Annotated in this window: 58 protein-coding genes and 2 pseudogenes (1 of these 60 running past the window's edge); 43 read left to right on the forward strand and 17 right to left on the reverse strand. The window is 41.0% G+C overall.

Translation table 11 applies throughout. From position 1 onward, the window contains the following. Positions 1 to 1,352: pseudogene (locus ICL16_RS14130) on the reverse strand (hypothetical protein); the annotation flags it as partial. A 15-nt stretch (positions 1,353 to 1,367) separates the two neighbouring features. Beyond that, positions 1,368 to 1,673, reverse strand: coding sequence for a glucose-6-phosphate dehydrogenase (locus ICL16_RS14135; protein WP_190828644.1), 306 nt, complete (start codon positions 1,671 to 1,673; stop codon positions 1,368 to 1,370). 84 nt (positions 1,674 to 1,757) lie between these two features. Here ICL16_RS14135 and ICL16_RS14140 point away from each other — a divergent pair, with 84 nt between their 5' ends. The 5 genes from ICL16_RS14140 to ICL16_RS14160 all read left to right on the forward strand — a co-directional run bounded on the left by ICL16_RS14140 (position 1,758) and on the right by ICL16_RS14160 (position 4,119). Continuing rightward, complete coding sequence (locus ICL16_RS14140) at positions 1,758 to 2,339, forward strand: 2OG-Fe(II) oxygenase (protein ID WP_190828646.1); 582 nt, start codon at positions 1,758 to 1,760, stop codon at positions 2,337 to 2,339. A gap of 168 nt (positions 2,340 to 2,507) precedes the next feature. Then, the gene (locus tag ICL16_RS14145; RefSeq protein ID WP_190828648.1) at positions 2,508 to 3,089 is read left to right on the forward strand and encodes a tyrosine-type recombinase/integrase; all 582 of its coding nucleotides are present in this window, start codon (positions 2,508 to 2,510) and stop codon (positions 3,087 to 3,089) included. After that, a complete protein-coding gene (locus ICL16_RS44850; RefSeq protein ID WP_202895551.1) occupies positions 3,086 to 3,556 on the forward strand; it encodes a hypothetical protein in 471 nt (156 codons plus the stop codon). Before ICL16_RS14145 ends, ICL16_RS44850 begins: the two co-directional genes overlap by 4 nt. Beyond that, positions 3,553 to 3,726 carry a hypothetical protein gene (locus ICL16_RS14155; protein ID WP_190828650.1) on the forward strand — a complete coding sequence of 58 codons (174 nt, stop codon included), beginning with the start codon at positions 3,553 to 3,555 and terminating at the stop codon, positions 3,724 to 3,726. Before ICL16_RS44850 ends, ICL16_RS14155 begins: the two co-directional genes overlap by 4 nt. Positions 3,727 to 3,783: 57 nt before the next feature. Next, complete coding sequence (locus ICL16_RS14160) at positions 3,784 to 4,119, forward strand: hypothetical protein (RefSeq protein ID WP_190828652.1); 336 nt, start codon at positions 3,784 to 3,786, stop codon at positions 4,117 to 4,119. Here the strand turns inward: ICL16_RS14160 and ICL16_RS14165 are convergent. From ICL16_RS14165 to ICL16_RS48020, 3 genes are all read right to left on the reverse strand, one after another. Next, positions 4,100 to 4,669, reverse strand: a complete 570-nt coding sequence (locus ICL16_RS14165) for a DUF4102 domain-containing protein (RefSeq protein ID WP_190828654.1) — start codon at positions 4,667 to 4,669, stop codon at positions 4,100 to 4,102. The genes ICL16_RS14160 and ICL16_RS14165 overlap by 20 nt on opposite strands. A 60-nt stretch (positions 4,670 to 4,729) precedes the next feature. After that, the gene (locus ICL16_RS14170; RefSeq protein ID WP_190828656.1) at positions 4,730 to 5,419 is read right to left on the reverse strand and encodes a hypothetical protein; all 690 of its coding nucleotides are present in this window, start codon (positions 5,417 to 5,419) and stop codon (positions 4,730 to 4,732) included. A gap of 125 nt (positions 5,420 to 5,544) precedes the next feature. Further along, complete coding sequence (locus tag ICL16_RS48020; RefSeq protein ID WP_238360774.1) at positions 5,545 to 5,937, reverse strand: hypothetical protein; 393 nt, start codon at positions 5,935 to 5,937, stop codon at positions 5,545 to 5,547. Positions 5,938 to 6,208: 271 nt separating this feature from the next. Here ICL16_RS48020 and ICL16_RS14185 point away from each other — a divergent pair, with 271 nt between their 5' ends. The 14 genes from ICL16_RS14185 to ICL16_RS14245 all read left to right on the forward strand — a co-directional run bounded on the left by ICL16_RS14185 (position 6,209) and on the right by ICL16_RS14245 (position 14,415). Continuing rightward, positions 6,209 to 6,469, forward strand: a complete 261-nt coding sequence (locus ICL16_RS14185; protein WP_190828662.1) for a hypothetical protein — start codon at positions 6,209 to 6,211, stop codon at positions 6,467 to 6,469. 86 nt (positions 6,470 to 6,555) lie between these two features. Next, entirely contained in the window at positions 6,556 to 7,059 is a 504-nt protein-coding gene (locus ICL16_RS14190; protein WP_190828664.1) for a MerR family transcriptional regulator, read from the forward strand. Then, a complete protein-coding gene (locus tag ICL16_RS46810) occupies positions 7,056 to 7,190 on the forward strand; it encodes a hypothetical protein (protein ID WP_273038712.1) in 135 nt (44 codons plus the stop codon). The genes ICL16_RS14190 and ICL16_RS46810 overlap by 4 nt, the downstream gene beginning before the upstream one ends. A gap of 178 nt (positions 7,191 to 7,368) precedes the next feature. Further along, complete coding sequence (locus ICL16_RS14195) at positions 7,369 to 7,749, forward strand: hypothetical protein (RefSeq protein WP_190828666.1); 381 nt, start codon at positions 7,369 to 7,371, stop codon at positions 7,747 to 7,749. Beyond that, on the forward strand, positions 7,746 to 7,907 hold the full coding sequence (locus tag ICL16_RS14200) for a hypothetical protein (protein WP_190828668.1): 162 nt from the start codon (positions 7,746 to 7,748) through the stop codon (positions 7,905 to 7,907). The genes ICL16_RS14195 and ICL16_RS14200 overlap by 4 nt, the downstream gene beginning before the upstream one ends. Positions 7,908 to 8,061: 154 nt before the next feature. Continuing rightward, positions 8,062 to 8,736, forward strand: coding sequence for a hypothetical protein (locus ICL16_RS14205; RefSeq protein ID WP_190828670.1), 675 nt, complete (start codon positions 8,062 to 8,064; stop codon positions 8,734 to 8,736). Between the two features lie 35 nt (positions 8,737 to 8,771). After that, on the forward strand, positions 8,772 to 9,146 hold the full coding sequence (locus ICL16_RS14210; protein WP_190828672.1) for a hypothetical protein: 375 nt from the start codon (positions 8,772 to 8,774) through the stop codon (positions 9,144 to 9,146). Next, complete coding sequence (locus ICL16_RS14215; RefSeq protein WP_190828674.1) at positions 9,119 to 9,895, forward strand: hypothetical protein; 777 nt, start codon at positions 9,119 to 9,121, stop codon at positions 9,893 to 9,895. Before ICL16_RS14210 ends, ICL16_RS14215 begins: the two co-directional genes overlap by 28 nt. Positions 9,896 to 9,903: 8 nt before the next feature. Next, on the forward strand, positions 9,904 to 10,542 hold the full coding sequence (locus tag ICL16_RS14220; protein WP_190828676.1) for a hypothetical protein: 639 nt from the start codon (positions 9,904 to 9,906) through the stop codon (positions 10,540 to 10,542). Further along, positions 10,532 to 10,771: a hypothetical protein gene (locus ICL16_RS14225; RefSeq protein ID WP_190828678.1), complete on the forward strand. Its 240-nt coding sequence runs from the start codon at positions 10,532 to 10,534 to the stop codon at positions 10,769 to 10,771. Before ICL16_RS14220 ends, ICL16_RS14225 begins: the two co-directional genes overlap by 11 nt. 320 nt (positions 10,772 to 11,091) lie before the next feature. Next, positions 11,092 to 12,309 carry an IS110 family transposase gene (locus ICL16_RS14230; RefSeq protein ID WP_190828680.1) on the forward strand — a complete coding sequence of 406 codons (1,218 nt, stop codon included), beginning with the start codon at positions 11,092 to 11,094 and terminating at the stop codon, positions 12,307 to 12,309. Positions 12,310 to 12,324: 15 nt separating this feature from the next. After that, on the forward strand, positions 12,325 to 13,149 hold the full coding sequence (gene lepB, locus ICL16_RS14235; protein ID WP_238360775.1) for a signal peptidase I: 825 nt from the start codon (positions 12,325 to 12,327) through the stop codon (positions 13,147 to 13,149). A 75-nt stretch (positions 13,150 to 13,224) separates the two neighbouring features. Beyond that, positions 13,225 to 13,761, forward strand: a complete 537-nt coding sequence (locus ICL16_RS14240) for a hypothetical protein (protein ID WP_190828684.1) — start codon at positions 13,225 to 13,227, stop codon at positions 13,759 to 13,761. 96 nt (positions 13,762 to 13,857) lie between these two features. Further along, positions 13,858 to 14,415 carry an HlyD family secretion protein gene (locus ICL16_RS14245; protein ID WP_190828685.1) on the forward strand — a complete coding sequence of 186 codons (558 nt, stop codon included), beginning with the start codon at positions 13,858 to 13,860 and terminating at the stop codon, positions 14,413 to 14,415. Positions 14,416 to 14,469: 54 nt separating this feature from the next. Here ICL16_RS14245 and ICL16_RS14250 read toward each other — a convergent pair whose 3' ends face one another. Then, positions 14,470 to 15,012: a hypothetical protein gene (locus ICL16_RS14250; protein WP_238360776.1), complete on the reverse strand. Its 543-nt coding sequence runs from the start codon at positions 15,010 to 15,012 to the stop codon at positions 14,470 to 14,472. A 299-nt stretch (positions 15,013 to 15,311) separates the two neighbouring features. On the opposite strand from ICL16_RS14250, the gene ICL16_RS14255 reads away from it, so the two are divergent. Then, positions 15,312 to 16,433, forward strand: a complete 1,122-nt coding sequence (locus ICL16_RS14255; protein WP_190828687.1) for a hypothetical protein — start codon at positions 15,312 to 15,314, stop codon at positions 16,431 to 16,433. A gap of 81 nt (positions 16,434 to 16,514) precedes the next feature. Here ICL16_RS14255 and ICL16_RS14260 read toward each other — a convergent pair whose 3' ends face one another. Further along, the gene (locus ICL16_RS14260) at positions 16,515 to 17,951 is read right to left on the reverse strand and encodes a hypothetical protein (protein ID WP_190828689.1); all 1,437 of its coding nucleotides are present in this window, start codon (positions 17,949 to 17,951) and stop codon (positions 16,515 to 16,517) included. An 81-nt stretch (positions 17,952 to 18,032) separates the two neighbouring features. Next, on the reverse strand, positions 18,033 to 18,668 hold the full coding sequence (locus ICL16_RS14265) for a hypothetical protein (RefSeq protein WP_202895552.1): 636 nt from the start codon (positions 18,666 to 18,668) through the stop codon (positions 18,033 to 18,035). 757 nt (positions 18,669 to 19,425) lie between these two features. Here ICL16_RS14265 and ICL16_RS14270 point away from each other — a divergent pair. From ICL16_RS14270 to ICL16_RS14305, 8 genes are all read left to right on the forward strand, one after another. Then, complete coding sequence (locus ICL16_RS14270; protein WP_190828691.1) at positions 19,426 to 20,028, forward strand: GUN4 domain-containing protein; 603 nt, start codon at positions 19,426 to 19,428, stop codon at positions 20,026 to 20,028. A 45-nt stretch (positions 20,029 to 20,073) separates the two neighbouring features. After that, positions 20,074 to 21,306: an efflux RND transporter periplasmic adaptor subunit gene (locus tag ICL16_RS14275; RefSeq protein WP_190828693.1), complete on the forward strand. Its 1,233-nt coding sequence runs from the start codon at positions 20,074 to 20,076 to the stop codon at positions 21,304 to 21,306. Between the two features lie 35 nt (positions 21,307 to 21,341). Continuing rightward, positions 21,342 to 24,602, forward strand: a complete 3,261-nt coding sequence (locus tag ICL16_RS14280; protein WP_190828695.1) for an efflux RND transporter permease subunit — start codon at positions 21,342 to 21,344, stop codon at positions 24,600 to 24,602. A gap of 423 nt (positions 24,603 to 25,025) precedes the next feature. Continuing rightward, positions 25,026 to 25,226: a hypothetical protein gene (locus ICL16_RS14285; protein ID WP_238360777.1), complete on the forward strand. Its 201-nt coding sequence runs from the start codon at positions 25,026 to 25,028 to the stop codon at positions 25,224 to 25,226. After that, the gene (locus ICL16_RS14290) at positions 25,226 to 25,375 is read left to right on the forward strand and encodes a hypothetical protein (RefSeq protein ID WP_190828699.1); all 150 of its coding nucleotides are present in this window, start codon (positions 25,226 to 25,228) and stop codon (positions 25,373 to 25,375) included. Before ICL16_RS14285 ends, ICL16_RS14290 begins: the two co-directional genes overlap by 1 nt. Then, positions 25,354 to 26,505 (forward strand): MFS transporter, encoded by a 1,152-nt coding sequence (locus tag ICL16_RS14295; RefSeq protein ID WP_190828701.1) that lies wholly within the window; start codon positions 25,354 to 25,356, stop codon positions 26,503 to 26,505. The genes ICL16_RS14290 and ICL16_RS14295 overlap by 22 nt, the downstream gene beginning before the upstream one ends. A 379-nt stretch (positions 26,506 to 26,884) precedes the next feature. Further along, on the forward strand, positions 26,885 to 29,935 hold the full coding sequence (locus tag ICL16_RS14300; protein ID WP_190828703.1) for a response regulator: 3,051 nt from the start codon (positions 26,885 to 26,887) through the stop codon (positions 29,933 to 29,935). A 17-nt stretch (positions 29,936 to 29,952) separates the two neighbouring features. Then, complete coding sequence (locus tag ICL16_RS14305; protein ID WP_190828705.1) at positions 29,953 to 31,779, forward strand: response regulator; 1,827 nt, start codon at positions 29,953 to 29,955, stop codon at positions 31,777 to 31,779. Positions 31,780 to 31,818: 39 nt separating this feature from the next. Here the strand turns inward: ICL16_RS14305 and ICL16_RS14310 are convergent, their stop codons facing one another. Continuing rightward, positions 31,819 to 32,454, reverse strand: a complete 636-nt coding sequence (locus ICL16_RS14310) for an SH3 domain-containing protein (protein ID WP_190828707.1) — start codon at positions 32,452 to 32,454, stop codon at positions 31,819 to 31,821. A gap of 258 nt (positions 32,455 to 32,712) precedes the next feature. Between ICL16_RS14310 and ICL16_RS14315 the strand changes: the two genes are divergently transcribed. The 5 genes from ICL16_RS14315 (at position 32,713) to ICL16_RS14335 (ending at position 35,913) form a co-directional block, all read left to right on the forward strand. Then, positions 32,713 to 33,141, forward strand: coding sequence for a DUF2358 domain-containing protein (locus tag ICL16_RS14315; RefSeq protein ID WP_190828908.1), 429 nt, complete (start codon positions 32,713 to 32,715; stop codon positions 33,139 to 33,141). Between the two features lie 204 nt (positions 33,142 to 33,345). After that, the gene (locus ICL16_RS14320; RefSeq protein WP_190828710.1) at positions 33,346 to 34,041 is read left to right on the forward strand and encodes a glutathione S-transferase family protein; all 696 of its coding nucleotides are present in this window, start codon (positions 33,346 to 33,348) and stop codon (positions 34,039 to 34,041) included. A 167-nt stretch (positions 34,042 to 34,208) separates the two neighbouring features. Beyond that, complete coding sequence (locus ICL16_RS14325; protein WP_190828712.1) at positions 34,209 to 35,045, forward strand: sulfite exporter TauE/SafE family protein; 837 nt, start codon at positions 34,209 to 34,211, stop codon at positions 35,043 to 35,045. Position 35,046: 1 nt separating this feature from the next. Next, positions 35,047 to 35,436: a DUF1634 domain-containing protein gene (locus ICL16_RS14330; protein WP_190828714.1), complete on the forward strand. Its 390-nt coding sequence runs from the start codon at positions 35,047 to 35,049 to the stop codon at positions 35,434 to 35,436. Positions 35,437 to 35,610: 174 nt separating this feature from the next. After that, positions 35,611 to 35,913: a hypothetical protein gene (locus ICL16_RS14335; RefSeq protein ID WP_190828716.1), complete on the forward strand. Its 303-nt coding sequence runs from the start codon at positions 35,611 to 35,613 to the stop codon at positions 35,911 to 35,913. Positions 35,914 to 36,109: 196 nt separating this feature from the next. Here the strand turns inward: ICL16_RS14335 and ICL16_RS14340 are convergent, their stop codons facing one another. Beyond that, on the reverse strand, positions 36,110 to 37,771 hold the full coding sequence (locus tag ICL16_RS14340; RefSeq protein WP_190828718.1) for a helix-turn-helix domain-containing protein: 1,662 nt from the start codon (positions 37,769 to 37,771) through the stop codon (positions 36,110 to 36,112). Positions 37,772 to 38,634: 863 nt separating this feature from the next. On the opposite strand from ICL16_RS14340, the gene ICL16_RS14345 reads away from it, so the two are divergent. The 3 genes from ICL16_RS14345 (at position 38,635) to ICL16_RS14355 (ending at position 39,726) form a co-directional block, all read left to right on the forward strand. Further along, complete coding sequence (locus tag ICL16_RS14345; RefSeq protein ID WP_190828720.1) at positions 38,635 to 39,006, forward strand: DUF6788 family protein; 372 nt, start codon at positions 38,635 to 38,637, stop codon at positions 39,004 to 39,006. Between the two features lie 82 nt (positions 39,007 to 39,088). Continuing rightward, on the forward strand, positions 39,089 to 39,325 hold the full coding sequence (locus ICL16_RS14350; protein WP_190828722.1) for a hypothetical protein: 237 nt from the start codon (positions 39,089 to 39,091) through the stop codon (positions 39,323 to 39,325). Then, positions 39,325 to 39,726, forward strand: coding sequence for a type II toxin-antitoxin system VapC family toxin (locus ICL16_RS14355; RefSeq protein ID WP_190828724.1), 402 nt, complete (start codon positions 39,325 to 39,327; stop codon positions 39,724 to 39,726). The genes ICL16_RS14350 and ICL16_RS14355 overlap by 1 nt, the downstream gene beginning before the upstream one ends. 304 nt (positions 39,727 to 40,030) lie before the next feature. Here ICL16_RS14355 and ICL16_RS14360 read toward each other — a convergent pair whose 3' ends face one another. Continuing rightward, positions 40,031 to 41,452 (reverse strand): phospholipase D-like domain-containing protein, encoded by a 1,422-nt coding sequence (locus tag ICL16_RS14360; RefSeq protein ID WP_190828726.1) that lies wholly within the window; start codon positions 41,450 to 41,452, stop codon positions 40,031 to 40,033. A 22-nt stretch (positions 41,453 to 41,474) separates the two neighbouring features. Further along, the gene (locus ICL16_RS14365; RefSeq protein WP_190828728.1) at positions 41,475 to 45,038 is read right to left on the reverse strand and encodes a serine/threonine-protein kinase; all 3,564 of its coding nucleotides are present in this window, start codon (positions 45,036 to 45,038) and stop codon (positions 41,475 to 41,477) included. 444 nt (positions 45,039 to 45,482) lie between these two features. Between ICL16_RS14365 and ICL16_RS14370 the strand changes: the two genes are divergently transcribed. After that, complete coding sequence (locus tag ICL16_RS14370) at positions 45,483 to 45,902, forward strand: helix-turn-helix domain-containing protein (RefSeq protein WP_238360778.1); 420 nt, start codon at positions 45,483 to 45,485, stop codon at positions 45,900 to 45,902. A 33-nt stretch (positions 45,903 to 45,935) separates the two neighbouring features. On the opposite strand, the gene ICL16_RS14375 is transcribed toward ICL16_RS14370, so the two are convergent. The 5 genes and pseudogenes from ICL16_RS14375 to uvrA form a co-directional block, all read right to left on the reverse strand. Further along, entirely contained in the window at positions 45,936 to 46,352 is a 417-nt protein-coding gene (locus ICL16_RS14375; RefSeq protein WP_190828730.1) for a putative toxin-antitoxin system toxin component, PIN family, read from the reverse strand. Then, a complete protein-coding gene (locus tag ICL16_RS14380) occupies positions 46,340 to 46,594 on the reverse strand; it encodes a hypothetical protein (protein WP_190828732.1) in 255 nt (84 codons plus the stop codon). The genes ICL16_RS14375 and ICL16_RS14380 overlap by 13 nt, the downstream gene beginning before the upstream one ends. Further along, positions 46,572 to 46,787 (reverse strand): annotated as a pseudogene (locus ICL16_RS14385) (hypothetical protein); the annotation flags it as partial. The pseudogene ICL16_RS14385 and the gene ICL16_RS14380, both read right to left, overlap by 23 nt. Before the next feature lie 179 nt (positions 46,788 to 46,966). Further along, entirely contained in the window at positions 46,967 to 47,581 is a 615-nt protein-coding gene (locus tag ICL16_RS14390; protein WP_190828736.1) for a transglutaminase-like domain-containing protein, read from the reverse strand. Positions 47,582 to 47,719: 138 nt separating this feature from the next. Further along, entirely contained in the window at positions 47,720 to 50,608 is a 2,889-nt protein-coding gene (uvrA, locus tag ICL16_RS14395; RefSeq protein WP_190828738.1) for an excinuclease ABC subunit UvrA, read from the reverse strand. A 118-nt stretch (positions 50,609 to 50,726) separates the two neighbouring features. Here uvrA and ICL16_RS14400 point away from each other — a divergent pair, with 118 nt between their 5' ends. From ICL16_RS14400 to murJ, 6 genes are all read left to right on the forward strand, one after another. Further along, positions 50,727 to 51,341: a molybdenum cofactor guanylyltransferase gene (locus tag ICL16_RS14400; RefSeq protein WP_190828740.1), complete on the forward strand. Its 615-nt coding sequence runs from the start codon at positions 50,727 to 50,729 to the stop codon at positions 51,339 to 51,341. Positions 51,342 to 51,438: 97 nt separating this feature from the next. Beyond that, complete coding sequence (ilvN, locus tag ICL16_RS14405; protein ID WP_190828746.1) at positions 51,439 to 51,957, forward strand: acetolactate synthase small subunit; 519 nt, start codon at positions 51,439 to 51,441, stop codon at positions 51,955 to 51,957. Between the two features lie 707 nt (positions 51,958 to 52,664). Then, on the forward strand, positions 52,665 to 54,683 hold the full coding sequence (locus tag ICL16_RS14410) for a polysaccharide biosynthesis protein (protein ID WP_190828748.1): 2,019 nt from the start codon (positions 52,665 to 52,667) through the stop codon (positions 54,681 to 54,683). Positions 54,684 to 54,862: 179 nt separating this feature from the next. Continuing rightward, a complete protein-coding gene (locus ICL16_RS14415) occupies positions 54,863 to 56,194 on the forward strand; it encodes a DUF4832 domain-containing protein (RefSeq protein ID WP_202895559.1) in 1,332 nt (443 codons plus the stop codon). 38 nt (positions 56,195 to 56,232) lie between these two features. Beyond that, the gene (locus tag ICL16_RS14420; RefSeq protein ID WP_190828752.1) at positions 56,233 to 57,336 is read left to right on the forward strand and encodes a glycosyltransferase family 4 protein; all 1,104 of its coding nucleotides are present in this window, start codon (positions 56,233 to 56,235) and stop codon (positions 57,334 to 57,336) included. A gap of 94 nt (positions 57,337 to 57,430) precedes the next feature. Next, on the forward strand, positions 57,431 to 57,671 hold the 5' end (the start) of the coding sequence (gene murJ, locus ICL16_RS14425) for a murein biosynthesis integral membrane protein MurJ (RefSeq protein WP_190828754.1). Its footprint extends 1,130 nt past the window's final position; 241 of the gene's 1,371 nt are visible here — the first part of the coding sequence; its start codon is at positions 57,431 to 57,433; its stop codon lies off the right edge, out of view.

A 57,671-nucleotide genomic window follows, 5' to 3' on the forward strand; every position in this document is an offset into this window, starting at 1 on the left:
GGACTTGGGGATGGACTCGGACTTGGAGAAGGTGATGGTGACGGACTCGGACTTGGGGATGGACTTGGACTTGGGGATGGTGATGGTGAAGGTGATCCAACACGCACAAATCCAATTAATTTAGGTCCTGGTGGTGGATTTTTTGCGTCGCATCGTCCGGGTAATTGATCTGAAGAAACCCTTTTAATTTTTAATGGCAAAGAAGGCGAGGGTTTGTAAGTGATTGAATAATTACTCCAATTGGTAAAGCCATTACAAAATCCTTGTGGGTCTTGCTCAACTTGATATACAAGTCCCGTAAAGGTTCTAGCGCTAATGGTACGTTTTAGAGCCTCAATTTTTTGAGGACTATCATTTTCAAAAGCGGGATTCCAAGTTGCATATTCTTCACCACCAAAATATGGTGGCGGTGGCTCAGGTTCCGGCTCAGGTTGTGGCTCTGGAGGAAAAGCTGTGTCAAAAACTGCATCTGCAATCATGCCACCAAGAACACCGCCGATTACACCGCCGATCGGTCCGCCTAAAGCAGTTCCGACAATTGAGCCAACAATGCCACCTCCCGCACCATAAGCAGCTTGCCCTGATGGCTGACCAGACGCAACACGGAAAGTAAAATCAATGGCAGCACCAACAGCAGTACCGCCTAAAGCACCTTTTGGGCTTGGCGTTGGTGCTGGAGGCTGAGCCGGTTTTGGAGTTGGTACTGGAGATAAGGAATTTGGAGTTCGTGTTGGCGCTGGAAATTGAGCCGGTTTTGTCGCTGGTTTAGGATTCGGTTTTGGGTCACCTACTGGTCTAGGACTGGGAATGTCACGCGGAATTGTTGCCGGGTCGGGAATTGTTTTGAAAGGAGCAGGATTTTTAACAGGTGGTTTTGGTAAAGGTCCCGGAACCGGATTTTTTGGTGATGGTTTTCTGAGTTGTTGTTCGCGAAGTTTGATAATCTCCTGTAAATCTTCTTCAGGAGTAATATTTTTTAATGGCTTATTTAAATGATTAAATTCATCAGGTGGTAAAACTTCAACTTCTCTAGGCAATGCTTTGTCCATTGCTTCTAGAGTTTTATCAAGTTGTTTGTTGAGATTTTTTAAATCATTAAGATTTTTCTGTTTGTTGTAAACCTCATAAACTGTTTTACTAAAATCATCAGGTGGTTTTGGCTCAAAATTTGGTTTGTAAGGATTACTTAAAGCACCACCTTCTACTGACCCTACATTAAAAGTCCCTTGCTTAGGTGCGGATCCGACATTGAAAGTTCCTTTAGAAGAGGAAGGGTCCGCAAAATCAAGAGGTTCAAATTGAAATTCTCTTTGAAATCTTGGTGGTTGTTGTGGTTGCGGTTCCCAATCCATACTTTTATTTTTTCCTTATGCTGCTACTTTAAAACTGTCAGGAATTGCAGTTTCTGATAGTGCCTCTGTATAAGTCCAAGGATTATTAGCGCCTGATAGGTGTTCGGCGGACATGGGCAAAGATACTCTTACTAGTAAGCGATGTTTATTATCAGCTTCAATAAAAAAAGTGCCGGCCTGACAGGTTCTTGCTGAGTAATTAGGAGCTTCGACTGCAGTCAAAGTTGGGTTAATAGCCGTGAGAGATAAGCCTATCCAAGCTGCGAGTTTTTCTAAAGTATCGATGTTTGAAGGAATATCGGTAGTTGAAAAAGCTGTCATTTTGAGTTATTAAAAGTAAGATACTTCAATCTTGTCTGTGCTAATAAATTTTGTAAATCAGTCTTTTTACTGTTGATAAATGTTATGTTTACAAACAAATATCCTGTATTTATACTAGATAATTTTTTAAGTGAATCAGATAATCACAAATTAATACGAGAAACTATTGATAAATCTGCAAGCTTTATTCAAAAAACAAACGATCCAAAATACCCAAAGCAACTTGGATGGGGTTCCCAGCAAGGATTTGAGCTTTGGAAATCTAATATTGCTGGAAATATCATTACTTATATGCGCGAAGTTTTAACTGAGCTTAAAATTCTGTCTTTGAATTTTGGAGAGATTGAAATTAGCCATAATGCTTACCAAAATCAAGGATTTTTATCTATTCATGAAGATAAAAGCTATCGAAGGTCCAGAAAAATAACCTTTGTTTATTACTACCACATTATTCCAAAATCTTTTACAGGTGGACAACTGCTTGTTTATCAATCTTCTGATTTGTCAGACATTAACACATACAGTGTTCCCGCGCTCATCGTTGAACCACTTAATAATCGTTGTGTTTTCTTTGCTAGCGAGGCTTATCACGAAGTTTTACCTGTAAAATGTGAGGATTTTAAATCAAGTCGTTTTAGCTTTTCCGGTTGGATTAATGAGGCATAGTGTTCCAGTTTTATGTAAATTCGGAACTTATACGGAAGGCTTCTAAGCATTAGCCAGAATAGATTTAAAGCAGCTATAACTAGTACTTAAAACTAAAAAAGTTCCGGTTTTACTCTCTTGCATGGTTAAACCGGAACTACATATGAAAAACTCTTTTAGCAAGTTTACATGAAAAATAACCGAAGTGGACAAGCACCTGTACTTACTGAATCGAACTATTCCAAAATCCGCAAGCAAATTAAAAATCGTAAATATCAGATTCTTTTGGATTTAGCTTGGTACACCGGTGAGCGGTGGGGCGCACTAGTGCAATTAAAGGTTGAAGACGTATACAGTCCTAACGGATCGCCTCAACAGGAAATTACTTTTCGGGCAAGTACTCGCAAGGCATCACCTGATGGCAAGCGGCACACTCGTCAAGTACCTGTTCACCCAGTACTAAGCGAATCTTTGCGAGGGTACAAACCTGATTCTGACTCAATTTGGTTGTTTCCTGATCGCACCGGTTCAAAGGCAATTACGACGCGGTGGGCGGATCGGATTTTGCGAGCTGCTGTAGAGAAAGCTGGTTTAGGGGCTTTGGGGATTAGCACCCATAGCACCAGGCGCTCGTTTATCACCCACTTGCATGAAAACGGGGTTGACTTGTACACGATTCAGAAGATTACGGGGCATAAGGACTTGAAAGCTTTGGGCAAGTACATTGACATTTCTGCTGATCGCGTCAAAGGAGCAATTGCAACCTTATGAAACCATTACTTTTGTTTTACAACAAGCTGGAAGATTCAAGGCAGTTACTGGAGGGACGCTTACTCCTAATTGACTCTGACTCCAGCACGATTAAGAACATTTACCGTGCTACTTCCGGCAGTGCGAATTGGCAGGAACACGACGAACTAGCGGTAAAAGGACGGGGAAGCATCCCACCGCAAAGCGATGTGGACATCCCACATTACACCGTTAGCACCATACCAATCCCAATGCCAAACCTCAAAGGAGTTGAAGGCAACTTTTACAAGATTGATCCGCACATGGTGCAAATCAATGGTCGGCAGCGGGGAGATTTTGGAGTACATCGAGATGCAAATATTCCTGGTAGTGCTGGGTGTATTGTACTGGGAACAGCGCCTGGGTGGGCGGGGTTTCAAGCCGATATGCAAAAACTAGCCGCGTCTGGAGTTCGAGTTATTCCCTTATTAGTGAGCTATATCCGATGACAGTGCAACAATCTTACCTTTTCTGCCAGATCGAAGAGTTTTACGCACTACTCCAAAAAGGTGACTATGACCACCCGCTGGATCTTGCTAAAAAACTGCAGGAACTTAGTGATGAAGCTTGGGACCAGGTTGAGGAACTTTATCAATCATGCGTTTGTATTGTTCCATAAGATTTGCTTTAAAATACTGTATACTGCCTTGACACAGGCATTACAGGATTTTAAGCCATGCTCAAACTGGGAAGAAATAGTACAAGCTGGGAGCCGACTTGGAAGCACGGGAAAACTAAAACCATCAGGGTGCCGATCACACTAGCTGACCAAATCTTGGAGTATGCTAGAGCGATTGATGCCAAGTCCCCTCCTGACCAGGAAAACCTCGCTATTGGTAGATGCGAGGTTTTTCAATGGCACATTCTCCAAATTTTGGATGAGTTTATTGAGGTTAAGCGCAAACAGTCACCCTCACACAGACATGACCCAAACATGCCTTTCCTGCGTGATGTGCCGACCTGGAGGAAGTTCAACGAGTTTTACCATTGGGTCAAGTTGAGAAAGTTTTGAGCAACTGCTTGATTTGTAATGGTGAATCACCGGATGCGATCGCCAATTCCACAGCTTCTTTCTTACGTTGAGATGACGGCTTGAGAGTACTACCAATGTAATGGCGGTGCAGCTTCCGCCCCTCCATCCAGGTATAGCGGTAGTACCAGTATTTATTCCCTCCCCTCTCTACCCAGTACCTCTCTACCCAATGAGTTTGCTTATCGTGTTGGTGAGCAGATTTTTTGGTGTCAAGTGTAACCTGCTCACCAACAAGGGTTTCTACTGTGTCTTTTGTCGTTTCTTCTGCAACTTGCTCACCAACACTTTGGTACGGAGACTGGGTGACCGTGTGTTGGTGAGCGGTTAACAAAGAAATTTGCTCACCAACAAGCTGCTGTTGTTGGTGAACAACTTCGTTCGTAAAATTACCTTGCTCAAAATTATCACAGTCCGGTTTCTCAACCGACTCGCGTAAGATTTCATCCCAGTAAGGATCATGAATTGTCTTAACTAAAGGTTCAACAACAATATCCAGAGATAACTGCGTTCCACGTAGTTTATTATTCATAATTTGAATTAGTGATTTTATTGTCTCTACTTCCATCAAGCAATTTGCTGGAAGTAGTTTTTATGTGTTAATCGCGTCTGGGAATAATTCATTCCAAGTAGTAAGATTCCCAAATTTGGCTAGTAAAAGATTGTAGTTACGTGTTGACTCCCAATAACGATTGACTAGGCAAGCACGTATCCACCCTTCAGGATTTTGAATTTTCTCAAAACCACCGCGTATCTCAAAGAGTGCAAGCGCGATTTTTATCTCATTAATTGGTCGGTCGAGAACCTCTTTTTGATTGTCGTCATAAACAATACCCGTATCTGCTAGCAATGCCTGATTCTCACAAATATTAGAATGCTGCTGCTGTTCATTCCCGGCGACGGTATATTGGTCGTTTGAGGGCTGTGAATTGTAACTGGAGTTGCTATTGTGCAACTTTTTTTCACGCTTTTTTGGGGGGTCTAACCACTCTAAGGGTTTGATTATTATTCTGTATATTTTCCAACAGAACTGCTTGAGAACGCCTATGACCCGACACTCAACTAACAGGTTGAACATCTTTTTTAGGTAGTGATGTGAGTATTTCTTCCCTCTCCACTTCTCTACCCAGTTATTGAATTCTGATAAATCTGGTTCGATTTCCGTGGCTAATTTACCTTGCCGTAGTAGCCATTGCCATAAGATTTTAGCGGCGTTAGGGATACGGTTTTGAAAGCAGAATTGCTCGTGCTTATCTGTCCATTCAGTGCTTTGTTGTGTCATAATTGTGGTTAGAAATTTACAGATAACTCATTAAGAATTAGACTCTTAAGCTCACAACTTAAGGGCTTTTTTTTTGGGATGGTTAAATGTGCAAAATAAAACCATCCGGCCGATAGCAGGATGGTTTATGAATCTTCCTCAAAGCGATCCTCTAAATCTTGTTGGAGCAATTCAAACTCCCCAATTCTTAGTTGAAGCTTTTCTACTTCGATTTCAAGTCGATTTTCTTCGTCCTCTAACCGTTTTTTCTCTTCCCTGATCCGAGATATCTCCTTTTCTCTCGCCGCCTTCTGATCGCGATAGTCGCCTATCAGTTGGCAAAGCATTCCCCCAATAGTTGGCGATTCGAGTCCGACGAAACTTGATTTCTCGCTATCCGCTCTATTAGTTCGCTTTTGCTTATGCCAAGAGAGTTCGCCTTGGCTTCCAGCAGTTCGGTTCCCTCTGGTGTCAGCGTGAACATAACGTTCCTCTTCCTCACACCGTGTATTGACTTCCTCGCCATTAATAATACCCATGTACAATACCTCCATTTTACCCATGTACTATCTTGCAATTTCACATTGGTAGTATTAGACTTTATTTAGTTGTACATGGGTACAATTTTTTTGACAAGTACTTTATCCGCAAAACCAGCAGAGATGGCAGCCTGCAAGCATTGAGCGAACGAAAGACCTGCCAGTGGTTACATGTCAGTCACACAAGAAACCTAGTTATATCAAGGAGTTCAAAAATTGTTAAGCAAATCTAAAGAACTCAAAAACTAAAGAAATTGAAGGAAATTCAATTATGACTACAACAACACTCAAAAATCAAAATTCAGCACTGTGGGAAGTATCAATTAACGTCCATACTCTAACTCTGGGTGATTGGCTAGAAATAGCCATAAAGGCTGAAGAGTCGGAATCATGGGCTTTTCAAGCATGGATAAGCAATAACGCAAGCCTTGCCGCGTTGAGTTTAGAAGATTGGAAAGAAGTAACTGATGAGATTGAACTTTTAGAGGGTTCTGCTGAAAAGTTGTATCAGTTTTATTCGGAGCGGACGTAGACGCACAAATCCAAAAACGCAAAAGGTGATAGCCAAACAGTAACGCGGCTATCACCAACTCAATATTCATTAGGAGCCATCATACCATGAACCAGTTATACACGACGCCCGAAGCCGCAAAGGAAACGGGCATACCAGAAGGCACAATTCGGGCTTGGTTAAGCCGTTATCCGGAAGCGTTTATCTCGGATGTTCACCTGGTGATCGAGAACGGTAAAAAATTTTGGACGGAAAAAGGTATCGAGCTACTGCAAAGTCGCCGTGCAACAGAAAATGCAACGCCATTGGCTGCAAACAGCGATGCAGTGGCAACAGAAGATGTAACAGATAACGCTGCAACTAGCGATGCAGGTCAATCACTACATGATGCAATGTTGAATGCATTTCTCGGTCAAGTTTCTCGTGAAATGGCTGCAGCATTCTGTCAGCAGTTACCGGGGCGGACGCTGCAAGAAATCCACCGGATGTTGCACTCGCCGTTGCAACAGGAGAGAGAAACCGTTACCCAATCGCTGCAAGAAGCGATGCAACTCCTACCTAGTCCGGGAAAGCGCAACGCGCTTCCACCCGCAATGGGAGAGGCGCAATGATTGCTATCAACGTGTTTTGGTCGCTACTTTTGGCAACTACACTTTGCACCATTGCAATTCGGTTGCATTTGGCAACAGGACGCGCACTGCAACACACAACACTACAAAAGGTATTGCAAGATGACCATTAACTAACGAACAAACTGCAAAAATCTTTGCTGCTAATTGTGTATGCGGTAAGAATTTAGCTACAGAGTATGACGAATGCATTGAAAAAGCTAAAGCCGGATTAGCCGATGGCAAGCCTTTTGAGCAAGTAAGAGAAGAAATCAAAGCCGACCTTCGAGCGAAGTATGGGAGATAAAAGTTATGCGTGATTTTGAAGAAGGCGAATATCTAGTTTGTCAGTCCTACCCATCTCCAAAATCCTTAAAGATGTTGAGCATCCAGTACAGAGGAAGCGACTACGATAACACTTTCCAAGAAGCTAGTAGTAGCGCTGATCTTGAGAATATGGGGAGAGATTACAGTGTTTGTAGCGTGTGTAAAGTGATCAATGGAGAGATTTACAAGTTAGACATTTTTCAAAAAGTGCAGGGCAAGTTGATTGAACCTGATGAAGACGAAGAATTATTCGACCTAACTGAAGAAGACGAACTCATTGCACAATATGGACGTTCAAACTTAGAGTTTGTGCGTGACCAAGAATGGGTTAGCGATGATTTAGAACGTTACTTAGGCAAGCTATGAATGACTCTGACCCAATCACGAGCGCGATCGCCACCTTAATAATGTGCATCGGCTTGGCGATACTCTTACCTTTCTTAGTGAAAGTTTCACCCGGCTTTCAATTAAGAATTGAATTGGATGTAAGCGGCAATCATGGTATCGAAAGCTACTCGCGGTAGCTCCCGCAAAATTTACCGCAAAACTTACCGCAATCGGTGACCGCAGTTTCCCGCACCTTAATTGAATAAAGCTTTGCGGTAAATGCGGTAAAAAGAGAACCAACTGAAAACACGTAGATAAAAGTTGACACTGTAGCAGTTCGAGGACACCGTAATGGAATTTGAAAAGCTAGGCAACAATGACCCTCAAAAACTAACAGCAATCAACGGTAAGAAAGGGAATGGATTTACTACTAACCCTAAGCAAATGGGCAGCCAAGCGCTATTACCGGAAGCACAAACAATGCTACAAGGCTTGTTTGAATCTAACGGCTTAAAGTGGGAGCCAATAAATATGGCAGATCCGAAGTTCAAAGACAAAGTAGTTGCTGCTAACAAAGTGGCTGAAGTTGTCAGAACAAACACTGCTGCCTTACCTCAAATGCTTAAAAACGTTGCCATGCTTATGCAAGGGCAAGTTAAGCTTGCTGAATTTTATGCAGCTTCCACACAAATAGTAGTTGACGGTAAGAAGTGCATTGATAGAGCTACTGCCAATGCTTTCCTAGCTTTAGCCGACTATCAACGGTATGGTCAATCCTTATCCCAGAAGGTTGATCGTAAAATCAAGGCATTGGATGCCAAGTATGAATTGATAGGGGAACTAGGAGAAGGTAAGCTACAAACCAGTTTGAAGCTGATCGAGGCACAAAAGCAAGCGGGCGAACAACGCCTTGAGGCAACAGAAGACTTACAGAAAAAGCGCCAAGACTTGCTAGCCGCTACTGCCATCAAGAGACAAAAAGACAAAGAATACATTCGCTTGGGGCATCTAGCTACTGCTAAGTAAAGAACCGAGGGGTTAAATTAACCCCTCCAAAACATATGCAACAAACAGAAATTACACCCAAACCTAGTGGCAAGAGTACCAAGTTTTATTTGCATTTGGCTAACTGGTCAGAGTTCTTTACTTGGTTTTCTATTGGAATAGCAGTATCGTTTCTTTGTCAGCTAGTACCAAAATTTTTTCTGTTGTATCCACTAGGATTTGTATTCGCTATTGGTTACTTTATTGTTAGTTTTTCAACAAACAAACAAGGTAATTTACTACGAATACTAGCAGTAATTAGCTCTTTAATTGGATTCTGGAATGTCTTTTATCTATATCGTGACAGCATTACTACCGCCGTAACTATCATTACAGTGCTGTTAGCAATGGGAGGTGCATTTGTATGGTACAATTTTCACTCAGAGAGATAGCAGCAAGTAGTTTCGGATTAGGAATAATAGGATTATCTGTTGCTATTCCTGGTTATTTAAGCGATTGGAATGAGTATTTGTTGTGTACGTCTATTGCTGGTTTTAAGTCTTGTACTCACAGGGCGTATTCATTTCAGGAGCCTCAACCACCTGGAATTGAACCGATAAAGCGATACTTTGCTGAACCACTAACCAAGGCGCTAGGCATTGGTTTCGCCGTCATAGCATTTCCCATTGCTGGGTATGCATCTCGCGAAATGGCAGAGAGTAAAGAGTTCAATGAAACAGTTGAGGCTGTTGATAAAATAGCAGCGCTTGATGAACATGTACAGCAACGCACTATCGACAACAAAATAAATGCAGATGCATATGAGGCAATGAAGTCTTACGAGTTAGCAGATGCTGTTGACAGGTTTAGAGAAACCTTTCGACAAGAAATCACCGTTGACGATATCGAAGCACAACTTGAAGCCGAACAGCAACGATTACAGCAAGTTCAAAACTACAAAGCTTTAGAATTTCAAGTGGAAAAGCAACAGCGTCAATGGTCACCAGAAGCGCAAAACTTTTACGCTTGGTTAATGAGTCGTCCAGAACTACCTGATATCTTAAATTCTGATTGGCTTGGAAAGCAAAGCTTCGACGGCAAGAAGCTTAACAAAGAACAATGGATACCTCTTGTTGAGCAGATTGTTGCTGAGGGATTGGCACAATGGATCGATGCACAAAAAAGTTTTCGGATCAAATGAGGTTAATTATGACCAAACATGACACTTGGGTAAAGTTAATACCTGATAGCCCTTACCAACCAATCCTGCATTTATTTCCTCACGGCATTCCCATGAGAGATCCCTTTCCAATGGAGCGTGCGAAGGAAGATGACGAGATCGTCTCTTTATGGATTATTGACCTGGACAGGCTTCTCAGTAGTCAGGCTGTTGCCCTAACTCAAATTACAGCACAACACCACAGCGTCAATCCAGAAGAAGTTGCGGCGGAGGCGATCTCCAAAGGTGGCTTCGCGATGAAAAGTGGATGGGTAGCAAGCATGGAATGTGGACCAGAAGGAATGCAGCGTACTAAGGAACTAGCAGATTTTTTAGAATCAGCACCACAGCCACTAAGCGAAAGTGCATTCCAAGCATTTTATAATAACCAACGCTCACGCTGGATCGACGGCGATGAAGTTCCTACACCATTTCCAGATGATTTTTCTGAAGTAGATCCACGGCTACAAACACCTGAATTAAAGGCGGCAATGACTAAAAATAAAATCAACAAAATGCTTGCCGGATATTCAGTTTTTGACGTTTTAATGGGAAAGGCAATGACTGATATTTTAAATACTATTGACCCAGATAACGAGTACAAATTAGTGGGATTAGATGATGAATGAAATTTTAAAAAACAACAATAATCTCCTACCAGATCCAGATTGGGATTATTACGAAACCTGGATGAAGTTGGTTGAAGCCAATTGCGAAATCGACCAAGCTCTTGAACTTATAAAAGCAGAAAAAATAGGTAACAGCGATTGCGATTTTCATGCTAACCAGCATGTACAAAACGCGATTATGGCTTTAGATTCAATCGATTTTGGCATCGATAAAGGTGATTATGACTAGCGCCTGATGAGCCGGATTAACCCGCCGGCGAAACGGGTCAAGTTAGCGGTAAAGGGTATGTGCTGTAGGCTGACAGTGGAGGCGATACCACCACACATACTTACCCGTCGCGGTCTGGGTCCAAACCAAACCGTCAGCTCATAATGTAGCAGTGTAGGGCTTTCAGTGAGAATCAAGCTTTTTTAGCTTTTTCGTTCATTCATAAGCTCAACTGCTATTTAAGGGCTGTTTCTATTGTGTCTTTAATGCCTTAAGAGTGAAATAAGCTCAACGGCTTTTGGGTGATTCAAAGGCTTGACACTATTAAAAAACACCGAATAATGCAACAGAATAACTCAAAAATATTGGGACTTGATGTAAGTAAGTCCTCTGTTTCTGCTTGTTTACTTGAGCAAAAACCAGAAGATCCGCGCCAGTTTTATTATGAGTGCAAATTTTATTGTTTTACTGCTAACAGTATCGGAATTAAAGCTTTGCTATCGCTCAATCCAGATGTTGCCGTAATTGAACCAACAGGTGTTAACTACAGTCGGTTGTGGGCAACGCACCTAAGTCGTGCTGGAGTTGATGTAAAATTAGTTGGGCATAAAGAACTAAGGCGTTACCGCGAAAATCAATTAGGCTTGCCTGACAAAGATGACGACGCCGACGCCCTTGCTCTTGCTTGCTATTACTTTGATTACGCAAATCAAAAGAGACGATTTGTTCAATTTAGAGATGAGCAGACAGCGCGTATTCGTGAGCTAGTGTTAAGACTTGTGCATTTAAATCGCGTGCAATCTCCTATTATTAACCGATTGAGACAAGACCTGGCGTGGCAATTTCCGGAAGTAGCCCTAATCAAATCGCAAAGGGGTAAGTCTGGGTGCATTCCGTTACTTTGGGGATGGCTAGCTTCCAAGCGTCCTTCAACGCGGTATGACCGTCTTTACTCACAAACAATTGGGTTAGGCATTACTAGTGCAGTTAGGTTACATGCTTGCCGAATCTGCGATCTTCAAATAGAAGAGCAAAGTATTGAATTAGAATTAACGCAAATACTTGCTGAACCAAAGTTTCGACCGTACCGTAGAGTGTTCAACGAGTTTGGGTTTGGCGATCGTCTCACGGCAATAATTCTCAGTGAAATTTACCCGCTGGAGAATTATTTTGGGGAAAACGGTTTACCAGAGGTGAGGGTTAGGAAAGGTAGGAAATCGGGTAAGCCTACCAAACGGCACCTGTCATTGCGTCGATTCCAAAAAGCTTTGGGGATGGCTCCATCTCAAAATTCATCAGGCGATACTAGCAAAATCAAGGTAGCAGGTGGCTCCGAGTTGTGTCGTAAAGCCCTTTGGCAATGGGTCTTTACAAGAATTGAGCCAAAAAACTCGCGTCTCAAGAATGAAATTGGTAAAAAACTTGGTAAGCAGCTAGATGACGAAAAAGCCGCTGGGCGACCACCAAGACTTGTGCGATCGCGCATCGCGGCAAAGGCGTGCAAGCTATTGTTTAAAGAATTGGTAAAAGAACTGGCTAGTTTTAACTTAAAGGACTAGAGTGAATGGGAACCATTGGAACTAAGTGCAAAATTAGACCGTATTATCAAAGAGTTGATAGTTAATAATTCAACCTTAAGACAGATGCGTTTCCCAAAAATTAGTCTTACCTTCCTCATACTACTATCTGCCGCTATTCCTTTTACTTTTGTGGAAGGAGCATCAATAGGAGCTTTACAGGAGAAGGAGCAATTACTAGCATCAAAAATTACAGTTAACCCATTGTTAGCACAGAAACAACAGCCTGAATCTAATCAGAATCAGGCGGAAGATGTATTTGAAGTTAAGTATTTGCCGACAGCATCAATGGAACCAACTATACGTAGTTCCACAAACTTAAAGCAGGCAGATTGGATCTTAGTTGATAAATTCGCTTATCGCTCTCAATTACCCAAGCGAGGCGATTTGGTTTTATTTGAGCCGACAGAAGAGTTACGACAACAAGAACATAGAGACTTATATATTAAGCGGATTATTGCTTTGCCTGGAGAACAGGTTGAACTTAAAAATGGCAAAGTATATATTAACAACCAACTCCTTCAAGAAAACTACTTATCTCCCACACAACTTACATCTGTAGATATTTGCACATCAGGACAGCAACCGCCCTTCTTATCTAAGCCGCAAATTATACCATCAAACTCCTATTTAGTATTAGGGGATAATCGTACACAAAGCTATGATGGACGTTGCTGGGGTGTTGTGGAAAGAAAAAATATCGTCAGTCAAGCTGTCAGAATCGTTATGCCGCCCATGCGTAAACGCGAGTTGGATGAAACGCGAAATAGTCAGCAACGTCAGAGTGAAAATTTATTTCTCAAACAGATCGGTTTGTTATAAACATTAACGCTTCTATGTGAATACAGTTGGTGAGAAGGGGAACTATAGGAACTAAGTCCAAAATAAAACAATTTTATGAAAGAATATTTCCATAGTTTTCTCTCCTACTGTAGTATGGGACTAATAGGGTTAAGTCTTTTCGCCCAAACAAATATCAACACAAAGCCCGTAAATTCCGAAACACAATCAACTCAGATTTCTACTAAAGTAGCGAAAACAGAATCTAAATCTGAGCCAGAATTGGTGAAAACTCCGCTACTTGCCAATCAACCAGTAGTAAAGATTAACCAACCACAACGAACGTTAAGTTTAGCAATCACAGTTGACGATCCTTCATTTCTTAAGGTTCAGCCAGGGGAAGAAATTACTGTTGGGCAAGTAATTAGCGATAATACCATTGAACGGGATCGCCTCAACAAACAACGTTCAGCAATTGAATTGCAAATCAAAAATCTTCAATCAAAAGATATTCCTAAGCCAGTAGTACCAGAAAAACTGTTACCAGCTAAAGTATTGCCAGCTGCTGACTATACGGAGGAGAAAGCTAATATAGTCCAGGCACAGATGAAACTAACTCAGGCGCAATTAATTTTAGCGTCACGCACACCTTGACTACGTTGCGACAACCCGGAGCGCAGGGCGGAGGTAGACAAAGCTGAGGCTCAGTTACGGCTTAATGCTAAAAAAACCACCGAACAAGAGAAACTCTTGCAGGCAATGAAAGATGGTGGGATGGAGCAACCGATTATTGAGCATGAGTCTGCTAAGCTAAGTCAGATTGCAGAAGAGCTTGAGCAAGCTAAATCTGGTTTTGAAAGAGAAAAAGCTTCGTTGAACGCTTCAGCAGTAGAACAGCAACAGCAGTTGCAACAACTTCAGTTAAATGTACAACTTGCCCAAAAAGATTTAGAGTTGGCAGCTTCAAAGTTAGTAACTGCTAAGTCGAAAAGAGAGTTGTTGGAGTATGATGCATCTGTTCGAGAAGTAGAGCGGAGGCAACGGGCTGCTCAGTTGCAGCAAGAGTATAGTCGGCAGCAGCTTTCCTATGCTCAGTCAATTCGCGATCGCGATTATCAACTGGCTCAATTAAATCTTTCTTTAAGCGCGATTGATGACAAATTAAGTCTTATTCCCGTAGTGAAAGCGCCGCGCAACGGATATATTCGGCGAGTGAAACCCTGGGTGGGTAACAATGGTAAGTATACGACAACTGTTATTATTAGTTCTACTCCTAACAAGTCCGCAAGTAGCGCTAGCCCAAAATGAAAAACGCTCTACTGCGATGGCACTTGTTTTAAATAACTATATGCTGGGAATTTTTCAATTGCGATCATTGCGATTAGGTGACGACAGTTGAATTATCTCAGAAAAACGTGAATACTTAACTGCATCAGTAGGGGTATCATCCGCTGACACTGCAAGTAACCCAATTTTTATATCCTCGAAATAAATCACACCCCCAATACGTCCTTCAACTTGGAAAGGTCCATGAAATAACCGATACTGTGCAACGTAGATCAACAAAAAGTTTGTAATTTTTATTGCAGAGCCAAACAAATGCTGACAAGTTTTGTGGACGACAGCATTTAGATATTCATTATAAGCAGGTTCACCCAGTTCAGTAAATTCTGGATCGTCCGCAAAATGATCCATATAAAATAACCATATATCGGACAAGTCTGATACATTCGTCAGTTTTTGCTTAAGTTCCTGCAATCGGTTGATTTTCATAGTGGATATTGAGGAGATCGGGCGAACAGACAGCACTGTTAAAAATATACCACAGCCCTGACTGTTGAAAGTTATTGTTCCTTGCCAAGGAAAAGCGATCGCACTTGTTACAAAAGTGGGTAGAGCGCACATTATACAAAATTATTGTTTCTGTCAAGTACACAATACAACCTATAAAATATATTGATTATTTAACTGAGAAGGTGAATAGCTCTATAATTCATAGTATTAATGGTTTACTCAGAATTAAAAGTTGATTGTAAATCAGAGTTTTTCATATAAATGTCTTATTAATCTCAGCTAGTATTTTTTTGGAAATACCTTTTTGACTTTTGTAACTTTATCCATGACCAAATCAATCTCATGAATGCAAAAACAACAATCATAAATGTATATTAATATTTCAGATGCTTTGAAGAGGAGTTAAAAGTATGTCAACTCAATTCTTTTTAGATGAAACTGATATAGACACATTAATAAATCTTTTACTACGTAGCCAACAATCAAGAACAAGAGAAGCACTATGTTTGAGCATTGGAATTGATCCTAAGCGAATTTCGTTTATCAGAGATTCTTCGGATTCTGACTTCTTTCTACTACTTATTAGGTATTTGAATGAGATCGGTGAAAAAGAAGCTCTTTGTAAACTTTGTTGTCAGGAACTATTTCCGGTTTTCCATCACGGAAAATATGCAAGTATTTTAACTGAAATTTCAATTAAACTCAATTGTAATCAGAAGTTAAGTCAGAACACAAATAATACACAGCCATCTCTTATCTCATCTATTCCTACTTCTATAGGTAACATTAATCCCTTTATTCAACTTGCTCAAAACAAATTAGTTATGGGTAGTGCAATTTTTCTAATTGGATTAGCAGGAGTTACCTTGTTTAACCAAAATAGCAAGTCGTTTAATAATTCGCATCCTCCTGAGCAGTCTGTCAGTCAAAACCCAAACGTTAGTCTAACCGCTCACAACCAAGATATGCATCAGCAAATCAGTAGTCTTTATCAAGAAGTGGTTAGACGAGAACCTACATCTCTTGAGTATAAGTATTATGTTGATTTGTTAAAAAGAGGAGAAAAATTAAATTCGATTCGTGATTGGATTACCAATACTTCTTCACTTCTACAAGATGGTAATATTATTTCAATGGAATGTCAAGGAAAAGAACTCACTAATTTTAAATGGTTAAGTTCTCGCTTAAACAATAATTCTGTAAGCTTAGCTTCTAATACTGATGCTAGTACTAAATGGAAAGTACACTTTATTGCAAATGGAGTAGTTGCCTTAGAAAATCAAGGAATAATTAATGCTCCAAAATGGTTAGATGGTTTAACGCACAATAGATCTGTTAGTTTAGCTCCCAATACAGAAGGAAACTATACAGGTACAAAATGGAGAATTAATATAATTGGTGATGGAGAAGTTGTTTTAGATAATCAGGGAGAATCAAAATGGTTAAATGGTGTAACACACAACGGTTCTGTTAATTTAGCTCCTAATACAGAAGAGCATACGGGTACAAAATGGAAAATTAGTAAGCAGTGAAAACTCCAGATTTTTTGCAGCTTTTCTCCTTGACACCAACCGCCTTGAAAGGGCGTGGGCGATCGCCAGTCTATCCGTTATTTATTGACATGGCACAATTGTGTTAAGTTTTTTCACATACATTGCTCCAATCGGCTCTCGATTCTCCCACTCTGCTTTATTCGGGTTAATTGTTCCAATCTCAATTTGAGCGCTATCACCGGACCACTTGTCATTGTAGTCAATATTACTAAAAAGAGCATAACCGTCGCTACTGGAAATCACCTCGTTATAAACATCATCCTCCGGAGTAGCCGCATAGTGCTTTTTGTTCGCTGCTAATCCTGTCACCAAAAGCTGAGAAAAACCCACTTTACAAAACTTCTGTCCTGCTGGAGGTTGGGGTGAAGTGCCGCCGCTTGTGCCACCAGTGCCGGAGCCACCAGAAGCACCAGTACCAGAGCCTGTACTTCCTCCTGTGTTACCGCCTGAACCAGTACCACCACTCGTACTTCCTCCAGTACCGCCACTTGTTCCTCCAGTGCCGGAGCCTGTACTTCCTCCAGTACCGCCGCTTGTTCCTCCAGTGCCGGAGTTACCAGAACCTGTACCACTGCCCGAACCAGTACCCGCGCTGCCTGTACTGCTACCGGAGCCAGTACCCGAACTACCACCACCAGTACCCGAACTACTACCCGAACCACTGCCTGAACCGCTAGTACCGCTCGTTCCTCCTCCACTAGTATTACCACCACTGCCACTACTACCATTATTTGCAAGCATTTGTGTTTCTGGCGAAAAATTTGGTGCTATGTTTTGTTGCTTCCAAGTATCTTCAGGTATAGGATTTATCGGTGTTGGTGGTGGGTAAGAAACATATAACATTCCTTTACGGCAAGCTATTCCCCGCTCTGGCTTAGAGTTAGTAGAATAAGCCTTACCTTCTGTTATGAAAGCACTGGGGACAATACTATCTAATTTAATCGTAATAAAACCACATAAATTAGCTCGTAAGTTTTTACTCTTGTTCTGAGAAAGAAGCTTGATAGTCACGGCGCTGCTGGGAGTTAAACCAGAAATGGCGATAAATTTAGTTGACGTCACCCAAATTTCTTTTTGAGTAACTATTTGATTTTCACATTTGGGCGTTTCCTTTTTTGACAAACCCGGAGCAAATATAAACCCATATGTAATACTTGCTTTTTCATCTATAATTTCAAATTTGTCTCCTGGTTGAAAATTCTTCGAGGGTTTAAACTGCAAAATACCACATTTATTAGAAGTAGCCGCCCGTAATAACGGCATTCCCCCAAAGTCAACTTGGTAAGTTTTGTTATTCTCAAGCCCTCTAATATAGTAGTATCCATCGCTGCTCCTGTATCCCACCTGGGCAAGTGCAGGCTTAAAAAGTAAAAAGTAAAAAGTAAAAAATAAAAAGTAAGATAAATTCAATATTTCTTTCTTTTGCCTTTTAACTTTTAACTTTTGCCTTGTTTTGTCCAACTGCTTTAACCATACCAACGCAATATAAACTCTCATAATTTATGCGGTAAAAAATAATCGGCGGCTACCATTATAACCGCCGAGTTTAACAGGAATTGTGAATTCTAAGTGCTAATTTTAAGGTGTCCAAACCGCAGGAACATAACCACTACTTACACCCTGAATAGTCCGGCAGTAAGGCGGAACTTGTGCGTCTGGTAAAGAAGCCAAGGTATATTCAGTAGTGTCAACATTGAAAGTTGCAGGTAATGTTTGTCCTGTGCTTGCCTTTAAAACTCCAAATCCACAAGCATTTACAGACACTGATTTAGTCGTCGGTTGAGGAAGTTCAATCGATGCTGCTGTGTTTGCCGTCTTGCCGACAATGACTACTTGCCCACTGGGTGTTTTAAAATTGTTCGATCTAGGTTCGGCGAATGTTCCATTCACACATGATGGTAAGGTTTGTGTTGCTAATGAAGCCGTATCTACAGCAGTTCCATCAACTTTTAAGCCTGTAAAAGAACCACTCGAAGGAACAGAAATTTTAATTTCACCGCAAGCGCCAACTATTTTCGCACTAGGTTTGGATTGTGAACCTAGATTGACTTGAACTTTGCTTCCTGGGGAAGCACTAAAAATAACTACAGTGTTGCCTCCATCGGTGGCTTTGTACACTGAGTTGTTATTGTATTTAATTGCTAATACAGGCTTAGTTGATGCGACAGCATAAGCCGTTACCAATACTAGACAAAGAATACTTTTAATTTTCATAGCGAGTCGTACACTCCAGACACAAATATTTATGCTGAGTCCATATTATGAAAAACTATTGCCATGTAAATGAGGGGAAATTCTTAGACTATTTTTCCTTGTCGAGGGTAAGATCTTCAAAATAATTTCAGTATTATTACTTATTTTTTATTTTATAGGTATATTTTTTTAACTAAAATAGCAAGAATCAGCATTAATAGCATTTAGTCAAGGTCTATCTACGAAGGTTAAAAATGATGATAATTTACAGTTTTTTCTTGCAATCAACACTTAGGTTTGAATATCTCTTTAAGATTATTGCACAACAAATCACTGGTAACCAGTGAACGAGTTCATTGTTATCAACGCTCTCGCAGTGCCAAATATTTTTAAAAATCAGTATTTATATTCTTGGTATAATCTCTTATATTGATGCAAGAATTGATACTTTAAATGTAATTACTGAACATCAAATAGTCGTCGTAGGAGTACAACTTTTTTTTTGCCTCACGCTCTACGCCCAGACGCCAAGGTCGGCATCTTGAGAGATATTAATTGTAAGGTACGGGCAAGATGCCCATCCCACAAGAAATATTTTTTCATTCCGCACTTTATGCAACCCTGCCTCTCAATCACCTAAAAACTCGGCTTTCCTCGCCAACGCCCTTCACTTATTTAATCTTTACTTTATAATTTGGCGCAAAACAGGTACAATGTACGAATAATTTAGCGGTTGACATGTCCAGTTGCCGTACCTCCATTCTTTGAGAGAGATTCAATGGCGTCTAATGAAGTGCATGAATCAGATATTGCTACTCGCTTAACGGCGATCGAAGTGCAGTTACAACAATTCAATCAGATTTTGTCAAGTCTGAGCGATCGCATTACTCAGTCAGAGCAAAATTTCCTCCTTATTGCAGATATACATAAATACAAAAAGCTGCAAGAGTTATTAGCGGCAGGCGACCTGCGCGAGGCTGACTGGGAAACTATTCGAGTCATCCAAGCAATTACAGGAGAGCCTGATTTGGGAGCAATCACTCCCGATGATATGAGGCAGTTTCCCTGTGATGAACTGCAGGTGATTGACAACCTCTGGACAAAATATAGCCAAGGTCGTTTTGGCTTCAGCGTGCAAATCCAGATTTATCAGAGTGTGGGAGGTTCATTTGATACAACTATCAACCAAGATAATACGGTAATAGAGAAATTGGGGGAGCGCGTTGGTTGGCGATTGAATCATAAATGGCTAAAGTGCGATGACCTAGATTACACTATAGCTGCACCGATAGGTTGTCATCCTTCACGATGGTGGAATTCTCCCTTTGGTTCAAAAATGACAAACTATTTCTTTAATCGTCTGCTTGTATGTGGTATTTGAGCTAGAGAAATTGCTAATTGCTAATATTTCGCTCAGGTTAGAAATATGTCTAAAGCAGGGTTTTTATTCACACAAAATAAAGTAATATACGCAGCCCTTATAGCTTCTATCTTAACCAGCGCCTGCGGTCAAGGCAAACCCACTGCCAAAGCAAGCGTTCCGAAACCAATTCCAGTTAAGTTGCAGTTATTAGAGTCGAGCAAGGTTTCTGAGGTTTCAGAGTTTGTGGGTAGGTTGGAAGCTCAGCAAAGAGTTTCGCTGCAACCACAGATCCAAGGTAGGATCGAAGCGATACCTGTATCGTCAGGAGATAGAGTCAAGCAAGGAACGCCCATTGTGCGGCTGCGTCCAGATAGCACTCAGCCAGAATTGAATAGTGCGATCGCCAGAGTTAACTCAGCTAAATCTGCCTATGGCACAGCCCAAGCAGAAGTGCGTGTAGCAGAGTCACAACGTATCAGGGATGCGGCAAACGTAGAACTTCAAACAGTGCAATTCCGACGGGCGCAGCAACTAGTCTCTCAAGGAGCGCAGGCAAAGCAAGAGTTAGACATTGCCCAAAATAATCTCAAGACAGCAACCGCTACCCTCCGTGCTTCTCAAGATCGAGTAGATTCTGCTAGAGCTAGTTTAAATCAAGCACTAGCTAACATCCGACAAGCTGAGGCAGATGCAGCTACAGCGAGAGTTTCTTTTCAGTATAAACAGGTGTTAGCACCAATTACCGGAGAGGTGGGCGACTTCCCAGTTAAGGTAGGAGACTACGTTAACACTGGTCAAACTTTAACCACTGTCACCCAAAATGACAATCTCTTCCTGCGCATCTCAATTCCCACCAACCGTACCGCACAACTACGGCGTGGATTACCAGTAGAACTGGTTGATCCCAATACAAAAAAACGCTTGAGTACCGGAAGTATTAACTTTATATCTCCAGAAGTAGATACAGGATCTCAAGCTGTGCTGGTAAAAGCTCGCTTTCCCAACCAAAATGGTAGCTTACGCGAAGGGCAGTTTGTCCGCGCACGAGTCATATGGAGCGAACGTCCGGGTGTTTTGCTTCCTACCGTTGCTGTATCTAATGTTGGGGCGCAAAGCTTTGTCTATGTAGCACAGAGTTCAGGTGCAAAACAAACTGTGCGACAACAACCAGTAAAATTAGGAGCAATTCAAGGTCAAACTTACCAAGTACTAGAAGGAGTTCAAGTGGGCGATCGCATTGCCGTCACGCAAATTCTTAACCTCAGAAATGGTACCCCCATTCAGCCTGAGTCGTAAACGCATCCTCAACCCAATCATTTCACTCCCCGACTATGAGTATCGCTGATATTTTCATTAAGCGACCAGTCTTCACTACAGTTTGTACTGTACTGATACTGTTAGTGGGAGGAATCTGTATTCCCCTCCTCCCCTTAGATAAGCTACCCGAAATGGCTCTCAAGCAGGTGACAGTCACTGCTAACTATCTTGGTACTGATGCCAAAACAGCAGAAGACAACGTTACAACTGTGCTGGAGCGGGAAATTAACGGCACGGAACGAGTAGTGTACATGTCATCGCAAACGACAAATGATGGCACCACCACTATTAACGTTTCCTTTCCCACAGATATGGATAGGAATACGGCACAAGTACTCGTCCAAAATAACGTGGCGATTGCCGAAGCCACCCTACCAGAGGAAGTCAACCGCGTTGGTGTGACTACCCAGAAGCAATCTCCTACCATTACTCTTGCCTACGCCTTTTACTCCGAAAAAGACAAGAACGGAAAATTCATTTACGATAACGTTTTCGTAAGCAACTACGTTGACAGACAAATTTTTGATGAGATTAAACGGATTGAAGGCGTCGGTTCGGTAAGAATTGTCGGAGAACGTAAATATGCCATGCGCGTCTGGCTTGATCCCGATGCTCTCGCTGCCAGAAATTTGACTGCACAAGATGTTATCAATGCGATTTCTGAACAAAATATCCAGGTTGGGGCAGGCAGAATTGGGCAACAACCGACGCCCGCCGAACAGCAGTATGAAATTGCCCTGCGTGCCAATGGTCGATTTACTACTCCGGCAGAAGCAGAAGACATAGTGGTACAATCTGGTAAAGATGGCACGCTGATCCGGTTAAAAGATGTCGGTCGAGCCGAAGTAGGAGCAGAAAACTATAGCGCTACAACTTTATTTGACGGCTCACCAGCAGTGATTTTGCTAGCTTACCAACTGCCCGGTACAAACGCTTGGAATACAGCCAACGCCATCAAAGCGAAAATGGCAGAGTTGATCCCGAATTTTCCGCCTGGGTTAAAGACGACGATTGGTTTGGACAATACTTTGTTCGTAGCAGCTTCTCTTGATGAAGCTTTTAAAACTTTGATGGAAGCGATCGCTCTGGTATTCCTAGTCATCTTCATCTTTTTACAAGATTGGCGTACCACGATCATTCCTGCCCTTGCCATTCCCGTATCCTTAATTGGCGCGATGGCAATTGCCTATACGCTGGGGTTTACTTTAAATCAGTTAACCATATTTGGGATCATCTTAGCAACAGGTCTGGTGGTGGATGATGGGATTGTGGTAGTGGAGGCGATCGCTGCCAAACTTGAGCAGGGTATGAAACCACTGCAAGCAGCCTTAGATGCCATGCAGGAACTTACTGGGGCAGTCGTCGCTACATCAGTAGTATTGATGGCTGTCTTTATACCAGTAACATTCTTTCCCGGTACAACCGGCATTGTATACAGGCAATTTGCGCTGATTATCGCTTTCGCCATTGCGATTTCTACCTTCAACGCCCTCAGCTTTTCTCCTAGTATGTCAGCCATTATCATGCGGCGACAACAGGAAGTCCACGGTCCATTAGGCTTGTTTTTCCGCTGGTTTAATAAAGTGTTTGGTTGGTTTACGGCGGGATATGTTAAGATAGTAGAATTTTTGATTCGGATTCGGTGGTTGGTGTTACCAGTATTTATTGCGGGTTTGTTAGCCACAGGTTGGATTTACCAAACTACGCCCCAAGGATTTATCCCCGATGAAGATCAGGGCTATTTTTTTACAATTGTTGAAGCGCCACCAGGAGTGTCTTTAAACCAAAGCGTTGATATAGTGACGAAGATTACTGACATTATCAAGCCACTACCTGAAGTTGAGCATGTGGTTGGTAATGCTGGCTTTGGTTTTGAGGGTAATGCCAGCAACAAGTCGCTGTTTTTCGTGAAGCTTAAAGATTGGAAAGAGCGTCATGGTGGGGAGCATTCAATCTTTGGCATTGTGAAAAAAATCAACCAAGAGTTGCGGGCAAAAATTCCCGGGGCAACAGCGATCGCCGTTAATGCACCACCAGTAGATGGGTTGGGTAGCACAGGCGGCTTCGAGTTCTTTGTCCAAAATAGACAAGCCCTGCCAATGGAAGCGCTGATCGATAACGCCCAAAAAGTGATTGCGGCAGCTAACAAGCGACCGGAACTAGGAGGTGTTTTTACCCAATTCACCGCCAATACTCCGATGATGCAGATTTCCATCGACCGCAACCAAGCCAAGGCACAGAACATCCTGGTAAGTGATATATTCAGCACTATGCAGACATACCTGGGTGCAAGATATATTAATCAATATGTACTTGGTGGACGACTGTATCGGGTTTATGCCCAAGCAGAGGGGACAGTGCGATCAAATCCTGAAGACATTGGGCGCTTGTATGTACGTTCCCAGAATGGGAATCTTGTCCAACTTAGTACTGTGGTGCAAATGGAAAGATTTACCTATCCACCTGTGATCACTCACTTCAACGTCTACCCGTCAATTAAACTTCAAGGATCTCCAGCACCAGGCTACAGTACAGGACAAGCAATTCAAGCAATGGAAGAAGTGGCAAATGAAGTTTTGCAACCTGGATTTAGCTTTGCTTGGACAGGGACTGCTTTTCAGGAAAAATCTTCTGGCGGTGCTGCGCCAATAATTTTTGGCTTAGCCTTCGTCATGGTTTTCTTGGTGCTAGCCGCGCAGTACGAAAGCTACATCGATCCTACCATCATCATGATTACCGTACCTCTGGCAATTTTAGGTGCTCTTGGTGCAGTAGTGTTCCGCGCCAATGTTTTCCAGCAAGGTGGCATTTGGCCTGCAATTAACAATAACATCTATGCTCAAGTAGCACTAGTGATGCTGATTGGTTTGGCAAGTAAGAACGCAATTTTGATTGTGGAATTTGCTAACCAGTCGGCAGAATTAGGGATGAATTATACCAGAGCGGCAATCCGCGCTGCTGAAGAACGCTTGCGACCAATTCTCATGACTGCTTTGTCTGGTTTAGTTGGTTTTTGGCCTTTGGTGATTGCTTCTGGCGCTGGAGCAATGAGCCGTTGGTCTTTGGGAACGGCGCTGTTTGGTGGTTACTTGATTTCCACAATTTTAAGTTTGTTTTTAGTTCCTGTGTTGTATGTTGTGATTAAGAACCAAGAAGAGCGTTTCTTGAAACCTGGTAAGCCTAAATCTTCTCAACAAGGTGAACCACCTCAGGTTCATTCGGAACAGAGGGAACAAGCGCTTTCTAGAGTTCAGGCTACTGCTCAAGAGGAGTGAGGGTTTGAGAAATAAACCGCACAGACGCTGAGGACACAGAGGAAGAGAAAGCACTCGTCTACGAACTGATGTGCGGATTGCTATGTAGCGATCGCTCGTTTGTATGCAACATGATAATTGGAAACGGCTGTTGTTTTATAACCGAAGTATTTTTCCTTTGGAGGTAATACAAATGTTTAAAAAATGGAATTTAGATGATTGGATAAATCACATTTTGTTTACGATTACTATTGTCTATCTATTTTACTCTTTCTTCCTGCACCATTAGTCGTAATAGCTAATTCGCTCGTAGTCAGCGCTTCAGCGCTGAAGCGCTGACTACAAACCTTTAATTTTTGATACCTACCTACTTATCAGTCTTTAAAACAATTTTTGATTTTAATTTAGGTTATGAACATTAAATTAATCATCTTTTCAGGTATTATGACTGCTCTCGTTGGAGCAATGCTCGGCTTAGCGGCTGCTCAAATTGGTCAACGGGGGTTTAATCAACCGAAATTTGAAGGTCAGTATTACCAAGATTTGCACAATAGATATACTTTGATTGGTGCTGGTTTGGGATTTATTGTCGGTGTTGGACAAGAATGTGTGCGTGAAATGAAGACTGATCGGGAAGATAAATAATGAAAGTTAAATACAGTTTATTTGGGTTGTTAGTTATTGGTACAACCATGCTCACTACAACTTATTGGAACTTGGGCATGATGGTGATGACAACATTTGTATTAGCTTACTTATCTAAGGGCATACGATGCGATCGCAAAAGCTGGTAATTGGCGTTTTCCTCTCATTTTATGCCTTTATCGCTATTGGCATTGCCGAGTCTGGATTAGGTGTCCTCATTCCCTCAATCCAGAAAACTTACCAACTTAATACTGCAACAATTACCCTACTTTTCTTAAGTCAAGTCACTGGCTACATTGTTGCTGCTATTACTAGTAGTATACTAAGTAGCCGCATCGGACTCGCTCGGATGTTATTGTTAGCGGCAGCAATCCTCACTACTGCCCTTGTCATCTATGCCCTAAGTCCCTACTGGTTGGTGATGGTGGCGTCTGGAACTTTACTAGGTTTGGGAATTGGTTTGACGGATGCTGGTATTAATACGTATATTGCCAATCATCAAAGTAGTGCTGATTTGATGGGTTTGCTGCACGCCTTTTATGGTGTGGGGGCATTGCTTGGTCCTGCAGTTGCTACTACACTGTTGGCAATTAACCTTAATTGGCGACTTGTATATCTGGTTTTTGCTGGTGTTGTGGGGTTGATGGTTGCTGGGATGCTTTGGGCTGTTGTGTTTGACTACAAGCCACTTACCAAGCGGTTGAATGTATCTGGGATGGATGCCAAAGCTAGCTTGGGTGTAGCGCTGAAGACACCTACAGTATTGGTGGCGGGGCTATTTTTGCTGGTTTATCTGGGTACGGAAGCTTCTATGAGTAACTGGGCTTACAGTGTCCAGAGTATTAGCAGAGGCACACCAAATCTAGTTGCAGGTTATAGTGTCAGTGCCTACTGGGTTGGGCTAACTTTGGGACGTTTAGCCACTGGGCGTATAGTTCAGCGATGGGGTGCAGTTCGCACTCTAGATATTTCTTTGCTCCTACTTGCAGTTGGTTTAATTGCCTGGTGGTTACTACCTAATCAGTTGCTAAGTCTACCATTAATTGGTCTTGCGCTTGGTCCGATTTTCCCGGTAACGATTTGGTCGATGCCACAACGAATTCCTACTACTATTGTTCCGGCGGCAATCGGTTTTATGACAAGTGTTGCTAGTTTGGGTGCCGCTTCTATTCCCTCAACTGTCGGATTTTTTGCCGCTGGTGCTAGCTTAGAAATTATTCCTGTTTTGATGATACCTCTGTGTATCATCATGGTGATTTTACATCGTTTGCGATTATGATAGCCCAGTTAATTTATAAGTAAGTAGGTAAAATTAAATATAAAATAAACTCTACGTTCAACGTTCCGCGCTTAAGCGCTCAGGGTTTAGGTTATAAGGGAAGACAGCCCTTACTACCAACTTTCATTTATTTACGGCTTTAGGAATCGTTATTTCCTGGGTTGATATCCTTATAAGTGAAATTGGCTGCATAGATTCTGCCTATGTTCAATTCCTCACAACTTTCTCATATTTTTTTACTAAATTGGATTAAGAAAAACAGTATCCTTCACTGGAAGCTCTAGAGAAGAGATTGAAATCCTCCTAATTTTCCTAATTAATTGGGGTAATTTGAGGATTTCTCCCTTTCCGAGAACTTCACTATATTGGGGATTTTGAAATGCAACCATTAGATCCAACCAATTTTACTGAATCTGTCACCGCAGAATCGCTCAATCTTAGTAACTGCGATCGCGAAGCGATTCACATTCCCAATCTAATTCAACCACATGGGCTACTGCTGACATTGCGTGAGCCGCAACTTGAGATTTTGCAAGTTAGCGAGAATGTTGAGCAAGTCTTGGGGATGACAGCTCTTGAACTGCTCGGACAACCGCTCAGTCGGCTATGCTCTAAAACGAAAGTTAAGGAAATATCTCAATATCTTAAACAAGACTACTTGGAAGTATTTAACCCGTTGGAATTGATAATTCATAATTTCCCAACATCATCAGATCACCAAAAAGTGAACTCTCAAAATTTCCGAGGTTTTTTGTACCGTAGTGACGGGGTGTTAGTGATGGAGCTAGAACCTAGTCAAGTCACTAGAAATCGGCGTGTTCTTAAATTTTACCACCTTTTGAGAGAAGCGATCGCTAAAATTCGACAAACCGAAACCTTCAAAGATTTGGTCGAAACTTTGGTCAAACAAGTTAGAAAAATAACAGAGTTTGATCGCGTTATGGTTTACCAGTTTGCGAGTGACAACAGCGGAGTTGTGGTTGCAGAAGATAAAGCTGAACACTTAGAAAGTTATTTAGACTTGCATTATCCTGCTTCCGATATTCCCCAGCAAGCCCGCCAACTCTATTATGAAACTTGGCTACGATTAATTCCTAATGTCAACTATCAACCAGCGCGAATCATTCCTACAAATAATCCCGTAAGCGGAATGCCGCTCAACCTCAGTAATGCCAATTTACGGAGTGTGTCACCTCTCCATCTAGAGTACCTGCAAAATATGAGTGTTGCGGCTTCTATGTCGATTTCCTTGATTAACGAGAAACGACTTTGGGGACTGATTGCTTGCCATCATATGACTCCCAAGTATGTTGATTATGAAACGCGCAAAGCCTGCGAATTTTTAGGGCAGTTTGCCTCAGTTGAATTAGTTTATCAACAAGAACAGGAAATTAACTGCTATCGCCAACAAGTTAAATTGATTCAAGAACAATTGCAACAAGCTTTTGCCCAAGAAGCCAGCTTGATCGAAACAGTGCTACGGCGTAATGAAGTTGAGTTATTGAATTTAGTTCACGCACAGGGAGTCGCCTTTATCTTAGATAATGAAGTTTCATTACTTGGTCAAACACCATCTCAAAATGAAGTTCAGTCATTCATTGCTTGGCTGTTAAAACAAGACGCAAGAGCGATGTTTGTGACTGATTTTGTCTCTCAACTTTACCCGCAAGCACAACAATTCAAAACCGTTGCAAGTGGCATTTTAGCAATTTCTGTAGTTCTGCGTCAAAAATCTTATCACATTGTCTGGTTTAGACCAGAGCAAATTCAAACAGTTAACTGGGCGGGTAATCCTAACAAACCCGTGTCTATGTCCACCGCCGATGGGGAAATGCGCCTGACACCGCGTAAATCATTTGAACTCTGGAAAGAAACGGTTCAAGCAAAATCGCTACCTTGGCAACCAGCAGAGATTGAAGCAGCCAGGGAAATGCGAAATACCTTGATGCTTGCAGTACTGGAGTTTTCGCAGGCGGCACTAGAAGAAGCCGCAGAAAGAGCCGCAATTGCGAATCGTGCTAAAAGTCAGTTCCTTGCCAAAATGAGCCATGAATTGCGTACCCCGCTGAATGCCATCTTGGGATTTACCCAATTAATGACAAGCGTTGATGATACTCCAGCTGAATTTCGTGAGAATCTAAGCATCATCAACCGCAGTGGAGAACACCTGCTTACACTGATCAATGACGTTTTAGAGATGTCAAGGATTGAAGCAGGGCAATTGGTACTGAAAGAAAACTCTTTTGATTTGCATCGGTTGCTGAATTCTGTCAACGATATGTTTGCTCTGAAAGCATCTGAGAAAGGATTAATTCTTAGCAACCACAAGGATGCTACTGTCCCCCGTTACGTGTATGGGGATGAAGCAAAACTCCGCCAAATCTTGATCAATCTGCTAGGAAATGCTGTTAAATTTACAACAACAGGAAGTATTACACTTAAGTGTCAAGCTGTCTTAGCAAACGATGTTACTATTAACCAAACTAGTTCAACTAATCTTAAACAAAAAATCATTTTGTATCTCGAAGTCAAAGATACCGGATGTGGCTTTGCTTCTTCAGATATGGAATCAATTTTTGAAGCCTTTATACAAACAGAACGGGGTCGTCATCTCCAAGGTACAGGTTTAGGTTTATCCATTAGTCGTCAATTTGCCCGATTTATGGCTGGTGATATTACAGTGCAAAGTGTTTTGAATCAGGGCTCGACCTTTACTTGTCAGATACCGTTGCAATTAGTAGACTCAACAGTTTTTGTAGAGCCGGAAACAACTCGCTATGTCATTGGTTTGGAACCAGGGCAACTCACTTACCGCATTCTTGTTGCAGAAGACATTCCTGAAAACCGTCAACTGCTGATTAGAATACTGGGGTTAGTTGGGTTTGAAGTTTGTGCAGTAGAAAATGGTGCAGAAGCTTATGCCCAATGCATGGAATGGCAACCTCACCTAATTTGGATGGATATACAAATGCCTGTTATGAATGGCTTCACCGCCACTCAAAAAATCCGGGCAACTGAAACAGGCAAAAATGTAGTGATTATTGCTTTGACTGCTTCTGCCTTTGAAGAAGACCGCCTTGCTTGTCTCCAAGCTGGTTGCAATGACTATCTTGCCAAACCTTTTACACAAACAGCGCTTTTCAATAAGATGGCACTCCACTTGGGAGTACGCTACCTCTATTCTGAAAAGAATTTATCAGAGACTAACACAAATACTTTGCTGCAACAACCCCTTACGCCTCAGGATTTGCAAATTATGCCACCAGAGTGGGTTGCTCAAGTACATGAAGCAGCGTTAAGTCTCGATGATACTAAACTCTACGAACTGATCGCTCAAATCCCAACCCAAGAAAAACTCCTGGCAAATGCCTTGAAATATTTGATCGATAACTTCCAGCTAGAAACGCTTACTACCCTGACTCAGTCCTAGTTAAAATTCCCACGGCTATGCCACCTAAACCTACATCCCAAACCAAGATTTTGATTATAGATGACACTCCTGATAATGTACGTTTGTTAGCCAAAATGTTAGAATTACGGGGTTATGTCGTTCGCAAATCGCTCAATGGCAGAATGGCATTACAAGCTATCTTAAGAGATCCACCTGATTTAATTCTGCTTGACCTCAATATGCCTGAAATAAATGGCTATGAAGTTTGTCGGCAATTGAAAACTATAGAAAACGCACGTCAAATTCCGATTATTTTTATGAGTGCACTCGATCAAATCGAAGATAAAGTACGAGCTTTTGAGATAGGAGGACAAGATTACATTACTAAACCATTCCACGAGCTAGAAGTTTTGGCAAGAATTACAAACCAATTACTCATTCAACAACAGCAGCAACTCCTCATTCAGCAAAATCAACGTTTAAAACAAGAAATTCAAGAACGTCAATGCGCTGAAGCCCAAATCAAGCGACTGAATGCTGATTTAGAGCGGCGGGTACAACTTCGCACCCTAGAATTACAGCAATCCTTAAACTTTGAAGCAACACTCAAACGAATTTCTGATAAAGTTCGAGATTCTCTCGATCAACATCAAATCCTGCAAAGCGTTGTAGAAGAACTGACAAAAGCCTTGGAAACTAAATATTGTAAAGTAGCACTTTATACTTTCAATCATCAACCCTCGGTGATCCGTTACCAGTCTGTTGTACAAGGGGAACCTGTAAGTCAAGGACAAGCTATAAGCACAATAGACACACCGGAAATTTACAATCAGTTACAACAACAAAAATGTTATTTAAGCTTCTGTCAAATTCAGCCGACACCAATTCGCAACCACTCCGCAATTTTAGCGTGTCCCATTTTTGATGATCGCGTGGAAGAAACAGGCATTTTAGGCGATTTGTGGTTATTCAAAGAAACCGATTCCAGTTTCAGTGAGATGGAAATTCATTTAGTGCAACAAGTGGCTAACCAGTGTGCAGTTGCCTTGCGCCAAGCTAACCTCTATCAAGCAGCTCAAGCCCAAGTCAGAGAACTTCAACGAATCAATCAACTTAAAGACGATTTTCTCAACACTATCACCCATGAACTGCGCTCTCCCATTGCTAATATGAAAATGATGATTCAGTTATTGACAATCCTAAATAAGCAGGGACATGATCTGAGTCCAGAAATTTCTGATGTTCAAAGCAATCAAGCGACTCAGTATCTTGCCGCCTTACAGGAAGAGTGCGATCGCGAATTAAAGTTGATTGATGATATCTTATGCTTGCAACACCTAGAAGCAGGAACATACCCCCAACAATTGACAAAAATTAACCTTCAGAATTTGGTTGAGCATGTCATTGAACCGTTTGAAACTCAATTTCACAATCAGCAACAAAACTTTGAGATCGCTTTTACACTGGGCTTGACAATTATAGAAATTGATTCGTTTTGCTTAAGTCGCATTATCACAGAATTGCTGAGCAATACCTGTAAATATACTCCTCCAGGCGAAAGGATTTCGATAGCGATTGCCACCAAAAAGGAACCAACAACACCAGGCAAAGTTTCAGAGTTTCCAGAGCATCAGTCATCCTTTCTGCAAATAGTTGTAACCAATACAGGAGTCGAGATTGCCCCAGAAGAACTTCCCCGAGTCTTTGACAAGTTTTACCGTATTCCTCCTAGTAACGATATCTGGAAACAGAACGGTACTGGCTTAGGGCTAGCATTGGTGAAAAAACTAGTTGAGCATATGAATGGAACAATCCGGGTTGAGAGTGCTAACAACCAGACTTGCTTTATTGTAGAGATTGCGATTGCTTCAACTAGCTTCTGAAATACTATTCTGTCACTCTCCCTGCCTAAGCAACGTTATTTAACCTTCGTAAACAACAAAATGAGTTGGTTTGTAACCACGAATAAACTTAGTCATAATATCTCTTTCTTCAACAGTTGGGGTGGCAAAACAACCTGCTGTACCAGTGTTTCCATTTTGTTGAAAAGCTGAGGGATCGTAGTGAACACCTAACTCTGAACGTCCTGTGTTAAAATTAGGCGTTACAGGTGACCAAACGCCACCAAATTCTCCACCTTTGTACTCGACTACTCCAGGAGATGTGAAAGTGTAAATACCGAAAGGTATAGGTGTTTGAGAACCTGCAGTCTGAGATGGAGTTTGGTTGTTGACTCGCCCAGAAATACCTCGTACTGTATTCACAACTTTACCATTGCTATCAATTAGCCGAGTTTCATATACCCTCAAACCGCCACTGATGGTTTTTGTCGTTCTTTTAGCTATTACCTTCGCTGTTTTGATCACTTTTAAAAACTCAGATGCTACCCAGCGATTAGTACCAATCTGCACCCAATTCCGTCCTCCGGCAGACACAGGTTCGCCAGTTACAATAACTTCAGTACCATTGCTAATAGAACCTATTTTCTCTCCATTTGCTTTAGAGCGTACTGTAAGCGAATCGCCATCTTTTGTTGAAACGTAAGCAGTGTAAGACATTATAATATACCTTATTGAAAAGTTGATATTTGTTTGAACTGTCAATATCAACTTCAATTCTTTGCCACAAGATTCCGGATATCTTATTTAAGATATGTGCAATTGTGGATATGAACACATATCATTCCCTGTGGCGAGGAGAGAAGTTATACCAGTCCATGTCACATAAAATACTGCTCTTGCCGTGGCGTTGGTAACTGTATGAGCATAACCGCATATAATAAAAAATTGATTAATGTAGTTACAGGAGGCGATCGCGTGGAATATCAATTGCAGATAAAACGGGTAATTGAAACTCTCAATCAGGATCTACCAACACTTTTTAAACAAGACATTTCCTACGATATTTATACGCAAAATATCTATTTTCAAGATCCAGTTAACAAATTCAAAACAAAATTCAACTATCGAATCATTTTTTGGACTTTACGATTTCACACTCGACTCTTTTTTACGCAAATTTACTTTGATGTACATGAGGTGTATCAGTCAGCCGAAGATACAATCATAGCAAAGTGGACGGTGCGTGGCACTTTACGTGTTCCTTGGAAAGCTAAAGTATTTTTTAATGGCTATTCAACATATAAACTAAATCAAGAGGGTTTGATATACGAGCATATTGATACTTGGGATCGCAAACCAGGTGAGATTTTGCAGCAATTTTTCCGCAAGGAAGGAGAAATTTAAGTTGATGCTGTTTATGGAAGGTTTCTAATTAAACTTAATACCACTTTTTAACGATTTGCATTGTTATAAGTATTTAAATATAGCAATTTTTGTGGTATTGATAGTGTTGGTACAAAAAAGGTTTCTTGCCCAACCAGATGACGAGGCTGTTAAAACCATAACTGGTACAGGCGAGCGCACAGATTACTAGTCAAAAAGGAAAATATGCCGATTAAACTTTACGATTTAGCAGGAGCAAAGGACGATTGCCGCTTTAGTCCCCCTTGTTGGCAAGTCAAGATGGCTTTGAAACACAAAGGACTTGATGTGGAAGAAATTCCTTGGCGGTTTACAGAGAAAGAGGCGATCGCTTTTTCTGGGCAGGGAAAGGTTCCTGTCTTAGTTGATGGCGACAAGACTGTGGTTGATAGTTGGGAAATTGTTCGTTACTTGGAAACGACTTATGCTGATCGCCCGAGTTTATTTGACGGCAAGATGGGCGAATCGGGGGCTTTATTCATCAAGTTTTGGTGTCTACAAGCTATTAATCCAATTATCTTTCAGATTATTCTGCCAGATTTGTTTGAGCATTTACATTCCAAGGATAAAGCGTACTTTCGCGAGAGTCGGGAGAAACTTTTGGGAGTGACGCTGGAAGAATTTGCCGCCCCGAATGATGCAACTATTGCTGCTTTGCGAACAGCTTTATCTCCGCTGAGGGAAGTTCTAGAACGTCAGCCTTATCTGGGCGGCGAGCAGCCCTATTTTGCCGACTATATTGTATTTGCACTATTTCAATGGGCAAGGGCAGTCAGTCCAATCCAGTTGCTCTCCAAAGACGATCTAATTTATGGTTGGCGCGATCGCTTGCTGGATGCTTTCAATGGTTATGCTCGCAATGCATCTGGTTATCCAGTCTAAAAATTTCTTGAAGGGACAGTATGAGTTGAGTTAATGGTAACAAACACGAATTCAGTATGATAAGTATAAAGTAGGTCAAGAATTAGAAAACTTGATTCTGTATAATACAAGCGTTTTTATCAAGCTTCCTGAGACTAAGTTTGATTTAATAGCAAAGGAGCGATCGCTTGAACATCTTAGAATTTACCCTATTGGTTGGGCTTAGCTCAGCCACCGCAGGCTTCCTGGGAGCAATGACAGGCTTGGGGGGTGGTGTAGTGCTTGTCCCCCTACTAACTTTAGTCTTTGGAGTTGATATTCGTTACGCAATTGGTGCTTCTCTAGTGTCTGTGATTGCAACTTCATCCGGCGCAGCCTCAGCATATGTCAAAGAAGGCTACACCAATCTGCGGTTGGGAATGTTCTTGGAAGTAGCCACAACATTTGGGGCAATAGCGGGTGCAACTATAGCAGCTTACACCCCTACGAGAATACTAGCTGTGGTCTTTGGATTTGTTTTACTTTACAGTGCTTACCTGTCACGTCAACCCCGTTCCGAACACGTAGATAATACACCAGGCGATCCTCTAGCAACTCGTTTGAAGTTAAATAGCACTTACCCCACTCCTGAAGGGGAGCAACCTTACAATGTTCATGCTGTTGGGGCTGGATTTAGTTTGATGTTTGTCGCTGGAGTGCTTTCCGGATTACTGGGTATTGGTTCGGGCGCACTCAAAGTATTAGCGATGGATCAATTTATGCGCATTCCGTTTAAAGTTTCCACCACTACCAGCAACTTTATGATTGGGGTAACAGCAGCAGCTAGTGCTGGAGTTTACCTAAAACGAGGTTACATCGATCCGGGATTGGCAATGCCTGTAATGTTAGGGGTACTTTTAGGAGCATTGTTGGGTGCAAAGGTTTTAGTAAGAGCAAGAGTAGAAGTGTTAAGAACTATTTTTAGTTTGGTAATTTTGCTGCTAGCAATTCAAATGATATATAACGGTTTTACTGGGAGGATTTAAGGTGTCTCGAACTAGACGAAACTTAAATGAAAGACAAGTGGAAATTTTTGTCGGCAACCTATTAAGATCTGGGGTACTTGTTGCTACAATTGTGGTATTTGTGGGTGGTTTTTTATATCTAATTTATCACGGTTTGGAGGCTCCCAACTATGGGATTTTTCGCGGCGAACCACCGATTTTTCGCTCTCCTCAAGGAGTAGCAACAGCAGTTTTATCAGGTCGTCGTAGAGGTATAATCCAATTTGGACTTCTATTATTAATTGCTACTCCTATTGCTAGAGTAGTTTTTTCCTTATTAGCCTTCGTGCGGCAGCGAGATTTTCTCTACGTAATTATAACTCTAATTGTACTTTCTGGACTAATATATAGTCTAGTTTGGGAACAGACTTAACTAGCATTCCCCACCCTACGCTGTTGATTTGTTTATCTGTGTTCGTTGTGCAATTGTGCTAGCCAACTTCTCAAATTCACGATACACATTTTTAGCTGCTTTATTATAAGAACCCAGAGCGCCATCAGCTGGTTTCAAGTAGAACATCAGTGATATTAAGTAGTTTTTATAACCGTGGGTAATTTTTCTGCGCTTCTCGACGCTTGTGTTATTTTTCCTTATTCTTTGTCTAATATATTACTGGAAGCAGCGTATAGGGGACTGTACCGAGTTCATTTTTCTCATCAAATCTTGGACGAGGCGATTGGGAACCGAGTAAAAAGGGGAAAAATGAATCAAGTAGCAGCAGATAAATTTCGGGCGGCTCTGATTAGAGGATTTTCTCATGCGCTAGTAGAAGCTCCTGCGGATTTAGAGGAGCTGATCATTGATCGCAAGATTGGCGCAGCTACCATTATCATTGATCCCAATGAATAAGACTCCAGGTTTTTGGTGGTTTGGCAAGTCATTAGCATACTCACTGCTTCCACCATAGAATATTGCCACAAATATACTTTTGGCTGAAGGGTGTAACTTACTCATCCTCGGTTTCTTATGTACAATGCAAAAAATCTTCTTGTACATAAGAAAAACAATCTTGACAAATTTGTCAAGTACAAAGACGTTAAACCGGTTAAGATAGCACAGACAGCAGAATGGCGTGGTCTTGCGGTTGAATGTTGCGCTTTCCGGTTTCCACCATTTTGACCCAACTCGCACTGCGACCAATTTTACTGGCAAGTTGGCTCTGACTTAGCCCTTTGGCAATTCGCATTTGTTTGAGCAGCTCAGCGGAGTCGATTTTTTGAAGTACTGGTTTTGCGATCGCCGCTGATAAATGCGCAGGCACAGGCGTAATGACTGACCCTTTTTTCGATTCAATTTCCCGGTGGTATCGTCTGCGTGACTCGTCAATTTCATTCAAGCGATTGGCGATCGCTTCCGGCGGTTGAATCCACAATCTTGCCGACAACAGACGATTAAATTTGCCATGAATGCGCCTGGTTTTATCCGTTAATCGCTCTCCTTGTGCTGCTGCGGCATCTTTTGCCCAAAACTCGACTGCAAGGTCTGGATCGTCGGGAATTTGAGCGAATAAACTCGGCTCAACAGCATCACCCTCTACCCAGTATTCCATCGGGTAAGTGTTTGGATCGGGGGTAATTTGCCAACCTCGACTCAACAAAGCTTTGACGGTTTTGACCCATGACTCAACGAGTTTCGCCCGCGCTTTTGAGTCAGTTTTCGCCACCTGTAATGCAGGTTCACCAAATGCAATTCTTAACAGAGATTCTGCTATCAATGGACTATTTCGATTAATCTTCGTCTTAAACAGAAGCCATGTCATTAATCGCGCCGCACCTTCATAATGATGGTACGTTGCCATAATGTCCTGAATTAACGTTTTAGATAGGATGCAATACTCGTAGTAAGCCTGCTTCTGAGCACGCATCTGTTCATTAAGAAAATACTTTGCCCACGCCCCGCAGCGAATATTGAGAGTAAACCCAACCAGTTGTTGCTTTTCACCAGCAGTTTCTCCCTCGTCGTTGGCAATACATTCTTGGAAATGCAAAATAGGTTCGGCAATTTCCCACAACCAAGTGCGACTGACGCTAAAAGTGGGAATCCGTCCTTGTTCGGGCCACGATACATACACCAGCAAATGACACGGCTGTTTTGCCAAATCGAGCATCAGAGTCAGCTTTTGCTGCTTGTTCAACTTTTTGTTTTTATTCAGCCCCAGATATTGCTCAAGCTGAGTATCGCTAATTGTAAACGATTGCTCCCACGGTCGATTCAGTTGCGTTGCGTGTGCAGCATAAATCAGATGCAAACACGTTGCCCGCAAATCAAACTGCTCAATCAGCGCGATCGCCAGATCTCGTTCTAATACCGATGGATCTTTTGCATACAGATCGTCAGAAAGCCAAAACGAAATATAACCCTTTCCCTTGGCAACCAAACTTTTATAGTAAGCTTCTCCCTCTTCCGAGGTCAACCAAGGCAGGTCACTTCCTTGTGTTAAGATATTTGCACCTTCCCATATCAGCCGATTTGATGCCGCGTAGTCCGTCATGCCATCGGGAAACAAGTCTGGGCTTGTCTCCGGTCGTTTTCCCGTTCGTTTCGATCCTGATTTCGTGGATTTACTCCGCTGCGACTGACGCAATTGTGTTTTACTGAGTGTTGCACTTTCCGGCTCATCAGTCACAACTTCAACATTAACTGTAGAAATCTCTGGTGATTTCATCTCAGGTTGAGTTTGAGTTGTTTTTGCACGATTGGATGTCATAGCAAATCACAGGTACTTACGTCTTCGCGCTTAACAAGCGAAGTAAACTGCCGAATGCCGCTATCTTACATCAAATACAAAAATTTGCGTTTTTCCCATCACAAATTCCTACCGTTTTTTCGATGTCGAGCGTTTATCTGTAATGCTTCAATAGCAAGACATACAGCGTTCACTGATCGCAAAGCCGCGCTCTTTTAGTCACAATATTCCCCGCACTCAGAGAAATCGTCACAAGTCAGTCACATTCCCCTAAATTTACCCCTGTTTCGGGTAAGTGGTCACAAAAAAGTAGATTTATCCCCCCAAAAGGGGAAGTGGTCACAAGAATTAAAGCTGACCCCATACTTTTGGTAGATGCATCCCAGTCACAGATTTCCTTTTTTTCCGGGAAGCAGTCTACATAATCTCGGTCACAATGCGTGCAAACAAGCTTCTATTTGGGGGAAGCAGTCACACTATCTCGGTCACATCCCCTGTTTTGGGGAAATAGTCACAATAATTTCATTTATCCCCTGTTTCGGGGAAATAGTCACATCAAAGTCAGCGATTGATTAATGCTGTCTTCTGCCATACTGAGAGAGCGATCGCAAGAAGACTATTACTCATTGTTGGGGAGCAAGCTTCCCACTTTGGAAATCCCCCTCACTGTAGACAAAAACCCCTCTCAATCGGGGAAGATATACCCCCCAAAAGTGAAATAAGTCACTGGAAATTTCTGGAAATAGGCACAGTGTAAAGCTTTTAGATCGCGTTACCAAGTCCGATCACTTTGATCATATTGATCCGGTAGAGTCACAAATACCAAATTGTGACCGCTGATATTGTGGGACGTACCTAAGAACCGATGAGCGTACATAAGAATCATGTCCCACTGCCAACCAATTGACGATCTTCGAGCGGCGATCGCCAAACTTAACTTAGAGCAAGCACAACTACTTCAGTGTGACCTAGAAACCCTGATTGAGCAATTGCAAGTAAAACCGTTTCAGGAACCTACCGTTGTCAAAGCAAATTTAGTAGTTCAGGAAGTGCGTCATATCGAGGGCGTCACCTACCAATTAGAGCGAGTCAAGTGTGGTAAGGAAGGATGCAAGTGTACAGAGGCTCCAATTCACGGTCCTTATTGGTATGCCTACTGGCGAGTCAATGACCGTCAAAAAACACGGTACATTGGAAAGCGATTTAAGACAATCGATGTTTTTGAGCGACTAAACCTCGGCGGGAGCAGCCAATAACATATTCTTAAAGCATAGTTGTCTCTTGGGGATACTGCTGCAACAGTATTGTTATATTTGGTTTAAACAGAGGTAAAATAAAATGGAAAAGGTAGTCACTTTAGAGGAAGCTTTAGAATTGGTCAAGCAGCTGTCGCTAGTTGACAAAGTGCGATTGATTGAGCAAGTAGCGCCTCAAATCGAAAGGGAATTGACAAATGCTCAACCTCAACCGAGAAAGTCTTTGAGAGGGCTGTGGCGGGGTAGTAATATTACTGAGTCAGATATTGCTGAAGCAAGACAGCAAATGTGGGGAAACTTCCCGCGTGAGGATGTTTGATGAGGAATGCGGTAACGGATACTCATGCTCTAATTTGGTATTTGGAAGATAGTCCGCGCCTTAGTTATGCTGCTAACGAGGCTTTTAAAAGGTGCGACAAAGGAGAGATTGTTATTTATATCCCGACGATTTGCATAGTAGAAATTGTGTATTTACAAGAAAGAGGACGCATCTCGACGGGTATGAAGGCGCAGTTAGAAGCTGGATTAATGGCTGGGACTAGTGGGATGGTTCTAGCCAATCTTACATCTGAGGTGGTTGATGCATTAGCTACAATACCGCGAGATAGTGTCCCTGATATGCCGGACAGGATTATCGCAGCTACTGCTATACATCTGGGTTTACCTCTAATTAGTAAAGACAGTAGGATGCCTTTATCTGGGGTAAGCATCATCTGGTAGAGTGCGAATTCTGACAATTGCGATCGCACAATTCAAGTCCATTCTTAGACAGCAAAATGTGGGGTGTACCATAACTCATTGGTGTCAACTTAAGCCAAAACCTTCATAAATATTTGTTTCCAGGTTAGACCTGGAAATGCTAGTATGGCGGTGCCGCAAGAAAAGGAGGCTTTGCCTCAAAGTAGGCATTCCCAGCCAGAGACTGGGAACGAGGTGATCTCTCAATGCTTGGCGATTGCGTTGCGCGAATTTTCATTCTTTTCTCCTATACCGTAGTATCGAACATGTGTTATGTACTAAGCAGCTATACTAATGAAAGTCCACTTTGAAACAAACTTTCAATAGTTTTTTTGTCTCTGAGGATGGCACCTACCTCATCTCTATAAGTTAAGCTGGGGTCAGCTCTAAATGATAAAAAGTTAAAGCTTGTCACTATACCAAACTTATCATCACACACAAGAATCTTGCGGTGAGTGTTTTGCACTTTTTCAAACTGAAAATTCTGATAGTTATTTGCTAATTTCTCTAGTTGCTTTATAGCTGTAGAATCGTTTTGCTGTCCCCATCCACTTTTTTGCTTTATTCCATATCTGATATAAACTTTAATATTTTTCCTTAACGTCTCCTCTAAAGTTGATAAATACTCACTATCAACAACATTGCTGCGTATCCAAGGTGAGACTATCATTACCCTGCTTTTTGCTTCTCTCAAAGCTTTGAACAGATAGTCTCGATGTTCTAGCGTATGAATTATTTCTGATATTTTACTTTGAGTTTTTATTTCATCTAGCTGTCGCTTCAAAGTTTTTCTTTGCTCATTTATTGACTGACTTGTAGCATCAATTAATGAATCTGTATCATTTAGTGTACTAATTTTTACACTGAGTGTTTCAACTGTCTCAATAGAATCCTGGGTGATGCCTTCTATCACTTCATTATTAGTTTTTTCAATTTCTGCTTTTTCTTCTTCCGTGCCTGTGTCAAACCTGAGGATATTACCAAGTACCTTTTGACCTTGAGCATAAAGTTGTTCTATAGTTTGTCTATATTCTACATGAAGATTACCTCTTGAAAAAGTTTCATATCCTACTTCATTATCATTGGGGCTATTTTTATAAAACACTAGAATAACTTCATGCCATTGTGTGTAAACTTTTTCAATGTTATTAACTTGTATTAGCTGAGGTCTGCTTTGGCTATTCGACATTCCTAAAGCTTTTTCAATTTCTTCATAATAATCGACTACATCCGCTACTTTCCTGGGTTTAGGAATAATACCTTTTAAATTAGCATCACCCTTACCCAGATTCTTGCATTGAAAGTAATGATAAAGTTTTCCATTCAATGCATCTATGTAAAAAGTTTTTGTTTCCGAAATTGTATCCAATAATGTCTGCATTTCAAGAGCCTTTAATCCTAGCTCTGTGACTTTTAAAGTCTCTTGCTTTGTTACAAGACCTTTTGAAATTAACCCCGATAATACTTTCTCAACAAAATGGTCATCTACTCCCAAAAAGCTAGATATTTCATTTTTTTCAGTTAAACCATGTGTAATACATTGAATAACAAATTCTTCTTGTAGCTCCAAGCTTCTATTAGACAAATAAGTTAAATCGAGCATCACAACATAAAAGGGGTACCCTATCGTTTTATAATCAATCACTATAGCTTCTGGTAGTGAATGATACTTTCTAATTTTATTTTCAAAGTCTACTGCTTCAGTCATTGTTTACTCGCACACAGATTACTTACATCATAAATTCGCTAGAAACTACTCTGGCACAACTTTTTGGGTTAGTGTCAATATATTCAATTAATGGTTTGAAGGGATTGGGTCGCTTATTTGGTATTTTGCCTTCATAAGCCATCACATCGTTACCTACTATGATTAACAACTGTTTGGCACGAGATAAAGCTACGTTCAACCGTCTGTCATCAGATGTAAATCCTAGAACTTTTTCTTTATTGCTTCTCACTAAGTCATATATAATGATGTCACATTCTCCACCTTGGAAAGCATCAACTGTATGTATTTCTATGTTCAAATTTTTCCAAATATTTTTGTCTTTTGAAGCAATTGCAGCTTCAAGAGTGCTTATTTGTGAAGCATAGGCTGCTATAACACCAACTTCCTTAAGCAAGTTACTTGATTCACAATTTTGCTGTATCTTATCTAAGATAGCCTTAATAATATCTGCTTCATATCTATTGCTACGGCTAGTACCAATCGCTTTTTCTTTAGACTTTTCAATAGGAACATCACTGGTTGATATCCAATAGATATTTTTCTCAAACTGATTCAACAGGTGTTGCTTATCATTAACGTCAACACGCTCACTCGAAACTTTTTCTTCCTGATAAAATAAGTTGCTAACCAAGGTTCCAATATCAGGGTGCATTCTGTATTGATAATTGAGCGTTATTTTATTAGCCTTTGGTAGTTTCTCATAAAGGTACTCAAACAAACTAGTTTCTAGTACTCTCTTCTCAATATCTTGCTCGCGTAATACTCGCTCTTGTAGTTCTCTATCAATAATTGGTGGTAACTGCTTGTGATCGCCAACTAATATTATTTTCTTACCTCTTGTCATAGGGACAAATGTTTCCGGTGCAGTAGACCGACCTGCCTCGTCAACAATAACCCAATCAAATTTCAGGTTTTTGAGGTTAGCAATACCCAAACAGGTAGCGCCAACTACATTAACTCCATCTAGAAAAATAGGAACTAAGTCTATTTGCTTTCGCTTGAGCCTATTATTCCACTCATCCTTTAAATTTCTTAATTTTAAAAACTTTTCATAGTTTTGATTATTGTCTCCCAAAACGGTTTGCAATCTTCTATACTCTTCATCTATCCACTGTGAAAGTAGTTTTTGTTCAGGATATTCTATGCCAAATTTTTTAACATAATCCTTAACAGTGTTTAGTATTTTTTCTTCCAGCAATAGTTTTTCGTATATTATCTCACAGGCATTATCAGCAGCTTGCTGAGAAGATGTACTTACTGAGGATATAACTAAATCTGAATTCAAGCGATTTACCGCTCTAGTAATCAGTTCTGCCATATGCCTTAATTGCTGGCTCATTGACTTAACTGACTCGATTTCCGATATCTTTTTTACTCCTAACAGTATTTCATTATGCTGATTTTCATATTCTTGCCAATGAGTTAATGATTTAGTCCTAATAAATTCCTGCCAGTTAATAATTGCTTTTTCTATTTCAAACTGTCTGGCACGATCTTCAATTTTTTCTTCTTTACCAATTCTTAAAATTTTGATATCTTTCTCATTTATTTTAATATTAGAGAGTTTAGTTAATACATTGTCTACAGCAATATTCGATTGAGAAGAAATCAAAATTTTATCATCGCGGTATCTACTCAATATTTGTAGCACTATTTCAGTTATTACAGATGTCTTACCTGTCCCTGGTGGACCTTGAATTAGAAATATATCTTCGGTAGCCAAGGCTTTACAAACAGTATTTTTTTGAGAACTATCAAGTTTTTTATTAAAAAACTCCCGGTCATTAATTATCAGAGGTTCTACAGGCTGTAAGTTAGCTGGTTCGGATATAACTTTGCATAAAGCAGCATTTTCTGAATCGCCATATCTGATTTCTCTAAGTGCTTTACGTCGCCTGTCAATTTCTGATTCTTGTACTTTGAAATCAGTTTCAATTTTTCCTGACTCTAGAAGCGATTCAAATATGTCAGGATTGCAAAAATCTCCAATACTAATGTACAAACTTTCAAGAAGTTCACCGTTCTTTGACCGTTCTCCGTCAATTATGTCTCCGACAGACCACTGGCTCTCTCGATATGGTGGTGTTTGTTTTTTGACAGAAATAGTTACTGGTAATGGAGGAGAGGTAATATTTTCAAACTCTTCTAAGGATATTGGATTTTTCAATGTGATAATTAGTAGTTGCTTTTCACGGTTATACTCAGCCTTGGTGTAAGCAAAACTCTGCTTTCTTTTATTAATTATTTCTTTTTCAGTTTCAATAACACTTTGCCATCTGCTAAATGTAGCATCTACACCCTTATTAGCTTCTATTTCATTGTTTACTTGTTGCTCTTTCTGCAAAATCTGGTTTATCAAGTCACTTAGGTCATCTCCGCGCCTTGGATAGCCACCCACCTCTACAACTGGGTCAATTTTGACTACAACTCCATTTTCAAAAAGTCTTTCTAAATGTTGGGTATTAACAAAACTGTTTTCCTTGTATAAGACAATTTCATTAGGTTTTTCCAGCTTAATGAAACCCCAATAAGTGTAACTTTGCGTTTCTACACCAATTTCAACTGTAAGCTTACTAGGTTCTTTTTGTATAGGACTTTTAATAATGTGTATCACATCAGAGTTACTTCTTAGCTTGGACTCTACATCTCTTTTTATTCTTAAAGATTGCCCATCATATTTATTTAAAACTGATATTTCATTCTTTAACGTAGGAGTCAAACTAAACACTACATTTAATTTTTCAGATAAATCTTCTTTTAGATCGCCAAGGGCTTTTCTAATTTCATCAATTTTTGGTCTATTTTCCCGAAGCTCATCTGTTGCTCTTTTCAGTACTTCTATTAAGGAATTGCTTAGTTCACTGACTACCTTCAAGTCAGCTAAAGCAGAATTATAAAGAATTTCTTTATTACACTCTTCTCTAAATTCATTTCTTACTTCGTTATTTGATAATAAGTATAGAAAGGTCATTCCTAAAGAATATATATCGGAATCTCTAGAAACACCCTTGAGTTGAATTTGTTCAGGTGCAGCAAATAAAGGTGTATGATAACTTCTTATAGTATTAGTCAAAAGTGTGGTTGTAATAATGGCAATACCAAAATCTAAAACCTTTGCTGATGGTTGTTCGCTGCTTTCTACAACCATGATGTTGTCAGGTTTGATATCTCTGTGAATTACCTCTTTTGAGTGAGCATGACTGACTGCATCTAATATTTGCATAAACAAATCAATCTTTGTTTTTAAGTCAACTCCTTTGTCAAAGTAGCCTTTTATGTTTTGCCCATCTAAATATTCCAGAACTAAGTAAACTAAATTATGGCGTTGTTCATAGCCATTTTCAATAAACCTTACTATACTGGAATGATTTAAACGCTTCAAAGTTTGAGTTTCTCTTTCCAAAAGTTTAAGAGAGTTTGCATCATCTGTAGAAATAGTCTTGATTGCATAGCGTTCATTTGTGTTCAACCTTTTCGCTAAATATACAATTCCACTACCTCCCTCACCAAGTTTAGTTATAATATCGTATTTACTGCCAATTACTTCGTTAATGATTCCGGTCATATAATGCCTTTAAATGATTAAATCGTGATAGTTAAATCTTATTAAAGATTAAAAATTGAAAATTTACCTTTACAATTTTTTATCAATAAACTAGAAAAAATTACTTATTTATATACTTAATTAATCAAACATATCATAATATAAACTTAAGCATCCTCAGAATTTTTACTGAAAATTAGCTACTTGATTTTCAAGAGCAGACAGGACTAAACTAGGTGTAGTAGAGCTAAACAATGTTGCTTCATCCCTATCAACTTGCCCAAAAGCTTTCACTTCCTCATCTTCATGAAGATATGATAAGCTGTTAGCAAGGGCTTGAGGATAATCGGAAATCTTAGACTAGGAAATGTGGGAAAAGCTGGAATCATAACTTAATGCACGTCATCAGTCGTAAAAAGCTACGAGATTTTTGCAAACAACACGCTGATTGCTGTGAGGTACTTGATGACAAATGGAAAAATGACGATTACTTTTAACTCAGAAATTTACAGCCAATTACTGTCTGAATATCAACCTCGGATTATCAAAACTGAAGAGGAAAACGAGAAATTCTTAGAAATTGTTGAAGAACTACTCTCTCGTTCTAATCTTACTTCAGAAGAAGATGCTGTGTTGGAATTACTGGTAAGACTGATTGAAGATTTTGAAGATAAGCACTATCAGCTTAATACCTCAACACCAGGCTCAAGACTACTTCATTTGATGGAGGCTCGGAGTTTAGAACCAGGTGATTTATTACAAGTTCTTGGTTCTAGTGAGGTTGTAGCAAAAGTTATTAATAATGAGTTAGAACTTACTCAAGAACAAGCTGAGGTTTTGGGGGAGTTTTTTCACGTAGCCCCAAGCTTGTTTCTTTCAAAGTAGCGCGATCGCCTTCCCTAGACACCTAGTACAAAATTACGTAGAGGAAACTAAGGTGAGGAAATTTGCGGCAGTGACTATATATATACCTTGATAACTTCCTAATGGTAGTAAATGGCGTTTATCACCCGTAACAATGTGAGTAGCGCTCTCGGCTACTGCACATTCCAAAATCATGTTATCATCGGGGTCAGTACTGACAACATTAAGAGTGTTGCTAATTGTCACAATCTGTGAATAGTTGAGAACCAGATTAGCAGTTGTCAGAGCATCTTGTGGTGAATATTCAAACTTGAGGAGCAGTTTTTCTTGAAATTCATCAAGAATTTCCTGGCAAGTCACAGATTGAACTCTACCCTCGCTTGCAAGTTTTAAACACTGAAATGGTTTACCGTTTGGCGAGAGCAGGGCAGATATTAAAACATTAGTGTCAAAAACTACTACATAGCGCATTGCCTATCTTCATGTACGATGTCATCAATAAAATCATCGCGCTCCTCTTCAGACATAGTATCCCAATTTTTACCACGTTGTGCAGCAACATAACGCACCTTCTCTTGTCCATATCGGGATAATTCCTCCCACGTTTGCCACTGTTGTTTCTGTAAAAATTGAAATAGTTCGGCTTGCTTATTGGGCGATAGTTGTTTGACTAATTCAATTACCTGTTCTTCAGTCAGTGTTAGAGTTAGCATAGTTATTACCTCCATTTTTATTATGATTTGTAGGTGGATATTGCTGCAACACCTGCTTGAGATACTGCCCGGTATACGACTGAGAATTCTCCGCCACGTATTCAGGCGTACCCACAGCAATTACTTCTCCACCTTTATCGCCTCCTTCTGGTCCTAAATCTATCACCCAATCAGCACAATGGATTACATCTAATCTCTCGTTTTACCTTACTCCAGAAGAAGATGCTTTGTTGGAATTACTGGTAAGAGTGCCATACGAATTTTGAAGATAAGCTAATGAGCATTTAATTTGCATAACGAAAGGGCTGAAGCCCTTACTACAAAAGAGTTACTCTTGAAAAATGAATGACGATTAGCTTAAGCATTATCAACTTAATACCTCAACACCTGGCTCAAGTCTGCTTCATTTAATGGAGACAAGGTAACATCTGGAAGATTAAGAAGTATATCATCCCATTTACTGTAAGTTTGTAAAACCTCTACAACCACTGGAAGTGGTTCAGAGAAAATATTCGGGAATTCTGCTTCTCCCGGAAATCGAATTTTAAAGGCTAATTGTTCTTTCGGGGGAACAAATTGAGCATCAACATCTTGACGATTTCCCCTAGCATCAACACGATACCAACCTATTTCAGGTAAGTATATTGCATTGAAACCATGCAAGCTATAAGGTTCACCATTGTTGTTAATGCTCAATCTCTGATAGCAAAACCCTGCTGGAATCCCATTCGCTCTTAGTAATGCTGCTAGCAAATGACTCTTTGCATAGCAATAACCTGTTTTGTATTTGAGTACGTCTGAAGCTCTACAGGTTACAGGATTCATTTGGTAGTCGCAGCTATGATAAATTTCATCCCGTACCCACTCAAAACAAGCTCGTGCGATCGCATCAATTGTTTGATGTCTTGATGCAATCTTATTCGCAAGTTCCACAACTATAGGATTTTGCCAATCAACAACTTCACTCACCTGTAGATATTCTTCCATATTGCTCGTTTCCTCATCGCTCAAACCTTAATTCAGAAATTTATAGCAAATTACTGGTAAGATTGAGGACTTTGAAGATAAATAAAAATCGCACCTCCAAGATCCCCGACTTCTTTAAGAAGTCGGGGATCTGATTCCTCAATTTGCAGCAGACACTGGTGGATACTGCTGCAATACCTGCTTGAGATACTGCCCGGTATACGACTGAGAATTCTTCGCCACGTCTTCTGGTGTACCCACAGCAATTACTTCTCCACCTTTATCGCCACCTTCTGGTCCTAAATCTATCACCCAATCAGCACAACGTAGCACATCTAAGTTGTGTTCAATCACTAAAATTGAATTACCTTTATCCACCAAACGTTGCAATACATCTAACAACTTATGAACATCATAAAAAGATAAACCTGTCGTAGGTTCATCAATTAAATAAAGCGTCTTACCAGTAGCACGGCGTGATAATTCCGTTGCCAATTTCACTCGCTGCGCTTCACCACCAGATAACGTCGTCGCTGGTTGTCCTAATTTAACATATCCCAAACCAACATCAAGCAAAGTTTGTAATTTATTCACCGCTTTAGGAATATTTTTAAAAAACTCCAAACTTTCCTCAACTGTCATATTGAGAACATCAGAAATAGACTTGTCTTTGTACTTCACTTGCAAAGTTTCCCGGTTATATCTCGCACCTTTGCAAACTTCACACTGCACATAAACATCCGGCAAAAAATTCATTTCAATGACATTCACACCCTGTCCGCTGCAAGCCTCACAACGTCCACCTTTGACATTAAAAGAAAACTGCCCTGGCTTATAACCCCTAGCTTTAGCTTCTACTGTTTGCGAAAATACATCACGAATCACATCAAAAACACCAGTGTAAGTCACAGGATTAGAACGCGGTGTTCTACCAATAGGCGATTGATCGATCACAATTGCTTTATCAATAGCACTCAATCCCTGAATTCCATCTATTTCTTTAGGAAAAGGAACCTTCTTAGTAAGATGATGTTGCAGTGCAGGGTAAAGTAACTCATTAATTAGCGTAGATTTACCAGAACCAGAAACACCAGTTACAGCAACAAGCTTACCCAAAGGTATTTCCACATTGATATTCTTTAAATTATTGCGGTAGGCATTCTTAATTATGAGACTAATGCCATTTCCCTCTCTGCGCGTAGCAGGAGTATAAATCATCCGCCTTCCAGACAAATAAGCACCCGTGAGAGAATCTTCCGCCGCCAACAAAGCTTCTAAATCACCCTCAGCGACAATATTACCCCCATTAACACCAGCCCCAGGACCAATATCAACAACGTGATCGGCAGCACGAATAGTTTCTTCATCATGCTCCACCACAATCAAAGTATTACCCAAATCGCGCAACTTAATCAAAGTTTGCAGCAACCGCCCATTATCCCGTTGATGCAAACCAATACTCGGTTCATCCAACACATACAAAACCCCAGTTAACCCAGAACCAATCTGAGTAGCCAAACGAATCCGTTGCGCCTCACCACCCGAAAGCGTCATCGCCGGACGATCCAACGTCAAATAATCCAACCCCACATCCAGCAAAAACTGCAACCTCGCCCTAATCTCCCGCAACACCAAATCAGCAATTTGCAACTGGCGATCGCTCAACCTCAACCCATCAATCCTCCGCCGACACTCCCCAATCGAAACCCCAGTCAACTCCAAAATCCCAAACTGTCCCAACCGTACCGCCAAAGCCTCCGGCTTCAACCGCTTCCCCCCACACACCTCACACGGCTGATCCACCAAATACTGCTCCAACTTTTGCTTAACTAACTCCGAACCCCCCTCATACTGCCGCTGCAAAATCGGAATCACCCCACCAAACTCCTCCTTAGAAGCCCTCCGCGTCTGGGCGGTTCCTTCTCCAAACAAAACCACCCCTCGCTGCTCATCACTCAAATCACACCACAGCGACTGCAACTCAAACCCATACACCTGCCCCACCTTATACAATAACTCCAGATAATAAGAATTCTCCTTCTCCGACCAAGGAGCGATCGCCGAATACACAGGCGCTTGAGGATCTGGAACCACCAACTCCGGTGAAAACCTCTTCAAACTACCAAGACCATGACAATGAGGACAAGCACCATAAGGAGAATTAAACGAAAACAAACGCGGCGATAACTCCTCCATCACCGCCCCATGTTCTGGGCAAGCAAAATTCTCCGAAAACACCAACTCCGATGGTAATTCTTTCTCTTCTGTATCCTTTATAATCTCAATAACCGCAATTCCACTAGATTGACGCAGACAAGTAGAAAGAGAATCAACCAAACGCTCCTGAATACCAGGCTTTTTCACCAAACGGTCAATTACCACTTCTATCGTGTGTGTAACATTTTTATCTAACTCAATCGCATCAGACAACTCTCGTACCTCACCATCCACCCGCACGCGGACAAAACCTTGAGATGCAAGACTAGATAAAAGTTTGGTGTGAGTACCTTTCTTACCCCGAACTACTGGGGCGAGAATTTGAAAGCGGGTGCGATCTGGTAGTGCTAAAATCTGATCGCACATCTGATCTATAGTTTGGGGAGCGATACAGCGATCGCAGTGAGGACAATGAGGTTCACCTGCCCTGCCATACAACAAACGTAGGTAGTCATAAATTTCCGTCACCGTTCCCACAGTAGAACGGGGGTTATGAGAAGTAGACTTTTGATCGATGGAAATTGCCGGACTTAAACCCTCAATGGCTTCAACATCAGGTTTATCTAACTGTCCGAGAAATTGCCGCGCATAGGCACTTAGTGATTCTACGTAGCGACGTTGCCCTTCGGCGAAAATTGTATCAAATGCCAAGGAAGATTTGCCAGAACCAGAAACACCAGTGAAGACAATTAGGCGATCGCGTGGCAATTCCAAGTCAACATTTTTCAGATTGTGCTGTCTAGCACCCCGAATACGAATTGTATTTTGGCTGTTGACGTGAGTGGGAGGAAGATGTCCATTTAAGGATGCAGCTAATTGGGTGTTTGACATAACGGCTGGCTGGAAGATGGCGGACGCGAAACAGTTCTTAATATTATCATTGTTGCCCTTATCATAGTAGAACAAAAGTACTGCATTTGACCGCTTTCTCAGTTTGTTTGGATCGGGTATGAAAAGTCACCAGTTATCAGCTATCGTCCTAGCAGGGGGTAAGAGTTCTCGCATGGGGCAGGATAAAGCCTTGATTCCTATCAATGGCGTGCCTATGTTGCAGTTGGTTTGTCAAGTTGCCCAAAGTTGTGCTGATACAGTTTATGTTGTTACTCCTTGGCAAGAACGGTATCAACACTTGCTCATGCCTAAGTGCCAGTTTATCCGAGAAGTGTCTTCACCCCCCAACCCCCCTTTACAAGGGGGGCAGGGGGGTGGTCCTTTAGTTGGGTTTGCTCAAGGATTGGTGCATGTGCAAACTGAATGGGTGCTGCTGTTAGCTTGCGATTTGCCTAAGTTGCAAGCTGGTGTGCTGCAAAGATGGGCGGATTTTCTTGATGAGGTGGGGGATGAGGCGATCGCTGCTCTTGCTCACCATAATAAAGGATGGGAGCCTTTGTGTGGTTTTTATCGTCGTCGCTGCTTATCATGTTTGAATGATTTTGTCAATCAGGGGGGGCGGTCTTTTCAAGAGTGGTTGAAGCTGCATCCTGTGCAGGTTTTGCCTTTGGTGGAGTCGGAGATGTTTTTTAATTGTAATACTCCGGAGGATTTGGATATGAATGTTGATTAAAGAAAATAATTGTAATTGTTGTAGGTTTTCAGTTTACAATGTGGGTTTATATTGGCAGTTATGGGTGACTGTGGGTTTATAGCCTTTGTTGGCAGGTATGAAACATACTCTTTCGGTACTTGTAGAAGATGAGGCGGGGGTTCTCTCCCGTATTGCTGGGTTGTTTGCCCGTCGCGGTTTTAATATTGAAAGTCTTGCTGTTGGTCCTGCTGAGCAATCGGGTGTTTCTCGGATTACGATGGTTGTACCGGGTGATGATCGGGTGATTGAGCAATTGACTAAGCAGTTGTATAAGTTGATTAATGTTCTTAAGGTGTTGGATGTGACGGAGACTCCTTGTGTGGAGCGAGAGTTGATGTTGCTGAAGGTACATGCTAATAGTACTACTCGTTCGGAAATTGTTGAATTGGCTCAGATTTTCCGGGCGCGAGTGGTTGATGTGGCGGAAGATTCTCTGACTTTGGAGGTGGTGGGAGATCCGGGGAAGATGGTGGCGATCGTGCAAGTGCTGCAAAAGTTTGGTTTGAAGGAAATAGCTCGCACAGGCAAGATTTCTTTGACTCGCGAGTCGGGTGTGAATACTGAGTTGCTCAAGTTGTTGGAGGCTAAGGTTTAGTTGGGTATTCGAGCAGTTGAAATCATAATGGCAAACTGTTCGAGTACCTCACCACTAGGTAAAATTTACTACTAACCATCTCTACTTCATAAAATCTTTACAGAGTTTAGTAGTATTACTAGTGACTTGAGGTTTTAAATACTTGCTCTGTAAGCTTTTGAGTTAACTTATACGTAAATTCAATAAGCTTTACAGATTCTTCTTCAAAGACAGTGTGAAAATACAGATATTTAATATAATATCAATTATTGATGTAGATTGTGTAAAAGGTTAAAACTTTAGGTTATTACTGACTGAATAAGTAAAAAATTTGTGCTGTAAGCACTAGATTTTAAAGATACTTGAGTTAAATTTAAGGTAAACTGCATAATTTTTACATATTTATCTAAAATACTTGGTTAAAAGATAAAGTTTGATGTAATATTAAGAAGATTAAAAGTTGTCTTAAAGTTTTAAACAAGGGTGTAGGGTAATAGACAACTTAGCTATCTCTGTAGCATAAATGCTGATAGCGCTTTAAATATTACCAAAGATTTACCGACTCTGTTACTTTTAGCAGAGTGAAATTTAACATAATAGAATTCAAGATTTTTGTAAATCAGGTTGCGAAAATCGATGTAACTTATGTGTGGATTGCTCCCTAGACTAGACTGGTGTTTCAGGGCTGAAGTTTTATTTATGTTTGCAGTGAGCAAAGAGGGTTATTCATGGCTTCTCACTGGGTTTTGCCAACATTGGCTAATACTTTATTGAGCAAATTGCTGAAACTGAGAAACCATCATTTATTTATTTGCGATCTTGTTGGTTTTTCAGTCATACCTTTGCTATCTCTGGTTTTGCACTTAGATGGCAATCTGGCGATCAAAAGCTACTTACCGCAGATCAGTCAGGCAACAATCCTGTTTTTATCGGTAAAGGTTGGTGTATTTTGGAGATTTGGTTTTTATAGACGTTATTGGCGGTATGCGAGCATTGAAGAACTGATATTTATCGCTAGGCTGATGGCAGCAGCAGTGTTTATTCAAACCCTATTGTTTTATGTTGCTCAAAAGCTACCATACTTTACTCTTGATAAACTGCCACAATTGCTACCATTTATCGACGGGTTGCTTTCGAGTATTTTGGTTGTGGCGCTGCGTTTCAGTGTTCGGGTGGTGGAAATCAGCAATCTTCGCGCCGAATTAAATGCACGAGAGCGCGTACTGATAGTGGGTGCTGGGAGCGCCGGGGTTTCGCTTGTACAAGAAATGCGCAGAAATCCCCAACAGGGTTTTCATCCGGTGGCTTTCATTGACGATGATCCACAAAAGTTAAACGCACGTATTTGCGGAATTCTGGTAGTAGGCGATCGCAAAGAAATTCCTGAGATAGTGAAATCTCTAGACATTCATAAAGTAATCATTGCCATGCCTTCAGTTGCCGGACAAGTGATTCGGGAAATCGTAGATATTTGTAAAGTAACAGGAATTCAAACTAGCACATTACCAGGGATACATGAAATTCTCAATGGTCGTGTGCGGGTAGACAGCATTCGCGATGTGCGCATTGAGGATTTGCTCAGACGTGAACCTGTACAGACGGATATTGCTCGGGTTTCCCAATTCCTCCAAGGCAAGAAAGTGCTAATTACAGGCGCAGGTGGGTCAATTGGTAGCGAACTTTGCCGTCAAATTTTTAAGTGCCGCCCCTCTTCCATGATGCTAGTGGGACACGGAGAAAATTCTGTGTTCAATATCCAACAAGAACTAGAACAACTGATCCAAGTACTTCAAAACGATGGCACACAAAGATACACTCCCAGTCTGTTTACGTTCATCGGCGATATTCGCTCGGAGGAGAGACTAAAACAAGCTTTTGAACGATTTCAACCTGACGTAATTTTCCATGCAGCAGCTCATAAGCATGTCCCCCTGATGGAATTAAATCCTTCAGAAGCAATTACAAACAATGTGCAGGGAACAAAAAATTTGCTGCAACTGGCGCTGCAATACGATGTGAAAAATTTTGTGATGATTTCGACAGATAAGGCGGTCAATCCCACAAATATCATGGGAGCCAGTAAGAGAGTTGCGGAAATGTTAGTGCTGCAAGCTGCAAAACAAAGTGGCTTGCCTTATGTTGCTGTGCGCTTTGGTAACGTTTTAGGCAGTCGCGGTAGTGTGGTTCCTACTTTCCAAAAACAAATTGCCGCAGGTGGTCCAGTAACAGTTACCCATCCGGATATCTGTCGCTATTTCATGACTATCCCAGAGGCTGTTCAACTGGTTTTGCAAGCTGCTGTACTTGGTCGCGGTGGTGAGGTTTTAATGCTAAATATGGGTAAATCGGTCAAGATTGTTGATTTGGCAAAGGAATTAATTCGCCTTTCGGGATATGAAGTAGACAAAGACATTGACATTGTGTTTACGGGGTTGCGACCTGGGGAAAAGTTATTTGAGGAACTGTTCATTCCTGGTGAGGAGTATGAACCAACTCAACACGAAAAACTGTTTGTTGTCAAAAATGCCAGTCGCATTATTCCGGAAAATTTAGGTGTTACTGTGGAGGCAGTGTGTAAAGCTGCAGCTAAAAATGATGCGAATTATATCCGGTTTTTGTTAAAACAATTGGTAACGGGATACAAACCTAAAAACTTAGAAAATCTTGTGCTAGCTGATGGTTCAACAAATAGTCCTGTCGTGACGACGCCAACGCCCAATGTGAATATTCTTTCCACAAAACTATGAGGGGCATAAATAGGTCGTAAAAAATTCGTACATTGACACAAATAAACGTGGTTTAAAGACAACGCAAAGTAGACGTGATGATAAAAATAAAATACCTCAAGTTATCCTTAGTCATTATCATGAGCGCGGTACTTGCATGTCAAAGTAGCAATCCCACAAATACGAATAGCATTACCACAATGTATGAACGCAGTAATGAAAATTTTCCCAATCCCGAAAGAGGCTTTTTTGTTCGGTTTGAGCCGATTGGTAATCAGCCTTTTTCTCCCTTAGAACTCTCTAAAATACAAAAAGTTAGAAGTCAGAACATGACTTTAATTCGCCGGATTTACTTACTGGCAGAATTTAGAAACAAACCGCTTTCTTCGTCTTTTCTGAAAATGGTTTCAAACGACTGTGAAATAGCCCGAAAAGCCGGAGTAAAAATGATTATCCGGTTCTCATACAATTGGCAGGGAGGTGGTCAAGATGCTCCAGTAGCTAGGATACTTTCTCATCTTGAGCAGTTAAAGCCTATATTTCGAGCTAATTATGATGTGATTAGCTTCTTGGAAGCTGGTTTTATTGGTTTCTGGGGAGAGTGGAATAAATCCTCAAACGGCTTACACAAAAACCCTGAGGCTAGAAAAGCAGTCTTGTTTAAAGCACTTTCGGTGTTACCATCTGAACGAATGGTTGCGCTCAGATATTCACATTATAAAAGGGATGCATTTAATAATGAAAATCCTCTTAGCCCGAAACAAGCTTTCAAGGGTACTTATCGTGCCAGAACAGGTGCTCATAACGATTGTTTCTTAGCTGGTGTTGATGATTGGGGTACGTATAATAGTGTGGACTTGAATGAAATAGATAGGCAAAAGACATTTTTAAATCTTGACAACCGATATGTAGTACAAAGCGGTGAACTTTGTAATAGGAGTGAGTACGATGATTGTCCAAATGCTTTAAAAGAATTAGCACGAATGCGTTGGAGTGCATTAAATTTTAACTCTTCTGATGGGGTAGAAATTATCAAAGATTGGGAAAAGCAAGGCTGTTTGACAGAAATCAAAAGTCGTTTAGGCTACCGCTTCCGCCTTTTAAAGTCAGTAACCTCGTCTAGGGTGAAACCAGGAGGCAAATTTCTGTTGAACTTTGAAGTTATCAATGATGGCTGGGCTAGCCCCTACAACCCACGCAAATTAGAAGTGATTCTGCGTAATCGTAAAAATTCGAGAGAGTACTTTTTGCCAGTAAAGGATGACCCAAGAATGTGGATGCCCGGTACTACAAACGTCGTAAATATTACAGGTGGAATTCCGGCGAACATGCCAAAAGGAGAATATGAGGTGTTATTAAATCTACCCGACCCAACCCCCAAATTATATAATTATCCGGAATATTCAATCAGACTTGCGAATAAAAATATTTGGGAAGCATCTACAGGCTATAACTTTTTATTAAGAAAGGTATTTGTTAATACCAACAAAGGAGAAGACTATTCAGGCAAACAATTCTTTAAGTCTCGTTAAGTACTTACCCAAAATGATTACTAGCTGATGAGGTTACTATGCGACTGACTTTGGTAATCCCCTCTATGACCTCTGGTGGTGCAGAGCGGTCAATGTCAATTATGGCAAATTATTGGGCAGCCAAGGGACGAAAAATTACGCTTTTGACTTTAGATGATGGTTCAGAATCTCCCTTTTACAATCTCGAACCTAGCATTAAACATATACCTTTAGGAATAGCTGCGAATTCTGCCAATATTCTGATTGCTATCCAGAATAACTGGCAAAGAATTCAGGTATTACGGTCTGCTATTATCAAAAGTCAGCCGGATACAGTAATTAGCTCCCTTCCTAGTACTAATGTTCTAACTTTATTGGCAACCAGAGGATTAAATATTCCAGTAGTAGTAAATGAACAAAATTATCCCTTGCTCGACAATACTGGTATCTGGAGAAAGATTTGCCAATTAATCTATCCTCAAGCTAACAGAGTTGTGTTCATAACTGAGAGAGCTTTGAATTGTTTTCCACCTAAAATAAAATCAATTTCAACTGTTATTCCTAATCCAGCAGTAATAGTAAGTAATGAGAATTCATCAGTTAAACTATTAGATAAGCCTTCTCTAATTTCCATTGGGCGTCTTACCTCGCAGAAGGGCTTCGATATATTACTAAAAGCTTTTGCCAAACTAGAAAAAGCTCATCCTCAATGGACTTTGACAATTTTAGGCGAAGGAGAATTGCGTCCTGATTTAGAAGCCTTACGTAATCAATTAGGATTACTTGAGCGAGTTAATTTTATTGGACGAGTAAAAAATCCTTATGATTTTCTTAAACAGGCAGATATCTTTGTTATGTCTTCTCGTTATGAGGGTTTTCCTCTGGCACTTTGTGAAGCAATGGCTTGTGGATTACCTGTGATTTCTACCGACTGTCCTAGCGGACCTGCAGAAATTATTTGTGAAGGTATGAATGGAATCTTAGTACCTAATGAAGACGTGTCAGCTTTAGCTGTAGCTATGGATCGTCTCATATCTGATCCAGCAGAGCGAGCTAATCTAGCTGCTCGTGCTCCAGAAGTAATTGAGCGCTTTAGTTTAGAAAAAATAATGGGTATGTGGGAAAAATTAATTAAAGAAGTAAACACTAACTGTATCAGCTAGTGGAACTAGATATATCTTTGTATAAAGCATTATGGATTAAAAGCGCTGATGTGAAAAAATTGATCCAAGCGCAAGCTGTAGGGAGCAAATATTAATGAAAAATCGGCAAACTCAAAGATTTTTTGATTACTGGAAGAAGCTAACAAGCGGCTCTACCAATCGCCAAATTTTGGGCGCGGCTATTACAGTTGGAATAGCAACCGCATTAGTAAAAGTGGCGGCTGTATTCAAAGAATTGGTAGTCGCTTGGAAGTTTGGTACTGCGGATGCTCTAGATGCGTTTTTAATTGCGTTGCTGGTTCCTGCTTTTATTACTAACGTCGTAGGTGGCTCTT

Source organism: Iningainema tapete BLCC-T55, from assembly GCF_014698965.1.
Lineage (GTDB): Bacteria > Cyanobacteriota > Cyanobacteriia > Cyanobacteriales > Nostocaceae > Iningainema > Iningainema tapete.

Excerpts from the sequence above, each read along its gene's own strand:
- ICL16_RS14135 (WP_190828644.1), bottom strand. The coding sequence starts at position 1,673 with ATGACAGCTTTTTCAACTACCGATATTCCTTCAAACATCGATACTTTA.
- ICL16_RS14140 (WP_190828646.1), top strand. The coding sequence starts at position 1,758 with ATGTTTACAAACAAATATCCTGTATTTATACTAGATAATTTTTTAAGT.
- ICL16_RS14145 (WP_190828648.1), top strand. The coding sequence starts at position 2,508 with ATGAAAAATAACCGAAGTGGACAAGCACCTGTACTTACTGAATCGAAC.
- ICL16_RS44850 (WP_202895551.1), top strand. The coding sequence starts at position 3,086 with ATGAAACCATTACTTTTGTTTTACAACAAGCTGGAAGATTCAAGGCAG.
- ICL16_RS14155 (WP_190828650.1), top strand. The coding sequence starts at position 3,553 with ATGACAGTGCAACAATCTTACCTTTTCTGCCAGATCGAAGAGTTTTAC.
- ICL16_RS14160 (WP_190828652.1), top strand. The coding sequence starts at position 3,784 with ATGCTCAAACTGGGAAGAAATAGTACAAGCTGGGAGCCGACTTGGAAG.
- ICL16_RS14165 (WP_190828654.1), bottom strand. The coding sequence starts at position 4,669 with ATGAATAATAAACTACGTGGAACGCAGTTATCTCTGGATATTGTTGTT.
- ICL16_RS14170 (WP_190828656.1), bottom strand. The coding sequence starts at position 5,419 with ATGACACAACAAAGCACTGAATGGACAGATAAGCACGAGCAATTCTGC.
- ICL16_RS48020 (WP_238360774.1), bottom strand. The coding sequence starts at position 5,937 with ATGGGTATTATTAATGGCGAGGAAGTCAATACACGGTGTGAGGAAGAG.
- ICL16_RS14185 (WP_190828662.1), top strand. The coding sequence starts at position 6,209 with ATGACTACAACAACACTCAAAAATCAAAATTCAGCACTGTGGGAAGTA.
- ICL16_RS14190 (WP_190828664.1), top strand. The coding sequence starts at position 6,556 with ATGAACCAGTTATACACGACGCCCGAAGCCGCAAAGGAAACGGGCATA.
- ICL16_RS46810 (WP_273038712.1), top strand. The coding sequence starts at position 7,056 with ATGATTGCTATCAACGTGTTTTGGTCGCTACTTTTGGCAACTACACTT.
- ICL16_RS14195 (WP_190828666.1), top strand. The coding sequence starts at position 7,369 with ATGCGTGATTTTGAAGAAGGCGAATATCTAGTTTGTCAGTCCTACCCA.
- ICL16_RS14200 (WP_190828668.1), top strand. The coding sequence starts at position 7,746 with ATGAATGACTCTGACCCAATCACGAGCGCGATCGCCACCTTAATAATG.
- ICL16_RS14205 (WP_190828670.1), top strand. The coding sequence starts at position 8,062 with ATGGAATTTGAAAAGCTAGGCAACAATGACCCTCAAAAACTAACAGCA.
- ICL16_RS14210 (WP_190828672.1), top strand. The coding sequence starts at position 8,772 with ATGCAACAAACAGAAATTACACCCAAACCTAGTGGCAAGAGTACCAAG.
- ICL16_RS14215 (WP_190828674.1), top strand. The coding sequence starts at position 9,119 with ATGGTACAATTTTCACTCAGAGAGATAGCAGCAAGTAGTTTCGGATTA.
- ICL16_RS14220 (WP_190828676.1), top strand. The coding sequence starts at position 9,904 with ATGACCAAACATGACACTTGGGTAAAGTTAATACCTGATAGCCCTTAC.
- ICL16_RS14225 (WP_190828678.1), top strand. The coding sequence starts at position 10,532 with ATGATGAATGAAATTTTAAAAAACAACAATAATCTCCTACCAGATCCA.
- ICL16_RS14230 (WP_190828680.1), top strand. The coding sequence starts at position 11,092 with ATGCAACAGAATAACTCAAAAATATTGGGACTTGATGTAAGTAAGTCC.
- ICL16_RS14240 (WP_190828684.1), top strand. The coding sequence starts at position 13,225 with ATGAAAGAATATTTCCATAGTTTTCTCTCCTACTGTAGTATGGGACTA.
- ICL16_RS14250 (WP_238360776.1), bottom strand. The coding sequence starts at position 15,012 with ATGTGCGCTCTACCCACTTTTGTAACAAGTGCGATCGCTTTTCCTTGG.
- ICL16_RS14255 (WP_190828687.1), top strand. The coding sequence starts at position 15,312 with ATGTCAACTCAATTCTTTTTAGATGAAACTGATATAGACACATTAATA.
- ICL16_RS14260 (WP_190828689.1), bottom strand. The coding sequence starts at position 17,951 with ATGAGAGTTTATATTGCGTTGGTATGGTTAAAGCAGTTGGACAAAACA.
- ICL16_RS14265 (WP_202895552.1), bottom strand. The coding sequence starts at position 18,668 with ATGAAAATTAAAAGTATTCTTTGTCTAGTATTGGTAACGGCTTATGCT.
- ICL16_RS14270 (WP_190828691.1), top strand. The coding sequence starts at position 19,426 with ATGGCGTCTAATGAAGTGCATGAATCAGATATTGCTACTCGCTTAACG.
- ICL16_RS14275 (WP_190828693.1), top strand. The coding sequence starts at position 20,074 with ATGTCTAAAGCAGGGTTTTTATTCACACAAAATAAAGTAATATACGCA.
- ICL16_RS14280 (WP_190828695.1), top strand. The coding sequence starts at position 21,342 with ATGAGTATCGCTGATATTTTCATTAAGCGACCAGTCTTCACTACAGTT.
- ICL16_RS14285 (WP_238360777.1), top strand. The coding sequence starts at position 25,026 with ATGACTGCTCTCGTTGGAGCAATGCTCGGCTTAGCGGCTGCTCAAATT.
- ICL16_RS14290 (WP_190828699.1), top strand. The coding sequence starts at position 25,226 with ATGAAAGTTAAATACAGTTTATTTGGGTTGTTAGTTATTGGTACAACC.
- ICL16_RS14295 (WP_190828701.1), top strand. The coding sequence starts at position 25,354 with ATGCGATCGCAAAAGCTGGTAATTGGCGTTTTCCTCTCATTTTATGCC.
- ICL16_RS14300 (WP_190828703.1), top strand. The coding sequence starts at position 26,885 with ATGCAACCATTAGATCCAACCAATTTTACTGAATCTGTCACCGCAGAA.
- ICL16_RS14305 (WP_190828705.1), top strand. The coding sequence starts at position 29,953 with ATGCCACCTAAACCTACATCCCAAACCAAGATTTTGATTATAGATGAC.
- ICL16_RS14310 (WP_190828707.1), bottom strand. The coding sequence starts at position 32,454 with ATGTCTTACACTGCTTACGTTTCAACAAAAGATGGCGATTCGCTTACA.
- ICL16_RS14320 (WP_190828710.1), top strand. The coding sequence starts at position 33,346 with ATGCCGATTAAACTTTACGATTTAGCAGGAGCAAAGGACGATTGCCGC.
- ICL16_RS14340 (WP_190828718.1), bottom strand. The coding sequence starts at position 37,771 with ATGACATCCAATCGTGCAAAAACAACTCAAACTCAACCTGAGATGAAA.
- ICL16_RS14345 (WP_190828720.1), top strand. The coding sequence starts at position 38,635 with ATGTCCCACTGCCAACCAATTGACGATCTTCGAGCGGCGATCGCCAAA.
- ICL16_RS14350 (WP_190828722.1), top strand. The coding sequence starts at position 39,089 with ATGGAAAAGGTAGTCACTTTAGAGGAAGCTTTAGAATTGGTCAAGCAG.
- ICL16_RS14355 (WP_190828724.1), top strand. The coding sequence starts at position 39,325 with ATGAGGAATGCGGTAACGGATACTCATGCTCTAATTTGGTATTTGGAA.
- ICL16_RS14360 (WP_190828726.1), bottom strand. The coding sequence starts at position 41,452 with ATGACTGAAGCAGTAGACTTTGAAAATAAAATTAGAAAGTATCATTCA.
- ICL16_RS14365 (WP_190828728.1), bottom strand. The coding sequence starts at position 45,038 with ATGACCGGAATCATTAACGAAGTAATTGGCAGTAAATACGATATTATA.
- ICL16_RS14370 (WP_238360778.1), top strand. The coding sequence starts at position 45,483 with ATGACAAATGGAAAAATGACGATTACTTTTAACTCAGAAATTTACAGC.
- ICL16_RS14375 (WP_190828730.1), bottom strand. The coding sequence starts at position 46,352 with ATGCGCTATGTAGTAGTTTTTGACACTAATGTTTTAATATCTGCCCTG.
- ICL16_RS14380 (WP_190828732.1), bottom strand. The coding sequence starts at position 46,594 with ATGCTAACTCTAACACTGACTGAAGAACAGGTAATTGAATTAGTCAAA.
- ICL16_RS14390 (WP_190828736.1), bottom strand. The coding sequence starts at position 47,581 with ATGGAAGAATATCTACAGGTGAGTGAAGTTGTTGATTGGCAAAATCCT.
- uvrA (WP_190828738.1), bottom strand. The coding sequence starts at position 50,608 with ATGTCAAACACCCAATTAGCTGCATCCTTAAATGGACATCTTCCTCCC.
- ICL16_RS14400 (WP_190828740.1), top strand. The coding sequence starts at position 50,727 with ATGAAAAGTCACCAGTTATCAGCTATCGTCCTAGCAGGGGGTAAGAGT.
- ilvN (WP_190828746.1), top strand. The coding sequence starts at position 51,439 with ATGAAACATACTCTTTCGGTACTTGTAGAAGATGAGGCGGGGGTTCTC.
- ICL16_RS14410 (WP_190828748.1), top strand. The coding sequence starts at position 52,665 with ATGGCTTCTCACTGGGTTTTGCCAACATTGGCTAATACTTTATTGAGC.
- ICL16_RS14415 (WP_202895559.1), top strand. The coding sequence starts at position 54,863 with ATGTATGAACGCAGTAATGAAAATTTTCCCAATCCCGAAAGAGGCTTT.
- ICL16_RS14420 (WP_190828752.1), top strand. The coding sequence starts at position 56,233 with ATGCGACTGACTTTGGTAATCCCCTCTATGACCTCTGGTGGTGCAGAG.